Genomic DNA, 55,974 nt, shown 5'->3' with positions numbered 1-55,974 from the left:
CCAGTCCGAGGCGCCCCTCCCCGCGCCACTGGCCGCCGCGACCGACCTCCTCCCTCCGCCCTACGCGGGCGGTGCAGAGCCTGGTCTGCGCGGCGTCCTCGCCCCGCTGCTGCTGACCCCGCGCCGCGGTCGCGACGTGGTCGTCCTCATCGACGGTCTCGGCTTCCAGCAGCTCTCCCAGCACCTCGCGCTGACGCCGACGCTGCGCGCCCTGCGCGATCGCACCCAGAAGATCCGCACCGTCGCCCCGGCCACGACCGCCGCAGCGATGGCCTCCCTCCTCACCGGCCTGCCTCCGCTGCGCCACGGGATGCTCGGCTACACCGTGGCCGACCCGGGCACCGGACTGCTCGCGAACCAGCTCACCGGCGCCCTCAGCGACCCGCTCGCCCCGGCCGGGCGCGCGCCCCAGCGCACGGTCGATGCGCGGCAGTGGATGCGCGCGGCTGTGCTCGCCGAGCGCTCCTCGCGCACCGCGATGCAGGTCGCCCCCGCCGCGCACTCGACGAGCCTGCTCACGCGCGCCGCCTACCGAGGGTGGACCTTCTTCCCGCAGGGCAAGCCCCACGAGCGCGTGGATGCCGTGCTCGCCGCGCTGCGCGCAGGCGGGCAGGACGCACTGGTGCACCTCCACATCGATGACGTGGATCATGCAGGGCATAAGCATGGAGTCGACTCCGAGCAATGGCGCGAGGCGCTCGCCGAAGCGGACGCGCTGCTGGGCGCGCTGCTGCGCCGACTGCCGAAGGGGACCCGCGTGCACGTCGTCGCGGACCACGGCATGGTCGACACAAGCCCTCAGCGCACGGTCGACCTCGCCGACCACCCCGAGTGGACGTCGAAGATCGCGATGGCCGCGGGGGAGCCGAGGGCGGTCGCACTGCGACTGCACCCCGAGCACCGCGGCGCCGAGGAGTCGGCCGCCTTCGCGGCCCAGCTCGCCGACGGGCTGGGAGAGCGGGCCGCCGTGCTCACGCGCGCGGAGGTGCTCGCCTCCGGGATCTACGGCCCGCCCGTCGCCCCTGCGGACGAGGTCGACGCGATCGACGAGGCCGTGAGGGAGCGCCTGCCCGATGTGCTCGTCCTCGCGAGGGGACGGTTCGCGCTGGAGGACAGCCGGCGTCGAGCCCCGGGCCGGAGCCCGGAGGTCGGCGTCCACGGATCGCTGACCTCAGCGGAATGCATGATCCCCCTGGTGAGGATCGAGGTCTGAGCTCAGTCGTGCTTGGAGCCGAAGACGATCTCGTCCCAGCTGGGGATCGAGGAGCGCTTCGGGCGCGGCTTCTGCTTCGCGGACTCCGCGGGAGCCTGCTCGGGGAGATCGTCGAAGCCCGGCAGGGGGGTGAGGTCGATGGTGTCGCTCGCGTGGATCGGATCCGCGAGCGGGGCCTCTTCCGCTGAGCCGGGCTGCGGGACGAGCGAGAGCGGGCCTGAGGCGTCCTGATCCGGCTCTGCGTCCTCGCCGCGGTGGGCGTCCTCGGCGGCCGGGGTCTCGGCTGCGCGCAGATGCTCCTCGCGCGCCTCGGCATCGGCAGCGCGGTCGGCACCGCGGCGGAAGGGCCAGCGCGAGCGCGCGGGGGAGGCCTCCTGCGCCAGCTGCGCATCCTCCTGGAGGGTCGACCACGTGGCGTCTCCCTCTTCGGGGAGGGAGGAGCCGCGCACGCCGCGCCGCGCGTTCAGCGCCGCGAGCTCGTCCTCGTCAATCGCGGAGGAGTGGGCGGGGTCGGAGCTGTCGTCCTGCGCGTGCGGATCCGCTGTCGGGGAGGATTCGTCGAAGGCGGACTGGTCGTAGACGGTGCTGCGCAGGGCGGTCAGCCGCGCGCGGCCCAGCGTGGGCTCGTCGGCCTCGTCATCCAGCGTGAGCCAGCGGGCCTCGTCGTCGTCGGCCTTCACGCTGCGGCGCGTCATGTCGACGATCCAGTGCGCGGCGCGATCGCGCCCCGCAGCGGTGAACGCGAGCTCGAGCGTCCACAGCCCGTCGTGGCCGCGCCACGCATCCCAGCGGGTGACGTCGCCGGCCTGCCGGGCGGCGAGGCGCTCGGCGACCAGCGCATCCAGGGTCGGGCCGTCGGCCTTGCCGACGCGGAACGTGCGGGCGCGCTCGGCGGCGAAGCCGCGCTCGGCGAGGACGGGGCCCTCGTACCGGCGCACGTGCTCGATCTCGATGTCGGCGATCGAGGCGATCTCCTCGGCGGAGCGGCCCGCGCGGAGCATCGCCTGGATCTCCTTGGGGCGCAGGGGAGCGCTCGAGGCGGCCTGGATGAGGTTCAGGGCGGGGCGATCGCGGCGCACAGCGGCGCGCAGGGCCTCGTCGATGTGCAGCGTGTACTTCTCGCCGTCGAGATCGCGCAGGACGATGTGCTCGCCGTCGTCATGGATCCCGTCGAGTTCGAGCTCTCGCATCGTCGTCCTTCCGCAGGGCGTGGTGGCCCGATGGGCGCTGGTGCCAGGCGTTCCGGCAGTCCCCCCGATCATAGGGCCCCCTCCCGTGCGCACCCTGGCGGCGCTCCGCGCCCCCGATCCGCGGACCGGGCTTGTGACATGCATCCCGCTCTGCAATAATCTCCGCGCAACCTGCGTGGATGACCGGCAGAGGCACCCTCTCGGCGCGAGCGCGCAGTTCACGCCTCTGACCGGAACCGGTCAGGACCCCTACACTTCCCGATCGAGGTACGAACCACTGATGGCCACTGACTACGACGCACCGCGCAAGACCGATGACGAGTCCTCCGAGGACTCGATCGAGGAGCTGAAGGGTCGCCGCAACGAGTCCTCCACCGCGTCGGTGGACGAGGACGAGGCCGAGGCGGCCGACGGCTACGAGCTGCCCGGCGCCGACCTCTCCAACGAGGAGCTCTCGGTGCGGGTCCTTCCCCGTCAGGCCGACGAGTTCACCTGCGGCAGCTGCTTCCTGGTGAAGCACCGCAGCCAGATCGACCACGCCGAGGGCAAGCTCTTCATCTGCAAGGAGTGCGCCGCCTGAGCGCCGCTTTCCGCATGCGAGAGGCCCGGTGATCCGCGAGGATCACCGGGCCTCTCGCATGCACGGCCTCGCCTGCGTGCGCCGCAGACCTCAGCCGGTCCCGCTGGTCGCGGGTGCACGCGCACCGGCGGCCAGGGCGTGTCTCAGGAGCGCGGACGGCCCGCCTGCGCAGCCGTGATGGCCAGGGCGAGGTCCTCCGGGGCGCGCGAGGAGGCCACCCAGGCAGGAGTGGGATCGGCCGGATCGAGCACCGGCACGCGCAGGCCGGTGTGGATCCAGCCGCGCGTGCAGTGGAAGGCCAGGGGCTCGAATCCGGTGGACATCACCTTGTCCCACTGCGCGCGGGGCAGCGCCTGCGGGGCGCCGAGCAGGGAGACCGGGATGCGCGCCCGGCCGAGCCGCAGCTGGTCGGCGTCGACCTCGATCACCGGACTCGTCAGCCAGGCGGCGATGCAGGCCGCGATGATGCCGATGATGCCCGTGACCAGGGCGGCGGTCAGCGAGACGGGCACGAGCAGGACCCCGAGCACCGCACCGGCGATCACGACGACGACCCAGGTGCCGGGCCCCGGCGTGAGCCGCTCGGTGTAGAGCGGGCCGGAACCGGCGGGATCCTCTGCAGGCCCCGGGGCGAGATCAGCGGAATCAGCAGCGGGCGTGGACGCGGTCACCTCAGGCATGCGCCCATGATCTCACGCAGCGCCTCCCGTCCCGCTCTGCCAGGACTCGCGGGCCGCAGCGCCTAGGCTGAACGCCATGGACTCCACCCCCAGCGCCCCCAGCGGCGATCCCGACCCCGTCTCCGCGGCCCCCGAGGGCGGCGCGGTGCGGATCCAGCTCCTCGAGGGAGCCGCGCTGCCGTATCGCGCCCACGCACATGACGCCGGCGCCGATCTCATCAGCAGCGAGGACCTGGTGCTCGCTCCGGGGGAGCGCGCCCTCGTCGGAACCGGCATCCGTCTCGCCCTCCCGGAGGGGACGGTCGGCATGGTCTGCCCGCGCTCGGGCCTCGCGATGCGCCACGGGATCACCGTGCTGAACGGCCCCGGTATCGTGGACGCCGGCTACCGCGGCGAGGTGCGCGTGCCGCTCCTGAACACGGATCGGGAGCAGCCGTTCGCCATCAGCCGCGGCGACCGCATCGCCCAGCTGGTGATCGTGCCGTTCCTGGCGCCGGCGCTGACCGTCGTGGACGAGCTCGATGCGACCGATCGCGCCGAGGGCGGATTCGGATCCAGCGGAGGCTTCGGAGCACCCGCCGACGCCTCGGCCCCCTCGCACAAGGAGTGAGACATGGGACTGTTCTCCCGCCGCACCGCTGCCGCCCGCGCCTCCGGGCCCGCTGACGGTGCGCCCGAGCGCGAGGTCGAGCAGGCGGATCCGCGTCCCGCGCACCTCGCCGCGGGCCCCTTCGATCTCGCCGATGCTCCGAGCGGCGATCGGATCGACCTCGGCGGGCTGCAGATCCCGATGCGCCAGGGGATGGAGCTGCGGATGGAGATCGACCAGCGCACGCAGGCCGTCACGGGCGCGAACCTCCTCATCGACGGCTCGTCCCTGCAGCTGCAGGCGTTCGCCGCTCCGCGCTCGCGCGGCCTGTGGGACGAGGTCCGCACCTCCCTGCGCGACTCCGTGGTGGCCCAGGGCGGCACGGCGGAGACCCGGCCCGGTCCCTTCGGCACCGAGCTGCTCGCCCGCCTGCCCCTGACCCGGGCCGACGGCCGCGTCGGCTACCGACCCGCGCGATTCATCGGCGTCGACGGACCGCGCTGGTTCGTGCGCGCGATCCTCACCGGGCCGGCGCTCGGCGACGCAGCGGCGGCGGAGCCCTTCGAGGCGCTCCTGTCGGAGGTCGTGGTGGTGCGCGGCGCGGAGGCGATGGCGCCGCAGGAGCTTATCGCGCTGACCCTTCCCGGGCAGCGCCCCGGGCTGATCCCCCAGCAGGAGGGCCTGCCCGATCCGCTCGCGCGCGGCCCCGAGATCACCGAGATCGGCTGAGGCCGATGGGATCCCACAGCGGCATCGCGGATCGTCGGCGCCTGGGCTCGAGGCTGCGGGGGCACTTCGTCGCGTCCGAGGTGCTCGACGCGCAGGAGGCCTCCCGCGCCGCCCGGGCTGCGGGCTTCGACTGCTGCAGCGAGATCGAGGACCGCCGCCCGGTCCAGCTCACCGGATTCGTCAGCTCGGTGGTGGTCCCTCCGCCCTCCGCCCCGCAGTCGGTCGAGGTCGACGTGTTCGACGGCACCGGCACGGTCACGGCGATCTGGCTCGGGCAGGACCGCATCTCGGGCATCCGACCGGGCACCCGGCTCGTCCTGGACGGCACCGCGGCGCGGCGCGGCCGCCAGCGCGTGATGTACAACCCCCGCTACGAGATCCTCGGCCTGCCCGGCGAGGAGGAGTCATGAGCGGGGCCGAGCATCGCGGCGCACCGGATCCCCTCGAGGCCCCGGCGGAGGACCCGTCCGCGCCTGCGAGCGGGATGGGGCGAGTGCTCGGCAGCAGCGAGTTCTCGGCCTCCGCAGCGGTCGGCGGGCCGCGCGGGGTGATCGAGTCGGCGCTGCCCACCCTCCTGTTCGTCGTGCTCTTCGTGATCACGCGGGATCTGACGGTCGCGGCCGTCGCAGCCGTCGCCGCCGTGCTCGTCGCGCTCCTCGTGCGCCTCGTGCAGCGCCAGAGCCCCTCCTCGGTGCTGGGAGGGCTCCTCGGCGTCGGCATCGGCGCGCTGTGGGCGCTCCGCTCGGGCGAGGGCACGGACTTCTACGTCCCCGGCCTCATCACCAACGCGGTGGCCGCGGCGATCCTGCTCCTGTCGATCGCCGTGCGGCGCCCGCTCGTGGGGATGATGATCTCCGTGCTCGACCCGCGCGTCGCCGACTGGCAGCGCGACCCTGCGGCCCGGCGGGCCTACACCCGCGCGACCTGGCTCTTCGCGGGCCTCTACGCGCTGAAGCTCGCGGTCCAGCTGCCGCTGTACCTCACGGGGGCCGTCGCGGCCCTCGGCGTGGCGAAGCTCGTGATGGGCCTGCCTCTGTTCCTGCTCGTGGCATGGATCGTCTGGCTGCTGCACCGCACCGTCATCGCGCGGCGCGAGAGCGAGGCCGACCGGCCCTGAGCCGGTTCAGTGCGCGTCGGCGCCGAGGCTCGGGAGCTCCTCGGGATCCTCGGCGGTGCCTGCAGGGGAGAGGAGCTCCTCGATCGCGCGCAGGTGCGCGGGCTCCGCGAGGAGCAGGAGCTCGTCATGGGGCTCGAGCACGTCGTGCGGAGTGGGGGCGATGGGCTGACCGTCGCGGATGATGCCGACCAGCACGCACTGCGGGGGCCACTCGAGGGTTCCCGCCGCGCGGCCGATCATCCTGCTCGCGCGGGGGATCGTGATCTCCACCATCCGGGTCGGGGAGCCGGCGAAGGTGAACAGGGTGACCGCGCGCCCCACGCTCACCGCCTCCTCCACCAGCGCGGTCATCATCCGCGGGGTGGAGACGGCCACGTCCACGCCCCACATGGGTCCGAACATCCACTCGTTCGAGGGGTGCGAGACGCGCGCGACCGTGCGCGGCACCAGGAACTCCGTCTTCGCGAGCATGGAGGTGACCAGGTTGACCTTGTCGTCGCCGGTGGCCGCGACGACGACGTCCGCGGTGCTGAGATCGGCGTCGGAGAGCACCCCGATCTCTGCGGCGTCGCCCAGCACCCAGCGCGCCTGCGGGATCGAGGCCTGCTTCTCCTCGGAGGCTGCGCGATCGATCAGCGTGACCGAGCGCCCCTTCGAGATCAGCTCCCGGGCGATCGAACGCCCGACGCTGCCGGCGCCGATGATGACGACTCTCATGCCTGCTCCTCTCCGTCGGCGCGCTCGCGCCGACGCCCCGCCAGTGCGCTCTCCACGTGCGCGAGCTGGGCGGTGTGGCACAGCATGTGCAGCACATCGCCCTGCTGGAGGCGGGCGCCCTCCCCAGGGAGCACGCCCTCGCCGAGCCGGGTCAGGAACGCGACGCGCGCCCCGGTCTCCTGCTCGATCCGCTGGAGGGGCAGGGCGAGCCAGCTCTCGTCGGGTGAGAGGGTCACCATGGTGATGGCGCCGGAGACGTCCTGGTACTCGCGCTCGGCGGCCGCGGGGATGAGGCGGCCCAGCATCTGCGCGGCCGTCCAGCGAACGGTCGCCACCGTCGCGATGCCCAGCCTCTCGTAGACCTCCGCGCGCCGGGGGTCGTAGATGCGGGCGACGACGCTGCGCACCCCGAACTCCTCGCGCACCACGCGCGCCGCGATGATGTTCGAGTTGTCGCCGCTGGAGACGGCTGCGAACCCCGCCGCGGTGCGGATACCGGCCGCCTCGAGCGTGTCCCTGTCGAAGCCGACGCCCACGACCGTGCGGCCCGGGAAGTCCGGACCCAAGCGGCGCAGCGCCGCGGCATCCTGGTCGATCACCGTGACCTCGTGGCCGATCTCCAGCGTGCGGCGGGCGAGCATCGCGCCGACGCGCCCGCAGCCCATGATCACGAAGTGCATGGCGCTACCCTAGTCCGCTGCCCCGGGCCCGCTCGCGCCGGGGGTCTGCAGTCCCGGGAGCGGGCCGGCAGCGCACTAGGATCGGGGCGTGTCTCTCCCGCCCGGCGCCCTGAAGCGCCTGATCCTGGGGCGGGCCTTCGCGACCGACAGGCTGGCCCGCGAACGGCTGCCCAAGCGGCTCGCGCTGCCGACGTTCTCCTCGGACGCGCTGAGCTCGGTGGCCTACGCCCCCGACCAGATCCTCCTCACCCTCGCTCTCGCCGGGCTGGCGGCGAGCGCGGTGAGCTGGTGGGTGGCGCTCGGCGTGGTCGTGCTGATGGGGATCGTGGTCGTCACCGGGCTCAACACGGTGCACGAGTTCCCGGGCGGAGGCGGCGACTACGAGGTCGTCCACCGCAATCTCGGCGGGGCCGCCGGGCGCGTGGTCGGCTCCGCGCTCCTGGTCGACTACGTGCTCACGGTGGCGGTCTCGGTGTCCCAGGCCGCGACCTACGCCTCCGGCCTCCTCCCCGCCCTCCACGGCAGCGAGCGGCTCGTCGCGATCGCCCTGATCCTCGCGGTGGCGGTGGTGAATCTGCGCGGAGTTCGCCAGTCCAGCGCCCTGATGGCGGTGCCGGTCTACCTGTTCATGGGGGCGATCGGACTGCTGCTGGTGATCGGTGCCGTCCAGGCGCTGCTGGGCACGCTCGGGACCGCGCCGAGCGCGGACCTGACGATCGCCCCCGCCCCGGGCTACGAGCAGGGGCTCACCCTGCTCGGCGGGACGCTCCTGGTGCTGCGCGCGTTCTCGAGCGGATCGGTCGCGCTCACCGGCGTGGAGGCGGTGGGCAACGGCGTCCCCTCCTTCACCCCGCCGAAGAGCCGGAACGCGGGAGCGGTCCTCCTCATGCTCGGCGGCATCTCCTCCGTGATGATGCTCGGCATCATCGCCCTCGCGATCGGCACGGGGGTGCGCTTCGTCCTGGATCCGCGCACCCAGCTGCTGCGCGACGGCCAGGCCGTCGAGGGCTACCAGCAGCTGCCGGTGATCGGCCAGATCGCGCAGGCGCTCACCGCGCCGGGGTCCCTGCTGTTCTACGCGGTCACGGCGATCACGGGGATGGTCCTGTTCGTGGCGGCCAACACCGCGTTCAACGGGTTCCCGAACCTCGCGAGCGTGCTCGCCCGCGCCGGCTACCTGCCGCGCCAGATGCGCGTGCGCGGCGACCGCCTGGTGTTCTCCAACGGCATCCTGTTCCTCGCGCTCGCGGCGATCGCCCTGGTGTGGCTCAGCGGTGCGCAGGTCACGCTGCTGATCCAGATGTACATCGTCGGCGTCTTCGTCACCTTCGCGCTCGGCCAGGTGGGCATGGTGCGCCACTTCACGCGGCGCATCCGCCTGGAGACGCGCCGCGCGGCGCGGCGCCGGCTCGGCGCCCGGCGTGCGGTGAACGTGCTCGGGGCCGTCACGGTGATCGCCGTGCTGGTGATCGTGGTGTCCACCAAGCTCACCCACGGGGCATGGGCGGCCCTCCTCGCGATGGCCGTGCTGTGGGTGCTGATGACGCTCATCCACCGCCACTACGCACGGGTCCGGCGCGAGCTGAGCGTCCAGAGCGCTGATCCCGCGGGGGAGGTGACCGGCCGCCCCGACCCCGTGGCCCGGCCCGCCCGCTCCCACGGCGTCGTGCTCCTGACGGCCCTGGACCGCCCGGCGCTGCGGGCGATGGCGGTGGCGAGCGCTGCGAGGCACTCGAGCCTGGAGGCGATCGCCGTCCACGACGAGGACACGGATACCGATGCGGCGATCGCCCGCTGGCGGGCGCTCGAGGTGCAGGTGCCGCTGCGGATCCTCTACTCGCCGTACCGCGATGTGAACGGCCCGGTGATCGCCTACGTGATGACGCTCCTCGCCCGCAACCCCCGCGACGTCGTCATCGTGTACCTCCCGCGCTTCCTGGTGGGACACTGGTGGGAGGCCGCACTGCACAACCATTCTGTGCGCAGGCTGGGCAACCGGCTGGCACATGTGCCGCGCGTGGTCATCGCGAACGTACCCTGGCAGCTCGGCAGCGCCCAGGAGATCGGAACGGACATTCTTCGCGAGAGCATCGCCGGCGCCATGGTGCAGGAGCGCGCCGATCAGGCACGAGACGAGGCGCGGGGCACTGCGCTGTCGGAGAGATGAGGACGATGACCGCGAGCACTCGCACCGATCGCTCCCCGGAGCCCGAGCGCACCGCGCTCGGCAGGCTGCTCACGCTCACCGTGGGCGCGCCCGCGGCGGGCGGGACATTCGTCGCCCGCCATGAGGGGCGCGTGGTCTTCGTGCGGGGCGCGGCGCCCGGCGAGACCGTGGTCGCGCGCCTGGTCGAGGAGCCGGGCGACCCCTCCCGTGCGCGATTCTGGCGCGCCGAGACCATCGAGGTCCTCGACCCGAGTCCCGACCGCGTGCCGAGCGTCTGGCCGGAGGCGGGCACCGACGGGGTCGGCGGCGCCGAATGGGCGCACATCGGCCTGCACGCGCAGCGCCGGCTCGCGACCGAGGTGCTCCAGGACCTGCTGCGCCGCGCTGGAGTGGGCACCTTCGCCCTGGAGGATGTGCAGGTCGAGCCGGCGCCGAACGACCACGACGGCCTGGGATGGCGCACCCGCGTGCGCTTCGCCGTCGATGAGGAGGGCCGGATCGGGATGCGCGGCTGGCGCTCGCACGCGGTGCGGCCGGTGGGCGCCAACCCTCTGGCCGCCTCGGCGATCCGCGCGCTGGATCTCCCCTCTCTCGCCCTGCCCGCGGGCGTCGAGGCCGTCGACGCCGTCGCGCCCTCGGCGGGCCCTGCCTCCCTGGTGCTCATCGGCCGCGATCTCGACCCTGCCGGGATCGCCCTTCCCCCGGCTCTCGCCGGAGCGGATCTCAGCGTCCAGAGCGCCGAGGGGCTCACCCCGATCATCGGCGACGGCCTCGTGCGCGAGCGCGTGGGCGAGCGGCGCTTCCGCGTGGGCGCGAGCGGATTCTGGCAGGTGCACACCCGAGCTGCCGAGGTGCTGAGCGAGGTGGTCCGGACCGAGCTCGATGCTCGCGAGGGCGATGTCGTCTGGGACCTCTACGGGGGAGTGGGCCTGTTCGCGGCTGTGCTGGCCGACCGCGTCGGCCCCGCCGGAGCGGTGCTGAGCGTGGAGGGCGATCGCCGCGCGAGCGCTCTGGCCGCCGAGAACCTCGCAGATCTGCCGCAGGCCACCGCCTGCACCGGCGATGCGACCGCATGGGCCCGGGCGCAGACGCGCCGGCCCGACCGCGTGGTGCTCGATCCGCCCCGGGCGGGAGCGGGATCGGAGCTCATGGAGCTGCTGGCGCTGGCCGTGCGCGAGCGGATCGTGTATGTCTCCTGCGAGCCCTCCACTCTGGCCCGCGACCTCGCGATCGCGGAGGCGCGCGGATGGCAGGTCGAAGAGCTGCGTGCTTTCGATCTGTTCCCGCATACTCATCACATCGAGTCGGTGGCTGTGCTCGGCCGTCGCCCGTGATAGATTTATCTTGACGTCAAGAGATGCAGTCCGCTCCTGACGAACCGAACCGCTCCCCTCGGCGAACTGCGAACAGCCGGGTGGTGATGGAGGGCCCGAGAGGGCCTGCGCCCCGAACCGAAGGAGATGCTCTGTGAGCACTGTCAACTCATTCGACGCCAAGGAGACCCTCGAGGTCGGCGAGGCCCAGTACGAGATCTTCGGCATCGATGCCGTCGAGGGCCACGAGAAGCTCCCGTACAGCCTGAAGATCCTGCTGGAGAACCTGCTGCGCACCGAGGATGGTGCGAACATCACCGCGGACCACGTGCGCGCCCTCGCCTCCTGGGATCCCAGCGCCGAGCCCGACACCGAGATCCAGTTCACCCCTGCCCGCGTGATCATGCAGGACTTCACCGGCGTCCCCTGCGTCGTGGACCTCGCGACGATGCGCGAGGCCGTCGAGGAGCTCGGCGGCAACCCCGAGACCATCAACCCCCTCGCCCCTGCCGAGATGGTCATCGACCACTCGGTGATGATCGATGTGGCCGGCCGCCTCGACGCGCTCGAGAAGAACATGGAGCTCGAGTACGAGCGCAACCAGGAGCGCTACCAGTTCCTGCGCTGGGGCCAGACCGCATTCGACGACTTCAAGGTCGTGCCCCCGGGCACCGGCATCGTCCACCAGGTCAACATCGAGTACCTCGCGCGCACGATCATGACCCGCGAGGTCGACGGCGTGCAGCGCGCCTACCCCGACTCCTGCGTCGGCACCGACTCGCACACCACCATGGTCAACGGCCTGGGCGTGCTGGGCTGGGGCGTCGGCGGCATCGAGGCCGAGGCCGCGATGCTCGGCCAGCCCGTCTCCATGCTGATCCCGCGCGTGGTGGGCTTCAAGCTCACCGGTGAGATCCCCGCCGCTGCGACCGCGACCGACGTCGTCCTCACGATCACCGAGATGCTGCGCAAGCACGGCGTCGTCGGCAAGTTCGTCGAGTTCTACGGCGAGGGCGTGGGCCAGGTCCCGCTCGCCAACCGCGCGACCATCGGCAACATGAGCCCCGAGTTCGGCTCGACCTGCGCGATCTTCCCGATCGACGACGTCACCGTCGACTACCTGCGCCTGACCAGCCGCTCCGAGGAGCAGCTCGCTCTCGTCGAGGCCTACGCGAAGCGCCAGGGCCTGTGGCACGACCCGTCGAAGGAGGCGCAGTACTCCGAGTACCTCGAGCTCGACCTCTCCACTGTCGTCCCCTCGATCGCCGGCCCCAAGCGCCCCCAGGACCGCATCGTCCTGACGGAGGCGAAGGAGTCCTTCCGCCAGGTCCTGCCGACCTACGCGGCCGACGAGGTCCCCGCCGAGGACGAGCACCAGGCCGATGACGCCGCCGAGGGCTCGTTCCCGGCGTCCGATCCGGCAGCTCCCGAGTCCGACAACTCCAGCGGCGGCGAGGCCCCCGTCGAGATGCCGGCGCGCACCCGCGGGATCGTCGGCCGCCCCTCGAAGACGACCCCCGTGGCGGGCGCGGATTTCGAGATCGACCACGGCATCGTCTCGATCGCCTCTATCACCTCGTGCACGAACACCTCGAACCCCTCGGTGATGATGGCCGCGGGCCTGCTCGCGAAGAACGCGGTCGAGAAGGGCCTCGTCTCCAAGCCGTGGGTGAAGACCTCCATGGCTCCCGGCTCTCAGGTCGTCACCGGCTACTACGAGAAGGCGGGCCTGTGGCCCTACCTCAACGATCTGGGCTTCCAGCTCGTGGGCTACGGCTGCACCACCTGCATCGGCAACTCCGGCCCGCTCGCATCGGAGATCTCCGATGCGATCAACGAGGCCGACCTCGCCGTCACCGCAGTCCTCTCGGGCAACCGCAACTTCGAGGGCCGCATCAACCCCGACGTGAAGATGAACTACCTGGCCTCCCCGCCGCTGGTCATCGCCTACGCGCTCGCGGGCACGATGGACTTCGACTTCGAGAACGACGCGCTCGGCCAGGACACCGACGGCAACGACGTGTTCCTGCGCGACATCTGGCCCTCGCCGGCCGATGTCGAGTCCACGATCGCCTCCTCCATCACTCAGGAGATGTTCGCCGAGGACTACGCGGACGTCTTCGCAGGCGATGAGCGCTGGCAGTCCCTGGACACCCCCGAGGGCGCGACCTTCGAGTGGGACCAGGAGTCGACCTACGTGCGCAAGCCCCCGTACTTCGAGGGCATGACCATGGAGCTCACGCCGCTGGCGGACATCACCGGCGCGCGCGTGCTCGCGAAGCTCGGCGATTCCACCACGACCGACCACATCTCGCCGGCCGGCTCCATCAAGGCCGACTCGCCCGCGGGCCAGTACCTGCGCGAGCACGGCGTGGAGCGCAAGGACTTCAACTCCTACGGCTCGCGCCGCGGCAACCACGAGGTCATGATCCGCGGCACCTTCGCGAACATCCGCATCAAGAACCAGCTCCTCGACGGCGTCGAGGGCGGGTACACGAAGAACTTCCTGACCGGCGAGCAGGAGTTCATCTACGACGCGGCCCAGGCGTACGCCGAGCAGGGCATCCCGCTCGTCGTCCTCGCGGGCAAGGAGTACGGCACCGGCTCCTCGCGCGACTGGGCGGCCAAGGGCACGATGCTCCTGGGCGTGAAGGCCGTCATCACCGAGAGCTACGAGCGCATCCACCGCTCGAACCTCATCGGCATGGGCGTGCTCCCGCTGCAGTTCCCGGCGGGGGAGAACGCCGAGTCCCTGGGCCTGACGGGCGAGGAGGTCTTCGACATCGAGGGCATCACCGCGCTGAACGAGGGCACCACCCCGAAGACCGTCAAGGTCACCGCGACCCGCGAAGGCGCCGAGCCCGTGGTCTTCGATGCGGTCGTGCGCATCGACACCCCCGGCGAGGCGGACTACTTCCGCAACGGCGGCATCCTGCAGTACGTGCTGCGCTCGCTGGTGAAGGCGGCCTGACCGCCCCCTGACCGCCCCGAGCGACACGTGATGAGCGCCCCGTCAGGCTTCGGCCTGGCGGGGCGCTCGTCATTCTGCGGCCCTGCGAGGAAACATCGCGGTCGACCGCTTCGAGCGCGGCGTTCCCGCCTTTGGGGCACGAGGTCTTCTGTGTCACTGCTTCGTCTCGTTCGGGTGCGCCGTGTGGACTTGTTCCAGGTAGACGGTTCCCCCATCCACGTAGAACCACACCCGGGCGCTGCCCTTGAGGGTGGGCTTGTGCTGCCACCGCTGGAAGGTCCGGCCGCCTCGGGTGATGACAGCCAAGGATCCTTCGAGGGGGTAGTTCGTCGCGGTGGTCTGCAGAGGAGTGCGGGTCAGGAAGTCCCAGGTCTCGCTCATGGGGTTTCGGATCGTGGCCACGAGGTCGCGCCAGCCCTTCTCGGACTGTCGAGTGGCGTGCCTGAGCACGTACTCCGACTTCTTCGGCGGCCGCGGGACGATGCTCTCCTTGGGCATGCTCAGGGCCGTTCGACGACCGCGTTGACGTCGTCGTCTTCCGTGTCGAGCCATTCGACCGGCTGCGACCCCAGACCCGCGGCGATAGCGGTTGCTGTCTCGCGCCAGCTGGTGAGTCGGGCGATCGCGAGGTGGGGCTGCTGAGTGGAGAAGGACGCCCGCGCAGCGTCGATCAGGTCCCGGGTGCACTGCTCGCGCTCTTCGGCGCTCAGCGCGTACATCCACGGGTACCGGACAGCCATGCGTTCGGGAGAGGGCCCGTCCTCCAGAGTCACCGAGATGAGCGTGGCCGCGATGTCCAGGAGCTGGGCGCGGGCATCGGCTTCGCGCTGGGACATGAGCACCAGGGACTCTCCGTCGCGACGGGTCACCGTGACGGGATGGTCTTCGGCTTCGGCGAAGACCTCTGCGGAATGCTTGCTCAGGTCCGAGGAGCGTCGGGTTGCAGCAGGGGCGTCGGGTGCGATGGTCATGCCAGCACCCTATTCGGAACGTGTTCGGAAGTCTATGTCGGATGTCGTCGACTCAGCGCCTCGCGCGCACCCCGGCTCCGAGCTCCTCGCCCTCACGAGCCGTCAGCACGATGGGCTCGCCGTCGGTCACGTACAGCGTGTGCTCGGCGTGGGCGCCGCGGGAGCCGTCCTCGGAGACGACCGACCAGCCGTCGCGGTCGGTGATGTGCACGGCGTTCGTGGTGTGCATGAGGAACGGCTCGACCGTGATCACCATTCCGGCGTGCACGGTGGGCCCGCCGCCAGGCGTGCCCTGGTTCGGGATGAACGGCGCCTCGTGCATCGAGCGCCCCACGCCGTGCCCGCCGAACTCACGGTTGATCGTGTACCCGGCCGCATGGGCGGCGGCCTGGACGGCGTGCCCGATGTCGCCGGTGGTCGCGCCGTCGCGCACCGCGGCGATCCCCGCCCACATCACGGTGCGGACGTCCTCGATGAGCGCCGCATCCTGGGGGTCCGGAGCTCCGACGATGACGGACAGCGCGGAGTCCGCGACCCAGCCCTCGAGCTCGACGGCGAAGTCGAGGGAGAGCAGGTCGCCGTCCTCGAGAGTGCGGTCGTAGGGCCGCCCGTGCAGTACCGTCTCGTTGACCGAGGTGCACATGACGCGGCCGAAGGGATAGGCGCCGAAGCGCGGATGGTAGTCGAGGTAGCAGCTGGTCGCACCGGCCTCGCGGATCATGCGGTGCGCCTCGGCATCGATGTCCAGCAGGTTGTCGCCCACGCGCACCTGGTCGGCCAGGGTCCGCAGGACGTCCGCGACGAACACGGAGACCGGCAGCATCTGCGCGAGCGTCGGGCCCTCGTATCCTGCGCGGGACGAGCGGGGCGCGCTCATCGGGCAGCCGCCTCAGCGCTGACGAGACGGTCCTGCCCAGCGGTGCCGTCGTCGGAGCCGCCCTCGACCTCGACCTGCTCGCGCCAGCTGAACCCGCAGGTGATCAGCCAGGTGACAGACGCGGTGAACACGGCGGCGAGCGCCATGTGCAGGCCGACGAGGATCTCCGGCAGGCCCGTGAAGTACTGGACGTAGCCGAGCGCGCCCTGCGCCGCGGTCACAGCGACGAGGATCCAGGCGGCCCTGCGGGTGCGGCGGGGGGTGCGCACGAGGTGGAGCGCGATGAGGAGGCCGACGAGCAGCCCGCAGAACATCATCACGGAGTCCGCGTGGAGCCAGGAGACCATCCGGGGGTCGAGGCCCAGGCGCAGGGTCACGTCGAGGTCGCCCGAGTGGGGACCGGAGCTGGTGACGACCGTGCCGAGCACGAGGACGACCGCGGCGACCGCGCCGAGGGCGAAGGCCAGTGCCATCAGCGCCGTGGGGATCACGCGGTGCACGCGCCCGTCGCCCTCGCGCAGCCGTGCGAGCAGGATCGAAGACACGACGACCAGTCCGATGGAGACGAGGAAGTGAGGCGCCACAGCGCCAGGGTGCAGGTGAAGTCGCACGATCACCATGCCGATGATCGCCTGCAGGGCGGTGCCGACGAGCGGCAGCGCGGCGAGCACGAGGAAGCCGCCCCCCTTGCGGCGCAGCCACAGGATGCTGAGAACGAGCACGGCGATCGCGAACACGCCGAGCACGCCGGTGAGGGTGCGGTTGCCGAACTCGATGAAGGGGCGCAGGCCCATCTCCGGGGTGTAGCGGGGCGTGAACTGGCCGGGCTCGCAGTTGGGCCAGGTCGAGCATCCGAGCCCGGAGCCCGTCAGCCGCACGACGCCGCCGGTGAGGATGATGCCCATCTGGCACAGGAGGTTCCCCCAGAACACCACCGCGAGCGCGATCCGCTGCCAGGGCTGCAGGGCGGCGAGCGCCCGCGAGCCGAACAGCGGTGCACCTCCGGCAGGCTCGGCGGCGAGGGTGCGGTCAGCGGCGGAGGGCATGGTCATGGGGTCAATCCTATGAAGCGCAGAGGAGCACCAGCGGGTCCGACCCAGGCATCTCACATCCCGCAGGAGCGCCTGAGCGCCCGGCCCGGTGTTCAGCGTCGGCGACGCCTCAGACGGAGGTCCAGCGGAACCAGCGGGCGACGGCGAGACTTCCCAGCATCGCCCACAAGGCGAGGACGATGGCAGAGCCGGCCGAGAACGCTCCGCCGGCGAGGCAGGCGCGCATCAGCTCGCCGAGAGCGCCCGAGGGCAGGAGGTCCACGATCGCGCGGGCGAACCGCGGGTAGTGCGCGACGGGGATCGTCACGCCACCGAGCGCCACCAGCAGGATGAACAGCACATTGGTCAGCGCCAGCACCGCCTCCGTGCGGAGCGTCCCGGCGATGAGGAGGCCCAGCGACCCGAACGCGACTGTGCCCAGCAGCCACACCGGCACCGCGCCGAGGAGGCCTGCGAGCTCGGGCCGCCAGCCGAGAGCGAGCGCGAGCGCGCCGAGCACGAGGATCTGCACGAGCTGCACCGCCAGGGTCGCGAGGATCTTCCCGGCGAGATAGCCGCCGCGACCCAGCGGGGTCGTGGCGATCCAGCGCAGCACTCCGCCGCGCCGGTCGAAGCCGGTCTGGATCGCCTGCGAGGTGAACGCCGTGGAGATGAGGGCCGTGGCGGCGGTGGCGGCCACAGCGGTGTCGATCGGGGCGATCCCCTCGAGCCGTCCGAGCGGCACGTACCGCAGGGCCAGCAGCACGAGGGCGGGCATGAGGATCGCGACCATGAGCTGCTCCCCGTTGGAGAGCAGGATCCGGGTCTCCAGCGCGGCGTGCGCGAGCACCCGCCGGGCCAGGGGAGCGGGGCCGCTCCCTCGGGGGGCCTGCACGGCGTCGGTCGTGCTCATCGGGAGCTCTCCTCGGTCTCGGGGGCGCCGGGGCGAGATCCGTCCATCAGATCCAGCAGAACCCCTTCCAGGTCGGCGGCGCCCCCTGTGCTCACGCGCAGATCCACCCGGTGGCGCGCGCCGAGGGCTCGCACGTCCTCCTCGAGGGACCGGGCGGCCTCGGCGCTCAGTCCCGAGGCGGTCGCTGTGAGGGTGAGCCCGTTCGAGGCGCGGTGCGAGGCAATCACCTCGGCCACGGTGCCCGAGGCGACGGTGCGGCCGCCCGCGATGACGACGACGTGATCGGCGAGGCCCTCCACGTCGTCCATCAGGTGGGTGGTGAGCACGACGGCGGTGCCGGTGCGCGCGAGCGCGCGGATCAGCTCGCGCACGGTCCGTCGGATCCCCGGGTCCATCCCGGCGGTCGGCTCGTCGAGGAAGACGAGCTCCGGCCGGCCGATGATGGCGAGCGCGAGGGCGAGGCGCTGGCGCTGGCCCCCCGAGAGCCGCCGCACGATCGTGCCTGCGAACTCGTCGATGCCGAGGTGCGCGGCGACCTCGTCCACGTCCAGGGGGTCCGTGTGCAGGGAGGCGCCGTAGCGCAGCAGGCGCATGGCGCTGATGCCCGAGGTGAGCCCGCCGTCCTGGATCATCACGCCGACGCGGGCGCGCTGCGCGGCGCTCGCGCGCCAGGGGTCCTCGCCGAGCACGCGAACGCTGCCGCCGTCGGGCTGGAGGAGCCCTGTGGCGCAGGAGATCATCGTCGTCTTGCCGGCACCGTTGGGGCCGAGCAGGGCGGTCACCTCGCCGCGGCGGGCTGCGAAGCTCGAGCCGTCGAGGGCGCGCAGCAATCCGAAGTGCTTCTGGACGCCTTCGGCGAGGAGGGCGGGCGGGTGCTCGGTGCTCACCCGGCCATGCTAGGCCCGCTGCTCTCCCCGCCTGCGCTCAGCGGCCTGTGACCTGCAGCGGGGTGTGCTCCGGGTCGACGACCTCCGCGGCGAGCGGCGGCTCGGGGGCGGCGCCGCCCGGACCCCAGGTGTCCGTCTCGAAGCGATCCCGGTCATGCGGCTCCATGAATATCGAGGTGTCCGGCCCGAGAGGCACCACCTGGGTGGGATTGATGTCGGTGTGCACCACGTAGTAGTGCTCCTTGATGTGCTGGAAGTCGATGGTGTCCCCGAAGCCGGGAGTCTGGAAGAGGTCCTTGGTGTAGTTCCAGAGGTTCGGCATCGTGCTGAGCGTCTGCCGGTTGCACTTGAAGTGCCCGTGGTAGACGGGGTCGAACCGCACGAGGGTGGGGAAGAGGCGGATGTCGGCCTCGGTGATCGAGGCGCCCATGAGGTAACGGCGGTCCGCGAGGCGCTGCTCGAGCTCGTCCAGGCTCGCCCACAGGTCGCGGTACGCCTTCTCGTACTCCTCCTGGGAGCCGGCGAATCCCGTCTTGTAGACGCCGTTGTTGACGTGGTGGAGCATCCACGTGTTGAGCGCGTCGATCTCCTCCCGCTGCGCGACGGGATAGAGATCCGGGGCGCCCTCGCGATGGTGCTCGGTCCACTCGGTCGCGAAGTCCAGGGTGATGCGCTGGAAGTCGTTGGTGACGACGGCCTTGGTGGGGACGTCGATCATCGCGGGGACCGTGATGCCGCGAGGGTATTCCGGGAAGCGCGCGAAGTAGGCCTCCTGCAGGCGCTCGTAGCCGAGGACCGGATCGCGCCCGTCGGGGTCGAGGTCGAAGGTCCAGGAGCGCTTGTCATGGGTGGGGCCGGCGACGGCGAGGGAGATCGCGTCCTCGAGGCCCAGCAGGCGCCGCGAGATGATCGTGCGGTTCGCCCAAGGGCAGGCGCGGGACACGGCGAGACGATAGCGGCCGGCCTCCACCGGCCAGCCGTCGCGGCCGTCGCGGGTGATCCGGTCGTCGATGTAGTTCATGTCGCGATCGAAGCTCTTGCCCTGCGTGACGTACGAGCCCTTCTGGTCGTTCTCGTCCGTGCGATCCGTCGGTGTCTGATCGGCCATGGTGCTGCCCTCCTGGAGCGTGACGTCGTGTGCCTCCAAAGTAGTTGAAATGCGGAGGACTGGCAAGGGTGAGGCGCCCGGTCGCCCCAGATGAGGTGCCCCTAACGTGCGCGGATGCACGTTCCGAGCCGACTCCGCCCACCCTTTTCGCAACGTCGGTGTTCTAAAATCGAAGGCACGGTCCATCGCACCAGTCGACCCCACCAGTCCACCGCAGCGGAAGGAGAGGCATGAAGCAGTGCGCGCAGTCGTCCCCCTGCATGCCGTCCTCCGCGCCCGCCGGGGCGGACGCCCCGCTCCTCCCCGAGGTGCGGGACACGCGCGATCGCCTCATCGAGGCGATCTCCGCCCACGGCCCGATCACCGCGACCCGTCTGGCCGACATGTTCGGCCTCACCAGCGCCGCCGTGCGCCGGCACCTCTCGGCCCTGGAGGCCGACGGCGCGATCGAGGAGCACTCGGTGCCCGTCGCCCAGCGGCGTCGGGGTCGGCCCTCGAAGGCGTTCGTGCTCTCCGCCTCCGCCCACCGCGATCTGGACAGCGAGTACAGCGAGCTCGCCGCCCTCGCGCTGGACGAGCTGGCCCGCCGCGGCGGGGGAGAGGCGCTGTCGGACCTCGGCTGCGCCCGCGTCGCTCCCTGGGAGGAGGCGCTCGCCGAGCGGGTCCTCGTCGAGGAGTCCGCAGGTCGCGCCGTCACCCGCGCGCGCCGCGTCGAGCTCCTCGCCGATCTGCTGACCGAGCGCGGCTACGCCGCGACCGTGCGGCCGGTCACCGTGGAGGTGCCGCTAACCACGGGGTCAGGCAGGGCGCGTACGGTGGAGACAGCGCAGCTGGTCCAGGGGCACTGCCCCATCCAGGACGTCGCAGCCCGTCACCCGGAGCTGTGCGAGATCGAGACCCAGGCGCTGGCGCGCATGGCGGGAGCCCCCGTCCAGCGCCTCGCGACTCTCGCAGGCGGAGCCCACGCCTGCACGACCCACATTCCGCTCACGGAGGGAAACACACCACGATGACGAGCGCACCCGAGCAGGAGCTCACGCAGGACGAGATCATCTCGTCGATCGGCACCTACGCCTACGGCTGGCATGACGAGGACGCCGCCGGCGCCTCCGCCCAGCGCGGTCTGTCCGAGGCGGTCGTGCGGGACATCTCCGCGCGCAAGAGCGAGCCCGAATGGATGCTGGAGCGCCGTCTGAAGGCGCTCAAGCTCTTCGAGAAGAAGCCGATGCCCACGTGGGGCGCCGACCTCTCCGGGATCGACTTCGACAACATCAAGTACTTCGTGCGCACCACGGAGAAGCAGGCGACCAGCTGGGAAGACCTCCCGGAGGACATCAAGGTCACCTACGACCGCCTCGGCATCCCCGAGGCCGAGAAGCAGCGCCTCGTCGCGGGCGTCGCCGCCCAGTACGAGTCCGAGGTGGTCTACCACCAGATCCGCGAGGACCTCGAGGCGCAGGGCGTCATCTTCCTGGACACCGACACCGCGCTCAAGGAGCACCCGGAGCTGTTCGAGGAGTACTTCGGCACCGTCATCCCCGCGGGCGACAACAAGTTCTCCGCGCTGAACACGGCGGTGTGGTCGGGCGGATCGTTCGTCTACATCCCCAAGGGCGTGCACGTCGACATCCCGCTGCAGGCCTACTTCCGCATCAACACCGAGAACATGGGCCAGTTCGAGCGGACGCTGATCATCGCCGACGAGGGCTCCTACGTGCACTACGTCGAGGGCTGCACCGCGCCGATCTACCAGTCGGACTCGCTGCACAGCGCCGTCGTGGAGATCGTGGTGAAGAAGGATGCGCGCGTGCGCTACACGACCATCCAGAACTGGTCGAACAACGTGTACAACCTCGTCACCAAGCGCACCACCGTCGAGGCCGGCGGCACCATGGAGTGGGTCGACGGGAACATCGGCTCCAAGGTGACGATGAAGTACCCCGCAGTCTGGCTGATGGGCGAGCACGCGCGCGGCGAGACGCTGTCGATCGCATTCGCAGGTGAGGGACAGCATCAGGACACCGGCTCGAAGATGGTCCACATGGCGCCGAACACCTCGAGCTCGATCGTCTCGAAGTCGGTCTCGCGCGGCGGCGGCCGTTCCTCCTACCGCGGCCTCGTGCAGGTCATGCCCGGAGCGGAGCACTCCGCCTCGACCGTGCTGTGCGACGCGCTGCTGGTGGACACGATCTCCCGCACCGACACGTACCCCTATGTCGACGTGCGCGTCGACGACGTCCAGATGGGCCACGAGGCGACCGTCTCCAAGGTCTCCGAGGAGCAGCTCTTCTACCTGATGAGCCGCGGCATGGAGGAGACCGAGGCCATGGCGATGATCGTGCGCGGGTTCATCGAGCCCATCGCCCGCGAGCTGCCCATGGAGTACGCCCTCGAGCTGAACCGCCTGATCGAGCTGCAGATGGAAGGAGCCGTCGGCTGATGACCTCGCCAGACGTGACCGAAGTGAATGATGTGAACGGCCCCGAGAGCGCCGGGGATCCCCGCGCGAACGAGGCGGCGGGCGGCGCCGCGGGCGTCGCCCCCGTGCCTGCTCAGGAGGAGCTCGCCGAGGCGAGCTCCGCCGCAGGCGGGGGTTGGTCGGCCGACGGCGCCGACGGCAGCGGAGCGGTCACTGACCACTCGCGCGCCCAGCTGGAGGACGAGGCGATCGCGCTGCCCAGCGGCGGGGAGAAGGCCGAGAAGGCCACCCGCGCCCACCGCGCTCGCTCCTTCGAGGTCTCCGACTTCGAGCGCCCGAGCACGAAGATGGAGGAGTGGCGCTTCACGCCGCTGCGCGTGATGGCGCCTCTATTCGAGGACGCGGCCACCGACGTGCGCGGGGAGGACGACCACCCCGTCATGTATGAGGTCGAGACCCCCGCGGAGATCGCAGTCGGCACGCTCGCCCCCGGCGAGGCGCCGCGCGGCACGGCTCTCGTGCCGGAGTCGCTGGTCTCGGCTGTCGCCTCCGAGCGCTGCGCCGATGCGCTGCATCTGAAGGCTGCGAAGAACACCGAGATCGCTGAGCCGGCGCGGGTCGCCGTCGCCGGCCAGGGGGCGGACCGCCGCGGCAACGCGCACATCGTGCTGGAGACCGAGGAGTCCTCGGTCGCGACGTTCGTCGTGCACCACACCGGCAGCGCGCAGTTCGCTGAGAACGTCGAGCTGATCGTCGGCGCGAACTCGCAGATGACGGTGATCGCCCTGCAGGACTGGGACGACGACGCGCTGCACATCGCGACCCACCACGCGAAGCTCGGCCGCGATGCGCGGCTGAAGCACATCGTGGTGAGCCTCGGCGGCCGGGCTGTGCGCGTGGACGTCATCGGCGAGCTCGTCGAGCCCGGAGCCGAGATCGAGAACCTCGGCCTGTACTTCGCCGACGCCGACCAGTACCTTGAGCACCGCCTGTTCGTGGACCACGCCGCCCCGCGGTGCACCTCGAACTCGACCTACAAGGGCGCGCTGCAGGGCAAGGGCGCGCGGTCCGTGTGGGTGGGCGATGTGCTCATCCGCAAGGAGGCCGAGGGCACGAACACGTACGAGCTGAACCGCAACCTGGTCCTCACCGAGGGCGCGCGCGCCGACTCCGTCCCGAACCTCGAGATCGAGACGGGCGAGATCGAGGGCGCGGGCCATGCGGCCGCTACCGGACGCTTCGACGACGAGCAGCTGTTCTACCTGCGCGCGCGCGGCATCCCCGAGATCGAGGCCCGCCGCCTGGTCGTGCGCGGCTTCTTCGCCGAGCTCATCCAGCAGATCGACGTCCCCGAGATCCGCGAGCATCTCAGTGACGCGATCGAGGCAGAGCTCGCGAGGAGCATGAACTGATGACGAGCGCTCCCTTCGTCCCCGTCGCCCAGCTGGCGGATCTCGCTCCCGGCACCGTCCTCGCGGTCGAGGCCGACGGAGTGGAGATCGCGCTGGTGCGCGACGAGGACGGGGGAGTGCACGCCATCGAGGACCGCTGCTCCCACAGCGACGTCGCCCTCAGCGACGGCGACGTGGAGGGCTGCACCCTCGAGTGCTGGAAGCACGGCAGCCAGTTCGACCTGCGCACCGGCCGGCCCCTCCAGCTCCCCGCTGTGCACCCGGTGGCCGTCTACCCCGTGCGGGTGGACGAGACCTCGGGCGCCATCGCCGTCTCCCCGCGGCCCCTCAACGATTCCGCTTCCTGACCATCCTCCCGAAGGAGAACCGCACCATGTCGATCCTCGAGATCCGCGACCTGCACGCCACCGTCGAGACGCCCGAGGGCACCAAGGAGATCCTCAAGGGGGTCGACCTCACCATCAAGGCGGGGGAGACCCACGCGATCATGGGTCCCAACGGCTCGGGCAAGTCCACCCTCGCCTATGCCATCGCCGGCCACCCGAAGTACGAGATCACTTCCGGCTCCGTCACGCTCGACGGCCAGGACGTGCTGGAGATGAGCGTGGACGAGCGCGCCCGCGCCGGCATCTTCCTCGCCATGCAGTACCCAGTGGAGGTGCCGGGCGTCAGCGTCTCGAACTTCCTGCGCACCGCGAAGACCGCCGTCTCCGGCGAGGCCCCGGCCCTGCGCACCTGGGTGAAGGACGTCCGCTCGGCAATGGACGAGCTGAAGATGGATCCGGTCTTCGCCGAGCGCAACGTCAACGAGGGCTTCTCCGGCGGCGAGAAGAAGCGCCACGAGATCCTGCAGATGGAGCTGCTGAAGCCCTCCATCGCGATCCTCGATGAGACCGACTCGGGCCTCGACGTCGACGCGCTGCGCGTGGTCTCCGAGGGCGTGAACCGCGCCAAGGAGCGCACGGACCTGGGCATCATGCTCATCACGCACTACACGCGCATCCTCAACTACATCAAGCCCGACTTCGTGCACGTGTTCGTGAACGGCAAGGTCGCCGAGCAGGGCGGCCCTGAGCTCGCCGAGCGCCTCGAGGCCGAGGGCTACGAGCGCTTCCTCGAGGGCGCCAAGTGAGCGAGCAGATCCCGGTGCAGCCGGAGGCGCAGTCCGACGCGGCAGCTGGGTCCGAGCATGTGGGCGAGGCGGAGGTGATCGAGGCGCTCAAGGACGTCATCGATCCCGAGCTCGGCATCAACGTGGTGGACCTGGGCCTGATCTACGGGGTGAAGGTCGAGAACGGCGAGGCGGTCGTGGACATGACGCTGACCTCCGCCGCCTGCCCGCTGACCGACGTGCTCGAGGAGCAGACCTTCGCGGCTCTCGATCCCATCACCGAGGCGCACCGCATCAACTGGGTGTGGATGCCGCCGTGGGGCATGGAGATGATCACCGAGGACGGCCGCGAGCAGCTGCGGGCGATCGGGTTCAATCTCTGAGGAGTTCTCTGCATCACAGGCGCTCGAAGCCCCCGATCTGCGTGACTCAGGTCGGGGGCTTCGTCGTTCCCGGCGCATGTTCGGTCGTGCGTTGAGCCGCGTGCGAGCGGGTCGTGCGCCGGCGGCTCGTACGAAGTGCGCGCTCGGAGTCGATCCGGCGCCCGTGCTCGTATTCTCCTGGGATGCGAACAGCGCCCGGGACACGAAGAGATTCTTCGATGCCCCGGGCGCTGCGACGGCAGTGGTGCCGCCTCGTTGCTATGCGCGGCATTCACTTGGACTGCCCCGCCGGGTTCAGCGGTTGCTCAGAAGCAAACCTCGAGGTCGCCGATGCCGATGTACTGCTGGTTGAAGCTGCTGGTCAGTGGGCCATATGTATTGGCGTTCGCATATGTCAACGTGACATTCCCACTCCCGGTCGGAGTCAGCACGACGTCCACATAGTTACCGGTCGCGGTTGACTGGCTGGTACCCGTGAGACTCGTAGCCGTCTGCGTGTAAGTGGCAGGGACGCCCCCGTGATTGGTGGTCGTCATCGTCGCGTTTGCGAAGGAGACCTGGTCGGTGTACCGCTGGTTGGCTTTAGTGCTCGAGATGATGGACTTATCCTGCATGGTGATGTCGTAAATGTTGAACGACATAGTTTCCGGCGTCACGAGTGCGCCTGTGGAATCCTTGAAGCTGAACGTCAGAGTTTCTGAAGCGCGTGAACCAGAAGATGAGGTCTGCTGGTTCAGAGTGAGGACCGAACTCGTGGTCGACGGGTCGACAACGTACTTCGCATCTTTGTTCGCTCCGGCACCTGCGGTCCCAGCCCGCTGGGCTCCCGCCGAGGTTGCGCTGAAGTCTCCATTGGTTCCGTCGTACGTCAAAGCCTGGTCATAGCTACGACTTCCGCCCGTGCGGTTCTGCGACACAGTCACCGTGACCTTGTCGCCGCTCGCGAGAGTGATCGTGCCGGTGCGGACGCCGCTGGTGCCCTGGGCGCCCGAGAGCGTGGTTTTCGTCCAGAGCATGGTGGCACAACCGGTGAGCGAAAGGGCGAGGGCGGGTGCCACGGATGCGACCGCGAGGGCCGGCACGGACCAGGCTGCACCCCGAGACAGAGCGCGGCGCGAGAGTGCGGCGGGTGTGTTGGTTGGGCGGGGATCGGTCACGGGGACTCCTTGAGGTGGTCGGCTGGCCGGACCTCGAGCGACGTGCAGGGAGCGCCGTCCTCATACGATAGGGGTAGACAGCCGGTCGCGAAGCATTCCGTACCGTCCGTTTTGCCTGGTGTAACCTTGTGTTCACGCACGGGAGTCGTTGACCTGCGGAGGCGTAAATTGCTATGAGATGGATCTCTTTTGTGGTCCGCGAGTAGTACTGAACGGTAACCGTCGCTGACGGCCCTCAGCTGCCCTGATGTGTAGGCCTCGGCTGGGCGCCCTAGCCCGATGGGCCCGTAGACTCGGCACCTCCGTCGGCCGCCGTGCCGCACCGTCGTCACGCCATCCCCCAGGAGCCCACCCCCATGATCATCGCCCACGACCTCGAGATCGGCGTCGGGGCCAGGGTCCTCATGAGCGGCGTGAACTTCACGATCAGCCCGGGGGATCGCGTCGGCCTCGTCGGCCGCAACGGCGCCGGAAAGACCACCCTTACGACCGTCCTCTCCGGGGAGCGCCAGGCGAGCGAGGGCAGCATCGAGATCTCCGGATCGCTCGGCTTCCTCTCGCAGGATGCGCGCGCAGGGGATCCAGAGCAGACCGTCGTCGAGCGGATCCTCGGCGCCCGGGGCCTCGACACCCTGTTCGAGCGCCTGCACAAGGCCGAGCACGAGATGGCGGATGAGTCCCTCACGCCCGATCGGCGCGAGAAGGCGATGAACCGCTACGTGCGGATCAGCAACGAGCTGGACGTCGCCGGCGGCTACGCCGCCGAGGGCGAGGCCAAGCGCATGGCCGACAATCTCAACCTCGAGCAGCGCCTGTTCGATCAGCCCCTGCGCACCCTCTCGGGCGGCCAGCGCCGCCGCGTCGAGCTCGCCCGTATCCTCTTCTCGCAGGCCGACACCCTGATCCTCGATGAGCCCACCAACCACCTCGATGCCGACTCCATCGTGTGGCTGCGCGACTACCTGAAGACCTTCCGCGGCGCGCTCATCATCATCAGCCACGACGTGAACCTCGTCGCGGAGCTCGTGAACAAGGTCTTCTACCTCGACGCGAACCGCGCCGTCATCGACGTCTACAACATGGGCTGGAAGCAGTACCTGCGCCAGCGCGAGGACGACGAGAAGCGCCGCAAGCGCGAGCGCGCGAACGCCGAGAAGAAGGCCTCTGCCCTCACCGTCCAGGCCGAGAAGATGCGCGCGAAGGCCACCAAGGCCGTCGCCGCCCAGAACATGCTCAAGCGCGCCGAGCGGATGCTCGAGGGCGTCGAGGACGAGCGCCAGAAGGATCGCGTGGCGAGCCTGCGCTTCCCCGATCCTGCCCCGTGCGGCAAGACCCCGCTCATGGGCGAGGATCTCTCGAAGTCCTACGGGAGCCTGGAGATCTTCACGGGCGTCGACCTCGCGATCGACCGCGGCGCGCGCGTGATCATCCTCGGCTACAACGGCGCCGGCAAGACGACCCTGCTGCGCATCCTCGCCGGCGTCGATCAGCCCGACACCGGCCGGGTCATCGCCGGGCACGGGCTGAAGATCGGCTACTACGCGCAGGAGCACGAGACCCTCGACGGGTCGCGCAGCGTCCTGCAGAACATGATGAGCGCCGCAGTCGACATGCCCGAGGTCGAGGCCCGCAAGGTGCTCGGATCGTTCCTGTTCACCGGAGATGACGTCCACAAGCCCGCCGGCGTCCTCTCCGGAGGCGAGAAGACCCGTCTCGCGCTCGCGGCGCTCGTCGTCTCCAGCGCGAACGTGCTGCTGCTGGACGAGCCGACGAACAACCTCGATCCCGCCAGCCGCGAGGAGATCCTCGGGGCGCTCGGCTCCTTCACCGGCGCGATCATCATGGTCTCCCACGATCCCGGCGCCGTGCGCGCGCTCAGCCCCGAGCGCGTCCTGCTCATGCCTGACGCCGAAGAGGACCTGTGGAACTCCACCTACGAGGATCTCATCGAGATGGCGTGAGCCGGATGTGACGCACAGTCGGAATCGACTGTGTCGCGGCGAACAGCGATTAGTGTCTGTGAATCGCGCCGCGCTGATAGGCTCGGCGCATGTTCGTTCTCACAGTCGACCAGGTCTCCAGCCGCAGCCGGGACGATCGCGTCCCCGAGCTCCTCGACGCGCTCTCCGGAGTCCCTCTCCGACTTGCGCCCGAGCGCACCGCGGGCGATGAGGTGCAGATGCTCGCCGACACCGCCGATGCCGCGCTCGAGGCGACCCTGCGGATCCTCGAGACGGGGGAGTGGAGCATCGGGATCGGGATCGGGCAGGTCCTTGCACCCCTGCAGGATTCCGTGCGCGCCGGGCGGGGCGATGCGTTCGTCGCCGCCCGGGAGGCCGTGGAGGCCGCCCGCCGCACCAGCTCCGTGCCGCTGTGCGTGCGCGCCCCCGACGACCGCCTCGCCGAGCAGGTGGGCGAGCTCGAAGCCCTGCTGCGGCTCGTCGGTCGACTGATCCGCAGTCGCAAGCCCGGGCAGTGGAGGGTCGTGCGGGAGCTGCGGCGCGACCCCGCCGCGACCCAGGCAGAGATCGCCTCCCGGCTCGGCGTCACCCAGCAGACCGTCTCGCGCGCGTTCACCACGAGCGGCTGGCGAGAGGAGAGCGGGGTGCACCCGCTGGCCCGGCGGCTGCTCGCGATGATCGACCTCACCACGCCCCGCCCCAGCGCACCGGATCTCGAAGGTCCCACCGCGGGAGCATGATGGCCCCATGGCACTGATGATCCTGCTCGGCGCGCTCAGCGTGGCCCTCGCGTCGATCGGCGGCTGGCCCGTGACCGCGCTCGTGCTGCGCGCCTCCAAGTCGCCCACGCACGTGCGCAGCGCCGACGAGCGCGGCATCCCGCTGCTCGAAGCGCCGAGCGGCGAGCCCCGGGCGGGGGCCGAGCTGCTGCGGGGAGGCCTCTGGATCGGACTGCTCGAGCGGGCGGCCGTCGCCGGCTGCGTGCTCGCGGGCAGGCCCGAGCTGCTCGCCCTGGTGATCGCGCTGAAGGGCCTCGGCCGGTACCCCGAGCTGAAGGCGCACGAAGGCGCCGCCGAGCGGTTCCTCGTCGGCACCTTCGCCTCGATCCTCTGGGCGGTCCTCGCGGGACTGCTGGGCTGGGCCGCCATCGCCTTCCTCGCCTGAGACTCCGACGCATGCGACCTTCACTACGTCGGGCCCCGCGCTGCCGCGCTCGCCCGCGCACGGACGCGGACCGGCCGGTAGGATGACCGGGCCTGCGGCGCGCCCTGCGCGCGCCGCCACCGACCGACTGCGGGCCCCCGGCCCGCCCCCACCGCGGGTGCTGCCCGCCCCACCGAGGAGTCCCATGGCGACCACGAACGATCTCAAGAACGGCACGATCCTCGTCCTGGAGGGCCAGCTCTGGCAGGTCATCGAGTTCCAGCACGTCAAGCCCGGCAAGGGCCCCGCGTTCGTGCGCACCAAGCTCAAGAACGTGATGTCCGGCAAGGGCGTGGACAAGACCTTCAACGCCGGCCTCAAGGTCGAGACCGCGACCGTCGACAAGCGCGACATGCAGTACTCGTACATGGACGGCGACATGTTCGTCTTCATGGACACCACCACCTGGGAGCAGACCAACGTGACCGCCGCTGTCGTCGGCGATGCGAAGGACTACCTCCTCGAGGGCCAGGACGTCGTCCTCGCCTTCCACAACGGCCAGGTCCTCTTCGTCGAGCTCCCCGCGAGCGTGGTCCTCGAGATCACTTTCACCGAGCCCGGTCTGCAGGGAGACCGCTCCTCCGGCGGCACCAAGCCCGCGACCCTCGAGACCGGCAAGGAGATCCAGGTCCCGCTCTTCCTCGAGCAGGGCACCAAGGTCAAGGTCGACACCCGCAGCGGCGATTACCTCGGGCGCGCCTGACGTGCTGGACCCGCTGAACCTGCCGCTGCCCGGCCGCGAGGGCGAGGAGGTGGAGCTGCTGAAGTCGTACCCCGCGAACCCGAAGCGCCTCACCTCCCGCTCCCGCGAGCGGGTGCGCGCGATCGACGTCGCCTACGAGGCCGACGCCCGCGTCCAGGATCTCCTCGCGCTCCTCGCGCAGCGCCGCACCCGCACCGCAGCGCAGACCCCCCTCCCGGAGCGCTCCGCGCAGCTGGTCACGATCCTCGCCGCCCACCAGGGCGAGATCGATGAGGAGCTCTCCGCGCTCAGCCGCGACTGGCCCCTGCACCGCATGCCCGCCGTGGACCGCGCGATCCTGCGCCTGGGCTCCGCGGAGATCCTGCACGACACCCCCCTCGAGGGCCTCGGAGCAGTCGTCGGCGAGTATGTGACGATCGCCCGCGAGCTGTCGACCGAGGACTCCCCGAAGTTCGTCAACGCGCTCCTCCAGCGCATCGCCGAGATCCGCGAGCTGCAGGGCTGAGGCGCGCGCAGCTGAGACGACCTGCGCGCGCCGCCGGCGCCGCACTAGGATGCTGAAGATCGCATTCGATCCACCGCCCTTTAACTTCGCGCCCTGTGAGACGCGGAAGGGAGAAGATCATGCCCGCCAGTGAGAAGACGGTCCTCCACGAGGAGGACATCCATCGCTCCCTCGTGCGCATCGCGCACGAGATCCTCGAGACCGGCCACGGCGCGGACGACCTCGTCCTGCTGGGGATCCCCCACCGGGGCACCCCCCTCGCGCAGCGCCTCGGCCGCATCATCCTCGAGGCCGACGGCGCCGGACGCTCGCTCGAGGACCTCGTCGGCTCCCTCGACATCACGATGCACCGCGATGACCTGCGCCGCCGCCCCGCGCGCGTGCCCTACGAGACCGTCATCCCGGGCGGCGGGGTCGACGGGCGGATCGTGGTCCTGGTCGACGACGTCCTGTACTCCGGGCGCACCATCCGCGCCGCCCTCGACGCGATCGGCGCGATCGGGCGGCCCGCTGCGGTGCGCCTCGCCGTGCTCGTGGATCGCGGGCACCGCGAGCTGCCGATCCGGGCCGACCACGTCGGCAAGAATCTCCCCACCTCCCGCTCCGAGCGCGTGAGCGTGCACCTGCGCGAGACCGACGGCGAGGACGCCGTGCGCATCGTCGGCGGGGCGGACGCAGAGCAGGGGGAGTCGCGATGAAGCACCTCATCACGATCGCCGACCTCGACCGCGCCGCCGCCATCGAGCTGCTCGACACCTCCGAGCGCATGGCGGCCACGCAGGAGCGCCAGATGCGCAAGCTCCCCGCGCTGCTCGGCTCCACCATCGTGAACCTCTTCATGGAGGACTCCACCCGCACGAAGCTCAGCTTCGAGGCGGCCGCGAAGCGCCTCTCGGCCGACGTCATCGGCTTCGCCGCCAAGGGATCCAGCATCTCCAAGGGCGAATCGCTCAAGGACACCGCCCTCACCCTGCGGGCGATGGGCGCGGACGCGGTCGTGGTGCGCGCCCCGAGCTCGGGGGCCGCGCACAAGCTCGCCCACGCCGGCTGGATCGACGTGCCGATCATCAACGCGGGCGACGGCACTCACCAGCACCCCACGCAGGCGCTGCTGGACGCCTTCACCCTGCGCCGCCACCTCGGCGCGCGTTCGGCATCCGGCTCCCTCGACGGCGCCGGGCTCGACGGCCTGCACGTGGTCATCGTGGGAGACATCCTCCACTCGCGCGTGGCGCGCTCGAACGTCCAGCTGATGACGATGCTGGGCGCCCGTGTGACGGTCGTGGCCCCGCCCTCGCTGGTCCCGGTGGGAGCGGACGTCTGGCCGTGCGAGGTCAGCTACGACTTCGACGACGCGATCGCGCAGGGACCCGATGCCGTGATGATGCTGCGCGTCCAGCGCGAGCGGATGCTCGGCGGCGGCTACTTCCCGAGCGCCGCGGAGTACACCCGGCTGCTCCAGCTCACCGACGCGCGCGCCGCGCGCCTGCCGGAGCACGCGATCATCATGCACCCCGGCCCGATGAACCGCGGCTTCGAGATCGCAGGCGGCGCGGCCGACGGCCCCCGCAGCGTGATCATCGAGCAGGTCGCCGCCGGCGTCGTGGTGCGCATGGCCGTCCTCTTCCATCTGCTGGCCTCCAACGAGAGGGAGGGATCATGACCCTGAGCCCCGCACCCATCGCCCCCGCTCCCGCCCCGCTGCTCATCCGCGGTGCCCGCCCCTACGGCGAGGACGTCCAGGACGTGCTCGTCGAGGACGGCCTGATCTCCGCCGTCGGCACCGACCTCCCGAACCCGGGCGACGTCGAGGAGATCGAGGGGGACGGCTGCATCCTGCTGCCCGGACTCGTGGACCTCCACACGCACCTGCGCGAGCCCGGTGGGGAGGAGGCCGAGACCGTCGAGACCGGTACCCGCGCCGCCGCCCGCGGCGGCTTCACCGCCGTCCATGCGATGGCGAACACCAACCCCGTAGCCGACACCGCGGGCGTCGTCGAGCAGGTGCTGCGCCGCGGAGAGGATGCCGCCTGGTGCGCCGTCCACCCGATCGGCGCGGTGACCGTCGGCCTCGCGGGGGAGCGCCTCGCGGAGCTCGAGTCGATGGCCTCCTCCAAGGCCCGGGTGCGCGTGTTCAGCGACGACGGCAAGTGCGTCCACGACCCGGTGCTCATGCGGCGGGCGCTGGAGTACGTGAAGACCTTCGACGGCGTCATCGCCCAGCACGCCCAGGACCCCCGCCTCACCGAGGGCGCCCAGATGCACGAGGGGCGGGTCTCTGCGGAGCTCGGCCTCACCGGCTGGCCGAGCGTCGCCGAGGAGTCGATCATCGCGCGCGATGTGCTGCTCGCAGAGCACGTCGGCAGCCGCCTGCACGTCTGCCACCTCTCGACCGCCGGGAGCGTCGAGATCGTGCGCTGGGCGAAGCTGCGCGGCGTGGACGTCACGGCCGAGGTCACCCCGCACCACCTGCTGCTCACCGACGAGGAGGCGCGCGGGTACGACGCGCTCTACAAGGTGAACCCGCCCCTGCGCACGCAGGCCGACGTCGAGGCGGTGCGCGCGGGCCTGGCCGACGGGACGATCGACATCGTCGCCACCGACCACGCCCCGCACCCGCAGGACGCCAAGGACCGCGAGTGGGACACTGCCGCGTTCGGCATGACCGGGCTCGAGACGGCGCTCTCGATCGTGCAGTCCACGATGGTCGACACCGGAGCGATGAGCTGGCGCGATGTCGCCCGCGTGCTGTCGGAGAAGCCCTCGCTGATCGCCCGCGACGACAGCCAGGGCCGCCCGATCCGGGAGGGCGAGGTCGCGAACCTGCTCCTGTGGGACCCCCGGCCGCGCCGGAGGGTCGACACCGCGGAGCACGCCTCGCGATCGCACAACTCGCCCTTCGCCGGCACCGAGCTGCCCGGGGCGAACAGGCTGACCCTGCTCGCCGCGCGCCCCACGGTGCGCGAAGGCCGGATCGTCGAGCGCGAGAGCGCCGCAGGCGCGGCAGGGGAGTGCTGACCCGGTGGAGGAACTCTCGCGCTACGTCCCGCCCGTCGCCTTCCTCGTGCTCCTCCTCATCGGGATCTTCGGCCTCATGCGGTGGAGCTGGCGCCGGCGCGCGGACCGGCAGAGCGGCCAGACCGGCTTCTACGAGTACATCGCGGGCGGCAAGGCGGCCACCGGGCGCCAGATCGGCTTCGCGACGTACGTGGCGACCACGATCGCTCCCAGCACCCTGGACCGCGTCACCGCGTACGGCCTCGGCATGCGGGCGCGAGTCGGCGTCAGCGACGTCCTCGACGCCTCGACCCCGCTGGTCACTATCGACCACCCCGGCCGCCACCTCGACATTCCCTGGAGCGACGTCGAAGCCGTCTTCACCGCCCCCGGAATGATCGGCAAATGGATGGGCGGCGAGGCGCTCATCATCATCCGCTGGAACCTCGGCGGAACTCTCCTCGACACAGGCCTGCGCTTCGAGACGGACGAGGGCCATGACCTCCTCCTCTCGATCGCCGAGTCCCACGGCGTCCTGCGCACCGCCGATGAGCCCGACCCCTCCTCCCGCACCACTTCCTCCGAATCCCAGGAGATCGCATGAGCACCACTCCTCCCAGCACAGCCCGCCCCCGTCGGGGCGCTCCTGAGCCCGCCGTGCTCGTCCTCGAGGACGGCACGATCCTGCGCGGCGAGGCCTACGGCGCCCGCGGCGCACGGCTCGGCGAGGTCGTCTTCACCACCGGCATGACCGGCTACCAGGAGACCCTCACCGATCCCTCCTTCGCCGGGCAGATCGTCGTGCAGACCGCCCCGCACATCGGCAACACCGGCCAGAACGCCCAGGACATGGAATCGCGGAAGGTCTGGGTGCGCGGCTACGCCGTGCGCGAGGCCAGCCGCATCGCCTCGAACTGGCGCTCGGAGGGATCGCTCGAGGACCTCCTCGTGGCGAACGAGGTCGTCGGCATCGCGGGGATCGACACCCGCATGCTCACGCGCATCGTGCGCGAGAGCGGCGCGATGCGCGGCGGCATCTTCTCGGGCGAAGCGCTCGAGGGGGCTGACGAGGCGGCGCTGGTCTCCCGCGTCGCCGAGGCTCCCGCGATGAGCGGGGCGAGCTTCGTGGACGAGGTGACGATCCCGCAGCCCGTGGTCATCGAACCGGACGGCGAGGCGATCGGCACGGTCGCCGCCGTCGACCTCGGCATCAAGGGCGCGACGCCTCGCGCGATGGCCGCCCGCGGCCTGCGCGTGCACCTCCTGCCCGCGACCGCCTCGCTCGAGGAGCTGCTCGCGACCCAGCCCGACGCCGTCTTCTTCTCCAACGGCCCCGGCGATCCCGCGACGGCCGACGATCAGGTCGCGCTGCTGCGAGGAGTGCTGGATGCGGGCATCCCGTTCTTCGGCATCTGCTTCGGCAACCAGCTCCTCGGCCGCGCGCTCGGCTTCGGCACCTACAAGCTGAAGTACGGCCACCGCGGCATCAACCAGCCCGTGCTCGACGTCGCGACCGGCAAGGTCGAGATCACCGCGCAGAACCACGGCTTCGCCGTCGACATCCCCGTCGAGGGCCAGCACGATGCGCCGTTCGGAGACGGCCGCTACGGGAAGGTCGAGGTCTCCCACATCGCCCTGAACGACGGGGTCGTCGAGGGCATCCGCTGCCTGGACCTGCCCGCCTACTCGGTCCAGTACCACCCCGAGGCGGCCTCAGGGCCGCACGATGCCTCCTACCTCTTCGACCGCCTCGTCGACCTGGTGCGCGCGCACCAGGCCTCGACTGCCGGGAAGGACTCCTGATGCCCCGTCGCGACGACATCTCCTCCGTCCTCGTGATCGGCTCCGGGCCGATCGTGATCGGGCAGGCCGCCGAGTTCGACTACTCCGGTACCCAGGCCTGCCGCGTGCTGCGCGAGGAGGGGCTGCGGGTCATCCTCGTGAACTCCAACCCCGCCACGATCATGACCGACCCGGACATCGCGGACGCGACCTACGTCGAGCCCATCGACCCCGACGTCATCCGCACCATCATCGCCAAGGAGCGCCCTGACGCGATCCTGCCGACCCTCGGCGGCCAGACCGCGCTGAACGCGGCGATCGCCCTCGAGGAGCGCGGGATCCTCGCCGAGTTCGGCGTGGAGATGATCGGCGCCTCGATCGACGCGATCCAGAAGGCCGAGGATCGCCAGCTCTTCAAGGGCGTCGTGGAGCGCGTGGGGGGCGAGTCCGCCCGCTCCCACATCTGCCACACGATGGAGGACTGCCTCGCGGCCGCAGAGGACCTCGGCTACCCCATGGTCGTGCGGCCCAGCTTCACGATGGGCGGTCTCGGCTCGGGCCTGGCCTACGACGAGGCGGATCTGCGCCGCATCGCCGGGGACGGACTGCACTACTCCCCGACCACCGAGGTGCTCCTGGAGGAGTCGATCCTCGGCTGGAAGGAGTTCGAGCTCGAGCTGATGCGGGACCGCGCCGACAACTGCGTGGTCATCTGCTCGATCGAGAACGTCGACCCCGTCGGCGTGCACACCGGCGACTCCGTGACCGTCGCCCCTGCCCTCACCCTCACCGACGTCGAGATGCAGAGGCTGCGCGACCTCGGCATCGGGATCATCCGCGAGGTCGGCGTGGACACCGGCGGCTGCAACGTGCAGTTCGCGATCCACCCCGATACGGGCCGCATCGTCGTCATCGAGATGAACCCGCGCGTCTCGCGCTCCTCGGCCCTCGCGTCGAAGGCCACGGGCTTCCCGATCGCGAAGATCGCCGCGCGCCTCGCGATCGGCTACACGCTGGACGAGATCCGCAACGACATCACCGGCACGACGCCCGCGAGCTTCGAGCCGGCGCTGGACTACATCGTCGTGAAGATCCCGCGCTTCGCCTTCGAGAAGTTCCCCGCGGCCGACGCCACCCTCACCACCACCATGAAGAGCGTCGGCGAGGCGATGGCGATGGGCCGCTCGTTCACCGAGGCCCTCGGCAAGGCCCAGCGCTCCCTCGACGTGACCTCGGCGGTCGTCGACTACTCGGGCGAGGCGCCGGATGCCGCAGAGGTCGATCGACTGCTGGAGGCCTCGCGGATCCCCACGGACTCCCGACTGGTCGCGATCTCGCGGATCCTGCGCGCCGCCGCCGAGGGCGTGCTGGATCCCGACCAGACCATCGAGCGCCTGTACGAGGCCACCGCCATCGATCGCTGGTTCCTGGACCAGATGCTGCTGATCGCCGAGGTCGCCGCCGACGTTCGCGCGGCCGAGCACCTCGATGCCGATCTGCTGCGCCGGGCGAAGCGCCACGGGATCTCCGATGAGCAGATCGGCCAGCTGCGCGGATTCTCGGGCGACGTCGCCAAGGGCGTGCGCGAGGCCCTCGGCATCAACCCGGTCTACAAGACGGTGGACACCTGCGCCGCGGAGTTCGCCTCCTCCACGCCCTACCACTACTCGACCTACGACCAGGAGAGCGAGGTGGAGAGCCGCGAGAAGCCGGCGATCATGATCCTCGGCTCCGGTCCGAACCGCATCGGCCAGGGCATCGAGTTCGACTACTCGTGCGTGCACGCGGCGATCGCGCTCGGCCGAGACGCCGATCAGACCGGCGGCGGGTTCGAGACGATCATGGTCAACTGCAATCCCGAGACCGTCTCCACCGACTACGACATCGCCGACCGCCTCTACTTCGAGCCCCTCACCTTCGAGGACGTCGTGGAGATCTACGAGGCCGAGAAGGCCGCGGGCCCGGTCGCCGGCGTCATCGTGCAGCTCGGCGGTCAGACCCCCCTGTCCCTCGCGCGCTCGCTGCAGGAGGCAGGGCTGCCGATCATCGGCACGTCTCCGGCGGCGATCGACGCCGCCGAGGATCGCGGGGCGTTCGGCGCGGTCCTCCAGCGGGCCTCGCTCCCGGCGCCGCCCTACGGCACCGCCTGGGGTCTCGAGGACGCGCGGAAGGTCGCCGCCGAGGTCGGCTACCCCGTGCTCGTGCGCCCCAGCTACGTGCTGGGCGGGCGCGGCATGGAGATCGTCTACGACGAGGAGGGCCTGGCCGATTACGTCAGCCGGAACCTGCCGGAGAGCGGTCGCGCCGAGGCGCCGATCCTCATCGACTCCTTCCTGGACACCGCCACCGAGATCGACGTCGACGCGCTCTTCGACGGCGAGGAGCTGTATCTCGCGGGCGTCATGGAGCACATCGAGGAGGCGGGCATCCACTCGGGCGACTCCGCCTGCACGCTGCCGCCCGTGACCCTCGGCGAGGCGGTCATCGAGCGCATCCGCACCTCCACTCGGGCCATCGCCGAGGGTGTGGGCGTGCGCGGGCTGCTGAACGTCCAGTACGCCCTCTCGGCGGGCGTCCTCTACGTCCTGGAGGCGAACCCGCGCGCCTCGCGCACTGTCCCCTTCGTCGCGAAGGCCACCGGCGTCGCGATCGCGCAGGCGGCCGCGCTGCTCATGGCGGGCAGCTCGATCGCGCAGCTGCGCGAGATGGGGATCCTGCCGGGATCAGGCGACGGCGGCGCCCTCCCGGAGGACACCCCCATCGCCGTGAAGGAGGCCGTGCTGCCCTTCAAGCGCTTCCGCACGGCCGACGGCCACGCGGTCGACTCCCTGCTGGGGCCGGAGATGCGATCGACCGGAGAGGTGATGGGACTCGATACGACCTTCCCGCTCGCCTTCGCGAAGTCGCAGCTGGCGATCTCCGGGCAGGGCCTGCCGGAGTCCGGAGCGGTCTTCGTCTCCGTCGCCGATCGGGACAAGAGGGGGATCGTCCTGCCGGCCGCGCGGCTCGCCGCGCTCGGCTTCGAGGTCCTCGCGACCGCCGGAACCGCCGCGGTGCTGCGCCGCTCGGGAGTGCCCTGCCAGGTCATCGCCAAGGCATCGGAAGGCGGCCCGGACGGCTCGGTCCTCGAGCTGATCGAGTCCGGACGGATCGCGCTCGTGCTCAATACGCCGTCCGGCACGCATGCCCGGGCCGACGGCTACCGCATCCGCGCCGCCGCGACCAGCATGGACATCCCGATCATCACCACGCTGCAGGAGTTCCAGGCAGCCGTGCAGGGGATCGAGGCGCTGCCCGAGGGGCACTTCGAGGTCCGCAGCCTCCAGGAGCACCACGCCTTCCTCGACGGCGCCCGCGCGAGCGAGGTGCGCGCATGAGCGCCGCGGAGGCATTCGGAGCGCGGCTCCAGCGCGCAGTGGGGGAGCGCGGACCGCTCGTGGTCGGCATCGACCCCCACGCCGGCATCCTGCGCGACTGGGGCCTTCCCGATGATGCCGACGGCGTGCGGAGCTTCTCCCGCACGGTCGTCGAGGCCTGCGGCGAGCATGTCTGCGCGTTCAAGCCGCAGGCGGCGTTCTTCGAGCGCCACGGGTCCGCCGGCGTCGCTGCGCTGGAGGAGACGCTGGCTCTCCTGCGCGACCGCGGCGTGCTGAGCATCCTGGACGCGAAGCGAGGGGACATCGGCTCCACGATGGACGCCTACGTCGAATCCGTGCTCGCCCCTGGTGCGCCGCTCGAGGCGGACTCGATCACGCTCAGCCCCTACCTCGGCTTCGGCTCACTCGCCCCGGCGCTCGAGCGCGCCGACGCGGCCGGGAAGGGCGTGTTCGTCCTCGCCCTCACCTCGAACCCCGAGGGCCGCGAGGTCCAGCACGCGCGCGGAGCCGACGGGCGCGCCATCGCGCGCGCCATCGCCGAGCACGCCGCCGCCGCGAACGCGTCGGCTCCGGCGGGGGAGTGGGGCGGCGCGGGACTGGTCATCGGCGCCACGACCGGCGATGCCGTGCAGGAGCTGGGCCTGGACCTCGCGGCAGTGCGGGGCCCGCTGCTCGCCCCCGGCTTCGGCGCCCAGGGCGCCGGTCCGGCGGAGCGCGACGCCGTCTTCGGCGACGCGCGGGGGCAGGTGCTCGTCTCGATCTCGCGACAGGTGGTCGCAGCCGGTCCCGATCCGGTCGCGCTGCGCACCCGTGTCCGCGAGCTCGCGCAGCAGTATGCGCTGTGACCTGCACCGCTGTGTTTCTCGCAGGTAATAGCGCGCGAGCAGCGGGCTCGCCGCCGGTGAGGTGAGAAGAAACCCTCGCAGGCCGCTCGACGGCGGTTTCCGAGCCTCCGGAAGCGGACTCCTCCGTCCAACTTGACGGGTTACAGTGCTCCCACTGGTCGCTGCGGGGCACTGCTCCGCAGGCGCGCGGGTCCCCATCCCGAGCGCCTCGCAGCGCCTCTCGCCCCGGAGCCCCCGACGGCGAGCGAACCCTCCGAGCACAGAACAGAGGTACGACAGTGGCTCTCCCTCCCCTCACCCCGGAACAGCGCGCCGACGCGCTGAAGAAGGCAGCCGAGGCGCGTCGTGAGCGTGCGTCGATCAAGGCCCGCCTGAAGGAGTCCACCGGCCGCCGCGGCGAAGAGATCGCCAAGGTCCTCGCCGAGGCCGAGTCGAACGAGATCGTGGGGCGCCTGCGTGTCTCCGCCCTCCTCGAGGCCCTCCCGGGCGTCGGCAAGGTCAAGGCGCAGCAGATCATGGAGGAGATCGGCATCTCCCCCTCGCGCAAGATCCGCGGCCTCGGCTCCCATCAGGCCCAGAAGCTCGTCTCCCACTTCTCCGAGTGACGGCTCCGCGCTCCGCAGAGCACACCGACGCCGCACCGGTCGGCGTGACGGTCCTCGCCGGCCCCACCGCGGTGGGCAAGGGGACCGTCTCGGCCGCTATCCGGCGAGACCATCCCGAGATCTGGCTGTCCGTCTCGGCCACCACCCGGCCCGCCCGGCCGGGAGAGATCGACGGGGTCCACTACTTCTTCGTCTCGGAGGAGGAGTTCACCTCCCTCGTCGAGAACGGCCAGATGCTCGAGTGGGCGGTCGTCCACGGGCGGCACCGCTACGGCACGCCGCGCGCGCGGGTCGAGGAGATGGTGGCAGCGGGCCGGCCTGTGCTCCTGGAGATCGACCTCGCCGGAGCGCGGCAGGTGCGCGAGACCCTCCCGGGCGCGCGCTTCGTGTTCCTGGCCCCTCCGAGCTGGGACGAGCTGGTGGACCGGCTCGTCGGCCGCGGCACCGAGACCCCCGAGGAGCGCGAGCGCCGACTGGCGACCGCGCGCGTGGAGCTCGCCGCCGAGAGCGAGTTCGATGTCACGATCGTCAACGACACTGTCGCCGAGGCCGCGGACCGCCTCGTCGAGCTGATCCTCGCTCCGCCGCGCTGAGCTGATCCTCGCTCCGCCGCGCTGAGCGGGCGGTGACGCATCCCGCCTGCGGCATGCTCGCCGCCGGGCCCGCTTTCGCGTATCCTGGATCGTTGCATGCGCTGGCCGCGCCGCCCGCTGGGTCGGTCCCGCGGTGCGCATCCCCGATCTGCCAACCGAAGGGACCTTCCGTGTTCGGAACCGTCGCCCACCCCGAGGGCATCACGAACCCGCCCATCGACCGCCTCCTCGAGGACGTCGACTCGAAGTACGCGCTCGTGCTGTACTCGTCCCAGCGCGCACGCCAGATCAACGCGTACTACGCGCAGCTCTCCGAGGGCCTGCTCGAGAACGTGGGCCCGCTGGTCGATGTCGCGAACCAGGAGAAGCCGCTGTCGATCGCGCTGCGCGAGATCGACGAGGGCCTGCTGGTCGCCCGCGAGATCGACGAGGCCGAGCTCGCCGCCGCCGCCGACGAGGAGCCGGTCCTCGCCCCGCTCGTCCTCGGCGACGACGCGCCCGAGCCGCCCAGCACCGACTTCACCTTCTGATCCGCTCCCGCTGATGAGCGCCGACAAGGCCGCCCCGACCTCTGCCCCGCTGCAGGGCAGGAGCGTGGTCGTCGGCGTCAGCGGAGGGATCGCCGCCTACAAGGCCGCGCACGTGGTGCGCGGCCTTGTCGCGTCCGGCGCCGAGGTCCGCGTGATCCCCACGCCCTCCTCGCTCGCGTTCGTGGGCGCTGCGACCTGGGAGGCGCTGAGCCATCACCGGGTCCTCACGAGCGTCTTCGAGGACGTGGAGCAGGTCGCGCACGTGCGGCGCGGCCAGGAGGCGGATCTCGTGGTCGTGGTCCCCGCGACCGCCGATCTGATGGCACGCGCGCGGATGGGCCGGGCTGACGACCTCCTCACCGCGACCCTGCTCATGGCGGGGGATCGCGCGCTGCTCGCCCCGGCGATGCACACCGAGATGTGGGAGAACCCGGCCACGCGCGAGAACGTCGCGGTGCTGCGCGAGCGCGGCATCCGCGTGCTCGAGCCCGCCGTCGGCCGTCTCACGGGACCCGACAGCGGTCCGGGCCGGCTTCCCGAGCCCGAGGCGATCCTCGCCGCCGTGCACGCGCAGCTCGGGGCCCCGCGCACCGCGGCACAGGACCTCGCCGGGGCGCGGATCGTCATCACCGCCGGCGGCACGCGCGAGGAGATCGATCCCGTGCGCTACCTCGCGAACCACTCCTCGGGGAAGCAGGGCTGGGCGCTGGCCCACGCCGCGCTCGCCCGCGGCGCGGAGGTCGCCCTCATCGCCGCGAACGTGCAGGCGCAGACCCCTCCGGGGGCGCGCCGCATCGACGTGGTCTCCGCGGCGGATCTCGCCGCCGCCGTCGCCGAGGCGCGCCGCTCCTGCGACGTGCTGATCATGGCCGCGGCGGTCGCCGACTTCACGCCCGTGGAGCGCTCCGGCGCGAAGATCAAGAAGACCGAGGACTCCGACGCTCCGGTGATCGCCCTGCGGCGCACCGAGGACATCCTGCACGCGAGCGTCGAGGAGCGGGCGGAGGGCGGCGGGCAGAGCCCCGCCGCGATCGTCGGCTTCGCCGCGGAGACGGGCGACTCCAGCGCGTCGAGCCTCGAGCTCGCGCAGCGCAAGGCCCGGCGCAAGGGCGCCGATCTCCTGGTGTTCAACGACGTCACCGCCGGGGTCTTCGGCTCCGAGAGCAACGCCGTCCAGATCCTCGACGCCCAGGGGGAGCTGCGCGCGGAGGCGGCCGGGGAGAAGATCACTGTCGCCCACGCCGTGCTGGATGAGACGCGGGGCGTCCTCGCGCAGAAGGGCTGGGTACCCTGGGACGCATGAGTTCCACGGCGCTGCGCTGCTTCACGTCCGAATCGGTGACCGAAGGCCACCCCGACAAGATCTGCGACCAGATCTCCGATGCCATCCTCGACGACATGATCGCCCAGGACCCCCAGTCCCGGGTGGCGGTGGAGACGATGGTGACCACGGGCCTGGTGCACGTGGCGGGCGAGGTGCGCACCTCCGGGTACACGGACGTCGCCCGCATCGTGCGCGACGTGATCCGCGAGATCGGCTACGACTCCTCGGCGAAGGGTTTCGACGCCGACTCCTGCGGCATCGAGGTCTCGATCGGCTCGCAGTCCTCGGACATCGCCCAGGGCGTCGACTCCTCGCTCGAGACGCGCGAGTCGGGGTCGACCGATCTGCTCGCCGGGCTCGGCGCCGGCGATCAGGGCCTCATGTTCGGCTATGCGTGCACGGACACCGCCGAGCTGATGCCGCTGCCGATCCACGCCGCGCACGCGCTCTCCGAGAACCTCTCGCGGGCACGGCGCGACGGCGTGCTGCCCTACCTCCGCCCCGACGGCAAGACCCAGGTGACCATCGGCTACGACGACGACGACATCGCCCGCTCGGTCGACACGATCGTCGTGTCCACGCAGCACGCCGAGGACGTCGACATCGAGAGCCAGCTCAAGCCCGGCCTGCGCTCCGTGGTCATCGCCCCCGTGCTCGAGGAGCTCGAGTCGTTCGGTCTGGACACCTCCTCCGTCACCTTCCACATCAATCCCTCGGGCCGCTTCGTGATCGGAGGCCCCAAGGGCGATGCGGGGCTGACCGGCCGCAAGATCATCGTCGACACCTACGGCGGCATGGCCCGCCACGGCGGCGGCGCCTTCAGCGGCAAGGATCCCAGCAAGGTCGACCGCTCCGGTGCGTACGCGATGCGCTGGGTGGCGAAGAACGTGGTCGCCGCGGGCCTCGCCGAGCGCTGCGAGGTCCAGGTCGCCTACGCGATCGGCGTCGCCGCGCCCGTCGGCCTCTACGTCGAGACGTTCGGGACCGGGAAGGTCCCCGACGCGCAGATCGCCCGCGCCGTCTCCGCCGTCTTCGACCTGCGCCCGGCCGCGATCATCGAGGAGCTCGACCTGCTGCGCCCGATCTACCAGCGCACCGCCGCGCACGGCCACTTCGGCCGGGAGCTGGAGGAGTTCACCTGGGAGCGCACGGATCGCGCCGAGGCCCTCGGCAGGGCGCTGTGAGCGCCGAGCAGGCGCCCCTGGACCCGCAGCTCGCCGCGCGGCTGACGCGCGATGCCCAGGGGCTCGTCGCGGCGATCGTGCAGGACGCGAGCAGTCGCGACGTGCTGATGCTCGGATGGATGGACGACGAGGCGATCCGCCGCACGCTCACCTCCGGTCGCGTGACCTTCTGGTCCCGCTCGCGCGGCGAGTACTGGCGCAAGGGAGACACCAGCGGCCACGCCCAGTTCGTGCGCGAGGTCGCGCTCGACTGCGACGGCGATGCGCTGCTCATCCGCGTCGATCAGATCGGGGCGGCGTGCCACCGCGGCACCGCGACCTGCTTCGACGGGGGAGAGGTCCCGGCCCTCGTCCTGGAGCCCGCGCACCGGGGCGTCACCGCATGAGCGGCGCCCAGAGCACCGGATCCGCCGATCGGGCGGCCGCCCCCGAGCACTACCCCGCGCTCGTCGGGGGCGTCGAAGGGGATGCGCTGGGGGTCGTCCAGCCGGACCTCGAGGGCTTCCGCGCCCTCGCCGGGGCGCAGCGCATCGTGCCCGTGACCCTGCGGCTCCTCGTCGACGAGGACACCCCGCTGTCGCTCTACCGCAGGCTGACCGATGCCGAGGATCCGCGCGGGACGTTCCTGCTCGAGTCGGCCGGAGAGGGAGAGGCCTCGCGCTGGTCGATCATCGGCGCGCGCGCGAGCGCGATCCTCACCGAGCAGGGCGGCGAGGCGCGCTGGATCGGCGATGCGCCCGCGGGGGTGCCGGTCGACGGCGACCCCATGGAGGCCCTCGCCGCGGTCGCGAGGGAGTTCCGCTCGGCGCGCGATCCCGAGCTGCCGCCGTTCACCGGCGGGCTTGTCGGCTTCCTCGCCTACGACGCGGTGCGCTACTGGGAGAAGCTGCCCGACGTCCCGGCCGACGAGATCGGCATCCCCGATCTGTCGATGCTGCTGGCCCAGGACGTCGCCGTCCACGACGCGCACGACGGGACCGTGCTGCTGGTCGCCAACGCCCTGAATCTCAACGGGACGGGCGAGGGCGTGGATGCCGCCTACGGGGATGCCCGCGCGCGCCTGGACTCCATGCTCGAGCGCCTGCGCCGCCCCCTGGCCACGCGCCCGCTGGTCTACCAGGGGGTGCGGGAGATCGCCCCGAAGGCCCGCACCTCGCAGCTCGAGTACGAGCGCTCCGTGACGGAGGCGGTCCGCGACATCGTGGACGGCGAGATCTTCCAGGTCGTCCCCTCCCAGCGCTTCTCGCTGCCGACGGCGGCGGATCCGCTGGACGTCTACCGGGTGCTGCGCCGCATGAACCCCAGTCCGTACATGTTCCTGCTGCGCACCGTGGACGGCGACGGCGAGCCGATCGACGTGGTCGGCGCGAGCCCCGAGTCGCTGGTCACCGTGCGGGGACGCACCGCGACCACGCATCCGATCGCCGGCTCCCGGCCGCGCGGAGCGAGCCCGGAGGAGGACGCCTCCCTCGCCGAGGGCCTGCTGGCCGATCCCAAGGAGCGCAGCGAGCACCTGATGCTCGTCGACCTCGCGCGCAACGACCTGCAGCGGTTCTGCGAGCCGGGCAGCATCGTGGTGCGCGACTTCATGCACATCGAGCGCTTCAGCCACATCCAGCACATCGTCTCGACCGTCACCGGCCAGCTGCGCGAGCGCAGCACGGCCTACGACGCCCTGCGCGCGACCTTCCCCGCGGGGACCCTCTCGGGCGCCCCGAAGCCGGCGGCCATGCGCATCATCGACCGCCTCGAGCCGGTGCGGCGCGGCGTCTACGGCGGGACGGTCGGGTACATCGACTTCGCCGGCGACATGGACATGGCGATCGCGATCCGCAGCGCCGTCCTCAAGGACGGCACCGCGCACGTCCAGGCCGGCGGGGGAGTGGTCGCCGACTCCGACGCGACCATGGAGCACCGCGAGTCCCAGGCGAAGGCCGCGGCCGCTCTGCGCGCCGTGGCCTCTGCCGACACGGTGCGCGACGCATGACCCGACGCGCTGCGGTGCTCGGGGGGATCGTCTGCGCGATCATCCTGGCGGCGCTGTCCCGGGCGACGTGGGCGCGCGCGCAGGGCGCCGACCTCGCCGGAGCGATGCGCACCGTCGAGGTTCCCGGGAGCCAGGCCGCTCCCGCCGTCGTGGCCCTCGCTCTGGCGGCAGGGGCCGCCGCGCTCGCGACGACGCTCGCCGCGCGCTGGGTGCACCTGCTGACCGGTCCCGTCCTCGTGGTCACCGGGCTCGGCGCGGCCGCGAGCGCGCTGCTCTTCCGCAGCGATCCCTCCAGCGGTGCGCGCGGCGCGCTGCTCGCCGAGACCGGCGTGCTCGGCGGCGACATGCAGGCGAGCGCCACCCTCTGGCCGCTCGCGGTCCTCGCACCGGCCGCGGGACTGGTGCTGATCGGCGCCCTGGTGCTCCTGCGGGGCCGCACCTGGTCGGCGGCCGCCCGGACCCGCTCGCGCTACGCCCGCGCCACCGAGCCCGTGCCCGAGCACGCAGATCCGCAGGAGGATCCCGCCGCCGTGTGGGACGCCCTCTCGCGCGGTGAGGATCCCAGCCGCCGCCGCTGAGAGCCCAGCGGCCTCCTCGCGTGGCAGAATGGCAGAGCCCGTCCACCGCACCGGAGAGAGCACCATGTCGAAGACCTACACCGTTCCCCCGCCCCCTCCGCACAACGAGGGCAACACCGTCGCCGCCTGGACGATGACCGTCGGCGTCATCCTCGGCGCGATCGTGCTGGCCTTCGGTCTCGTCCTCGGGAATTCCGTGCTCGTGATCGCCGGCGCCGCAGTGATCGGCCTGACGCTGGTGGCCTCGTTCGCCCTGCGCGCTGCGGGCTACGGTCAGAAGCGGAAGAACTCCGCGGTCATCGCCCAGTGACGGCACAGGCAGGCCCGCGCGCAGCGGTCCTGCCGCTGGGTCTCCTGGCGGCGGCCGGGGCCCTGGCCCTCGCCGTGCAGGCGGTGTTCGACCCCTTCACCCAGCACATCCCGCTGTGCCCCGTGCGGGCCGCGACCGGGCTTCTGTGCCCCGGCTGCGGAGCGATCCGCGCGGTGCACGCCCTGCTCGAGGGGGACCTCGCGCTCGCCCTGCACAGCAACGCGCTGCTGGTGCTCCTGCTGCCGATCGCGGCGGCGTGGCTCGCGATCTGGACCGTCCGGCGCATGCGCGGATCGAGCCGCACGATGCTCCCGCCGAGCTGGCTGGTCGTCACCCTCGCCGTGATCGCGCTGCTCTTCGGAGCGCTGCGGAACCTCCCGGCGCTCTCCGTGCTCGCGCCTCCCTCGCTGGTCCCCGGCCTGTAGGGCCGCGACCACCCCGACCACCCGCCTGCCCACCCCATGGAGGATCAGTGACCTCGACCGGAACCGTGCTCGACGCGATCATCGCGGGTGTGCAGGAGGATCTCGCCGCCCGGCGTGCGCGCATCCCGCTCGAGCAGATCCAGGAGGAGGCGGCGGCCGCTCATCCCGCCCGGGACGCGCGGGCGAGCATCGCGGGCGACGGCTCCGCCGTCGGCCTGATCGCCGAGGTCAAGCGGCGCAGCCCTTCCAAGGGCGCTCTCGCGCAGATCCCCGATCCCGCCGCTCTCGCCTCGATCTACGAGAGCAGCGGCGCGGGCGCGATCAGCGTGCTGACCGAGGAGCGCCGCTTCGGGGGGTCCCTCGCGGATCTCGACGCCGTGCGCGCCGCCGTCGACTGCCCGGTGCTGCGCAAGGACTTCATGGTCGACCCGTACCAGGTGCACGAGGCGCGCGCCCACGGCGCGGACCTGATCCTGCTCATCGTGGCCGCCCTCGAGGACTCCCAGCTCGCGCAGATGCATGCGCTCGCGACGGAGCTCGGGATGCAGGTCCTCGTAGAGACCCACACGGAGGCCGAGCTCGAGCGGGCTCTGGCCCTGGACGCGCAGCTCATCGGCGTGAACGCACGCGACCTCAAGACCCTGGACGTCGACCTCGACCGCGCCGCCGCCCTGCTGCGGAGCATCCCTGCCGGGCCGCTCGCCGTGGGGGAGAGCGCCGTGTTCTCCGTCGCCCATGTCCGGGCCTACGCCGCCGCGGGGGCCGACGCCGTCCTCGTCGGCGAGGCCCTCGTGACCGGCAGCGATCCGGCCGCCTCGGTGCGCGCCTTCAGCACGGTCCCCCGCACGGGCCGCACCCCGCGCCTGTCCACCCCCTCAGCGAACGGAGAGACCGCACGATGAGCGACAGCTCCACCGCCCTGCGCGATGCCCAGGGCCCCTACTTCGGACGCTTCGGCGGCCAGTTCCTGCCCGAGGCCCTCCTCCCCGCCCTCCACGAGGTCTCCGAGACCTACGAGAAGGCCCTGGTGGATCCCGAGTTCACGAGCGAGCTGTCCCGGCTCGCCCGCGAGTACTCCGGCCGTCCCTCCCTGCTCTCGGAGGCGCCGCGCTTCTCCCGCCTCACGGGCGGCGCGCGGATCCTGCTCAAGCGCGAGGACCTCAACCACACCGGCTCCCACAAGATCAACAACGTCATCGGCCAGGCGCTGCTGACGCTGCGCATGGGCAAGAAGCGCGTGATCGCCGAGACCGGCGCCGGCCAGCACGGCGTGGCCACGGCCACGGCCGCGGCGCTCTTCGGCCTGGACTGCACCATCTACATGGGCGAGGAGGACACCCGCCGCCAGGCGCTGAACGTCGCCCGCATGCGGCTGCTCGGCGCGGAGGTCGTCCCCGTCACCCACGGCTCGCGCACGCTCAAGGACGCGATCAACGAGGCGTTCCGCGACTGGGTGACCAACGTGGAGACGTCGAACTACATCTTCGGCACCGCCGCGGGACCGCACCCCTTCCCGAGCCTCGTGCGCGACTTCCAGAAGGTCATCGGCGAGGAGGCGCGCGAGCAGGTCCTCGCCCTCACCGGGTCCCTTCCCGACGCGGTCATCGCGTGCGTCGGCGGCGGCTCCAACGCGATCGGCATGTTCCACGCCTTCCTCGACGACGCGGACGTGCGCCTCATCGGCTGCGAGGCGGCCGGCGACGGCGTGGACACGCCCTTCCACGCGGCCACGATCTCGAAGGGCAGGCCGGGCGTCCTCCACGGCGCCCGCAGCTTCATGCTCCAGGACGATGACGGCCAGACGATCGAGAGCCACTCGATCTCCGCGGGCCTGGACTATCCGGGCGTCGGCCCCGAGCACTCCTGGCTCGCGGACATCGGCCGCGCCGAGTACCGCGGCATCACGGACGCCGAGGCCATGGACGCGTTCGCCCTGCTGTCGATGACCGAGGGGATCATGCCCGCGATCGAGTCCTCGCACGCCCTCGCCGGCGCGATCGCGCTCGGCAAGGAGCTCGGAGAGGGAGCGGTGATCATCGTGAACCTCTCCGGCCGCGGCGACAAGGACGTCCACACCGCCTCCGAGTGGTTCGGGCTCCTCGACGGCGACCCCGCCGACGAGACCGACGACGGCACCGAGCCGGAGGAGGCCGAGCCCACCGGCACCGACGGGCTCACGCGGCACGGGCGCGCCGATCTCACCGCACTGCGGGACCTCGCCCGCTCGACGATGCCGGCTGCCACCGCCGGCCAGGACATCACGGAGGATCGGGCATGAGCGAGCGACTGCGCAGCGCCGACGTCATCGATGCGGCCCTCGATCAGGGGCGTCCGGCGCTCATCGGCTACCTCCCCGTCGGGTTCCCGAGCGTGGAGGCCTCCATCGCCGCCGCGCGCACCCTGATCGACCACGGGGTCGACGCGATCGAGCTGGGGCTTCCCTACTCCGACCCCGTCATGGACGGCGCCGTCATCCAGGAGGCGGCCACCGCCGCTCTCGCAGCGGGCACCCGCACCTCCGACGTGCTGCGCGCCGTGGAGGCGCTCTCCGGCCGCGGCGCCGCGATCATGGTGATGTCCTACTGGAACCCGATCCTCGCCCGGGGCGTCGAGCCGTTCGCGCGCCGCTTCGCGGACGCCGGCGGGGCCGGTCTCATCACCCCCGATCTCATCCCCGACGAGGCGAGCGACTGGATCGAGGCCAGCGATCGCCACGGCCTGGACCGCGTCTTCCTCGTCGCTCCCAGCTCTCCGCGCGAGCGACTGGCCTACGTCGCCGAGCGCACCCGCGGATTCGTCTACGCCGCGAGCACGATGGGCGTCACCGGCACCCGCACCTCGGTCAGCGACGCCACCGCGGGCCTCGTGGAGCGCACGCGCGCGGCCGGGGCGCAGCGGGTCTGCGTCGGCCTCGGCGTCTCCACCGGTGCGCAGGCCGCGCAGGTGGGCGCCTATGCGGATGGCGTCATCGTCGGCTCCGCCTTCGTCAAGGCGATCATGGCCGGCGAGGGCGATCTCGGCGCTCTCGCGCAGACCGCTCAGGACCTGCGCGCCGGCGTGGACCGCGCGCGCGCCGGCGCAGCGGACGGCTCGCCGCGATGATCTTGGCGGGGATCCCGAGCCCGACGGTCTCCACGCTGAGCATCGGACCGCTGACGATCCACTTCTACGCCCTGTGCATCCTGGCGGGCATCGCGGCGGCGTATCTCTGGGCGTCGCGGCGCTGGCAGTCCCGCGGCGGCAGCGCGGACGACCTGTTCGACATCGTGTTCGCTGCGGTGATCGCGGGGATCATCGGCGCGCGCATCTGGCACGTCCTGACCTCTCCCGCCCCGTACTTCGGCGAGGACGGCGACCTCTGGGCGATCCTGCGCATCTGGGAGGGCGGCCTCGCGATCTACGGCGCGGTCGCCGGCGGCGGCCTCGCCGTGTGGATCATGTCCCGCGTGCGCGGAGCGTCCTTCGCGGTCCTCGCCGACGTCATCGCGCCCACCCTGCTGCTCGCCCAGGCCATCGGGCGCCTGGGCAACTGGTTCAACCAAGAGCTCTACGGCGGCCCCTCCGATCTGCCCTGGGCGGTGGAGATCTCCTGCCGGCAGAACGGCGGGGTGATCCCCGGCTGCACGCCGGGCACGTACGAGCCCACCTTCCTCTACGAGATCCTGTGGAACCTGGCCGGCTGCGCCGTGCTGGTGCTGCTCTCGCGCCGCTTCCGCCTCGGCGGCGGGCGCACGTTCTGGCTGTACGCGGCGATCTACTCGACTGGCCGCGCTCTGATCGACTCGCTGCGCACCGAGCCGGTGATGATGATCGGCGCGCTGCGCATCCACACGGTCATCGCGCTGGTGGTGCTGGTGATCTCGGTGCTCATGCTCGTGCTGCTGACGCGGCGGCGCGCGCACCGCGGCGGGGAGGCGGTCGCAGCGGACGGCAGCTGGGAGCTCGGCTCGCGCGCCCGGCGGCATCGCTCCACTGATCCCGTCTCATGATCTGAGCAGTTTCGTCCCAGACTGCGGGAGCACTGCGTACAGTGTGCGCAGGCAATGGGTGCCCGCGGGCGACCCGTCTGCCCGCGGATCCACGCCCGGCCCCCGCCCCGGCCATGGAAGGACCCGCGCATGCGTCCCCTGAGCTCTCGTTTCTCCGCCCTCCCCGCTGCCGCCGGGCTCTACCGCCCGACGGATGAGCACGACGCCTGCGGCGTGGCCATGATCGCCACCACGCGCCGCCGCGCGGGCCACGACATCGTCGAGCACGCGCTCACCGCGCTCGAGAACCTCGACCACCGCGGAGCCGTCGGCGCCGAGGAGACCACCGGCGACGGCGCCGGGATCCTCACCCAGCTGCCCCACCGCCTGCTGCGCGAGGAGCTCGAGGCGCAGGGGATCGCCCTGCCCGCTCCGGGGGAGTACGCCGCGGGCCTGTGCTTCCTCCCCGCCGACGCGGCCGCGCGCGCCGCGGAGACCGCGCTCATCGAGGACATCGCCGCGCAGGAGGGCCTGGATGTCCTCGCCTGGCGCGAGGTCCCGGTGGTGGACGGGCTCGTCGGCCCCAGCGCTCGCGCGGCACAGCCGCACTTCGCCCAGCTCCTGCTGACGGACCCCGCGGGGGAGCGCAGCGGCCTCGCGCTCGAGCGCGCCGCCATCGCCGTGCGCCGACGCAGCGAGCACGCCGGAACGAGCTACTTCACGGGCCTGTCCACGCGCACCATGGTCTACAAGGGGATGCTCACCACCGCCCAGCTCGGCGCGTTCTTCCCGGACCTCGCGGATCCCCGCTACGAGAGCGAGATGGCGATCGTGCACTCGCGCTTCTCGACGAACACCTTCCCCGCGTGGCCGCTCGCGCATCCCTTCCGCATGCTCGCCCACAACGGCGAGATCAACACGGTCGTCGGCAACCGCAACCGCCTGCGCGCCGCCGAGGGCCGCATGGCCACCGACGCCTTCGGCGAGGACTTCTCGCGGATCCTCCCGGTCAGCAGCCCCGGCGCCTCGGACTCCGCGAGCCTGGACGAGATCCTCGAGCTGCTGGTGCTCAGCGGCCGCTCGCTCCCGCACGCGATGATGATGCTGGTCCCCGAGCCGTGGGAGAACGATCCCCGCATGGACCCGGAGCGGCGGGCCTTCTACGAGTTCCACGCGGCGATCCAGGAGCCCTGGGACGGCCCCGCCGCCCTCGTCGTCTCCGACGGCTCCACGGTCGCCGCGAAGCTCGACCGCAACGGCCTGCGGCCGCTGCGCTACTGGATCGACCAGGACGGACTGGTCGTGCTCGGCTCCGAGGCCGGGATGATCCCGATGCCCGCCGAGCGGATCGCGCACAAGGGCCGGGTCGCCCCGGGCGAGATCTTCGCGGTCGACCTCGAGGCCGGACGGATCCTCACGTCCGGGGAGGTCGCCGCCGAGGTCGTCGGGCAGCACCCCTGGCGCCAGTGGCTCGCGGAGCAGTCCATCGCTCTGGCCGACCTCCCGCAGCGTGAGCCCGTCTGGCATTCGCGCTCCTCGATCACCCGCCGCCAGCAGACCTTCGGGTACACGGAGGAAGAGCTGCGGATCCTCCTCGCGCCGATGGCCGCGAAGGGCGCCGAGCCCATCGGCGCCATGGGGACCGACACTCCCGTCGCCGTGCTGTCGGACCGACCCCGCCTGCTGTTCGACTACTTCACCCAGGCGTTCGCCCAGGTCACGAACCCCCCGCTGGACTCGATCCGCGAAGCTGTGGTCACGAGCCTGCGGGTCGGCATCGGCGAGGCGCGCAACCTCCTGGAGGCGACGCCCGCGCACGCCCGCCAGCTCCAGCTGCCCTACCCGGTGATCGACAGCGACCAGCTCGCGCGCATCCTCGCGATCGCCGCGAACCCCCGCACCGCGGACCTGCACACCGTGCGCCTGCGCGGGCTGTACCCCGTGGAAGGCGGCGCGCCCGCTCTCGAGCAGCGCCTGCGGGAGCTGTGCGAGGAGGCAGTCGCCGCGATCGACGACGGCGCGACCTTCCTGGTGCTCTCCGATCGCGACTCCAACGCCGCCCTCGCACCGATCCCCTCGCTCCTGCTCACGAGCGCCGTCCAGCACCACCTGATCCGCACCGGCCGGCGCACGCGCGCCGCGCTGCTGGTGGAGGCCGGGGATGTGCGCGAGATCCACCACGTGGCCCTGCTGATCGGCTACGGCGCGAGCGCGGTCAACCCGTACCTCGCGCTGGAGAGCGCCGGGGACCTGTCCGCCCGTGACCTCGTGGGAGGGGTCGGCGAGGAGCGCGCCGTCGCGAACCTCGTGCAGGCGCTCAGCAAGGGCGTCCTGAAGATCATGTCCAAGATGGGGATCTCCACGGTCTCCTCCTACCGCGGCAGCCAGCTCTTCGAGGCCATCGGCCTGTCCGAGGAGCTCGTGGACGAATGGTTCCCCGGCACCACCAGCCGGCTCGGCGGGATCGGGCTGGAGGTGATCGCCGCGGAGTGCGCCCAGCGCCATGCGCTCGCCTACCCGCCGGAGGGCGTGGGCAGCCCCCACCGCCGTCTCGAGGTGGGAGGGGAGTACCAATGGCGGCGCGAGGGCCCGCCCCACCTGTTCACCCCCGAGGCCGTCTTCCGCCTGCAGCACTCGACGAGGGAGCGGCAGTACGACGAGTTCCGCCGCTACACCGACGAGGTCGACGACCAGTCCGAGCGCCTGATGACGCTGCGCGGCCTGATGCGCCTGCGCACGGAGGCCGCTCAGCCCGTGCCGCTCGAGGAGGTCGAGCCGGTCTCCTCGATCGTCACGCGCTTCATGACCGGCGCGATGAGCTACGGCTCGATCTCGCGCGAAGCGCACGAGACGCTCGCGATCGCCATGAACCGCCTGGGCGCGATGTCGAACTCGGGGGAGGGCGGCGAGGAGCCGGACCGCCTGCACGATCCCGAGCGCAACAGCGCGATCAAGCAGATCGCCTCCGGCCGCTTCGGCGTCACCAGCGAGTACCTCGCCTTCGCGCGCGACATCCAGATCAAGATGGCGCAGGGCGCGAAGCCCGGCGAGGGCGGCCAGCTCCCGCCGGAGAAGGTCTACCCGTGGATCGCGCGCACCCGGCACTCGACGCCGGGCATCGGCCTGATCTCCCCGCCGCCGCACCACGACATCTACTCCATCGAGGATCTCGCCCAGCTGATCCACGACGCGAAGTCGGCGAACCCCGCCGCGCGCATCCACGTCAAGCTCGTCTCCCGCTTCGGCGTGGGCACGGTGGCGGCGGGGGTCTCCAAGGCCCACGCCGACGTCGTCCTCGTCTCCGGCCACGACGGCGGCACCGGCGCGAGCCCGCTGAACTCCCTCAAGCACGCCGGCACCCCGTGGGAGCTGGGCCTCGCGGAGACCCAGCAGACCCTGCTGCTCAACGGCCTGCGCGATCGCATCACGGTGCAGGTCGACGGGCAGATGAAGACCGGCCGTGACGTGGTCATCGCCGCGCTGCTCGGCGCCGAGGAGTACGGCTTCGCGACCGCGCCCCTGGTGGTCTCCGGCTGCATCATGATGCGCGTGTGCCATCTCGACACGTGCCCGGTCGGCGTGGCCACGCAGAACCCGGAGCTGCGCGAGCGCTTCACCGGGAGAGCGGACTACGTGGTCACGTTCTTCGAGTTCGTCGCCCAGCAGGTGCGAGAGCATCTGGCAGCGCTCGGCCTGCGGAGCCTCGACGAGGCCGTCGGCCGGATCGACCTGCTCGACGTCGAGGAGGCGAACCGCCGCTTCAAGCAGGAGGGGCTGGACCTCGGACCGATCCTCTCCGCTCCCGAGATCTTCGAGGGCGACCACGTGCGGCGCACGCGGGAGCAGGAGCACTCGTTGGAGATCGCGGCGGACCATCCCTGGATCGCGCAGGCGGCCGGTGCCCTCGAGGGCGGCGAGAGCGTGCGGATCCGCGGCGAGATCCGCAACGTCCAGCGCACCGTCGGCACCCTGCTGGGCTACGAGGTCACGCGCCGCCATCGCGGCGCGGGTCTCCCGCAGGACTCGATCGTCCTGGAGCTCACCGGAACGGGCGGGCAGTCCCTCGGCGCGTTCCTGCCCTCCGGCGTGAGCATGGAGGTGACCGGAGACGCGAACGACTACGTCGGCAAGGGCCTGTCCGGAGGCGTGATCGCGATCGGCCACGGCGCCGGCACCCCCGCTTCCCTCGACTCGGCGACGATCGCCGGCAACACCTGCGGCTACGGCGCGACCAGCGGCTCCCTGCTGCTCGCCGGCCGCGCCGGAGAGCGGTTCGGCGTGCGCAACTCCGGGGCCACCATGGTCGTCGAGGGCATCGGCGACCACGGCGCCGAGTACATGACCGGAGGCGCGATCGTCATCCTCGGCCCGACGGGGAGGAACCTCGGCGCCGGCATGAGCGGGGGCACCCTGTTCGTGCTGGACCTCGACCCCGACGTCCTGAACCCGGACGACACGCCCGGCTTCGAGATCACCCCCGTGCGCCCCGAGCACCGAGAGTTCGTGCTCGAGACCATCGCCGAGCACGCGCGCCGCACGGGCTCCGACCGCGCGAGCGCCCTGCTCGCCGATCCCGACGGCCTGCTGTCCCGGCTCACGCAGATCGCTCCGCGGGAGTTCCTGCGGATCACCGAGATCCGCGAGCGCGCCGCCGACAGCGGCATCGACCCCGATTCCCACGAGGTGTGGAACACGATCCTGGAGGGCTCCCATGGCTGATCCCCGCGGTTTCCTGAAGGTCCGCGACCGCGAGCTGCCCGCTCGCCGTCCCGTGCCGCTGCGGCTGATGGACTGGCGCGAGGTCTACGAGATCCGCGAGCACGGCCAGCAGGGCGTGGTCCCGCGCCAGGCGGGGCGCTGCATGGACTGCGGCATCCCGTTC

At 71.5% G+C, this 55,974-nt stretch carries 55 protein-coding genes (2 of these 55 only partly in view); 43 read left to right on the top strand and 12 right to left on the bottom strand.

All coding sequences use genetic code 11. The features are described 5' to 3' along the window. On the top strand, positions 1–1,213 hold the 3' portion of the coding sequence (locus tag Bequi_RS08635) for an alkaline phosphatase family protein (protein ID WP_249737531.1). It extends 32 nt beyond the left edge of the window; the window shows 1,213 of its 1,245 coding nt (coding positions 33–1,245); its start codon lies off the left edge, out of view; it ends in the stop codon at positions 1,211–1,213. Positions 1,214–1,215: 2 nt separating this feature from the next. On the opposite strand, the gene sepH is transcribed toward Bequi_RS08635, so the two are convergent. Beyond that, positions 1,216–2,403, bottom strand: coding sequence for a septation protein SepH (sepH, locus tag Bequi_RS08630; protein WP_249737530.1), 1,188 nt, complete (start codon positions 2,401–2,403; stop codon positions 1,216–1,218). A 280-nt stretch (positions 2,404–2,683) separates the two neighbouring features. On the opposite strand from sepH, the gene Bequi_RS08625 reads away from it, so the two are divergent. Next, the gene (locus Bequi_RS08625; RefSeq protein WP_249737529.1) at positions 2,684–2,983 is read left to right on the top strand and encodes a DUF4193 domain-containing protein; all 300 of its coding nucleotides are present in this window, start codon (positions 2,684–2,686) and stop codon (positions 2,981–2,983) included. 143 nt (positions 2,984–3,126) lie between these two features. Here Bequi_RS08625 and Bequi_RS08620 read toward each other — a convergent pair whose 3' ends face one another. Next, on the bottom strand, positions 3,127–3,663 hold the full coding sequence (locus Bequi_RS08620; protein ID WP_249737528.1) for a DUF3093 domain-containing protein: 537 nt from the start codon (positions 3,661–3,663) through the stop codon (positions 3,127–3,129). Positions 3,664–3,739: 76 nt separating this feature from the next. Here Bequi_RS08620 and dut point away from each other — a divergent pair, with 76 nt between their 5' ends. The 4 genes from dut to Bequi_RS08600 are packed head-to-tail and all read left to right on the top strand — an operon-like array spanning position 3,740 to position 6,098. Next, positions 3,740–4,273, top strand: coding sequence for a dUTP diphosphatase (gene dut / locus Bequi_RS08615; RefSeq protein WP_249737527.1), 534 nt, complete (start codon positions 3,740–3,742; stop codon positions 4,271–4,273). 3 nt (positions 4,274–4,276) lie between these two features. Beyond that, entirely contained in the window at positions 4,277–4,981 is a 705-nt protein-coding gene (locus Bequi_RS08610; protein WP_249737526.1) for a DUF3710 domain-containing protein, read from the top strand. Between the two features lie 5 nt (positions 4,982–4,986). Then, complete coding sequence (locus Bequi_RS08605) at positions 4,987–5,391, top strand: OB-fold nucleic acid binding domain-containing protein (RefSeq protein ID WP_249737525.1); 405 nt, start codon at positions 4,987–4,989, stop codon at positions 5,389–5,391. Next, on the top strand, positions 5,388–6,098 hold the full coding sequence (locus tag Bequi_RS08600) for a DUF3159 domain-containing protein (protein WP_249737524.1): 711 nt from the start codon (positions 5,388–5,390) through the stop codon (positions 6,096–6,098). The genes Bequi_RS08605 and Bequi_RS08600 overlap by 4 nt, the downstream gene beginning before the upstream one ends. A gap of 6 nt (positions 6,099–6,104) precedes the next feature. Here the strand turns inward: Bequi_RS08600 and Bequi_RS08595 are convergent, their stop codons facing one another. Further along, complete coding sequence (locus Bequi_RS08595; protein ID WP_249737523.1) at positions 6,105–6,815, bottom strand: potassium channel family protein; 711 nt, start codon at positions 6,813–6,815, stop codon at positions 6,105–6,107. Further along, positions 6,812–7,495: a potassium channel family protein gene (locus Bequi_RS08590; protein WP_249737522.1), complete on the bottom strand. Its 684-nt coding sequence runs from the start codon at positions 7,493–7,495 to the stop codon at positions 6,812–6,814. Before Bequi_RS08590 ends, Bequi_RS08595 begins: the two co-directional genes overlap by 4 nt. 88 nt (positions 7,496–7,583) lie before the next feature. On the opposite strand from Bequi_RS08590, the gene Bequi_RS08585 reads away from it, so the two are divergent. From Bequi_RS08585 to Bequi_RS08575, 3 genes are all read left to right on the top strand, one after another. After that, complete coding sequence (locus tag Bequi_RS08585; RefSeq protein WP_249737521.1) at positions 7,584–9,662, top strand: APC family permease; 2,079 nt, start codon at positions 7,584–7,586, stop codon at positions 9,660–9,662. A 5-nt stretch (positions 9,663–9,667) separates the two neighbouring features. Continuing rightward, positions 9,668–10,996 carry a class I SAM-dependent RNA methyltransferase gene (locus tag Bequi_RS08580; protein WP_249737520.1) on the top strand — a complete coding sequence of 443 codons (1,329 nt, stop codon included), beginning with the start codon at positions 9,668–9,670 and terminating at the stop codon, positions 10,994–10,996. A gap of 133 nt (positions 10,997–11,129) precedes the next feature. Continuing rightward, positions 11,130–13,946, top strand: a complete 2,817-nt coding sequence (locus tag Bequi_RS08575; RefSeq protein WP_249737519.1) for an aconitate hydratase — start codon at positions 11,130–11,132, stop codon at positions 13,944–13,946. Between the two features lie 153 nt (positions 13,947–14,099). Here the strand turns inward: Bequi_RS08575 and Bequi_RS08570 are convergent, their stop codons facing one another. The 7 genes from Bequi_RS08570 to Bequi_RS08540 form a co-directional block, all read right to left on the bottom strand. Continuing rightward, positions 14,100–14,444 (bottom strand): hypothetical protein, encoded by a 345-nt coding sequence (locus Bequi_RS08570; RefSeq protein ID WP_249737518.1) that lies wholly within the window; start codon positions 14,442–14,444, stop codon positions 14,100–14,102. 2 nt (positions 14,445–14,446) lie between these two features. Then, a complete protein-coding gene (locus Bequi_RS08565) occupies positions 14,447–14,917 on the bottom strand; it encodes a prevent-host-death protein (RefSeq protein WP_249737517.1) in 471 nt (156 codons plus the stop codon). A 52-nt stretch (positions 14,918–14,969) separates the two neighbouring features. Further along, positions 14,970–15,794, bottom strand: coding sequence for a type I methionyl aminopeptidase (map, locus tag Bequi_RS08560; RefSeq protein WP_430623106.1), 825 nt, complete (start codon positions 15,792–15,794; stop codon positions 14,970–14,972). Then, the gene (locus Bequi_RS08555) at positions 15,791–16,846 is read right to left on the bottom strand and encodes a COX15/CtaA family protein (RefSeq protein ID WP_249737516.1); all 1,056 of its coding nucleotides are present in this window, start codon (positions 16,844–16,846) and stop codon (positions 15,791–15,793) included. The genes map and Bequi_RS08555 overlap by 4 nt, the downstream gene beginning before the upstream one ends. Before the next feature lie 109 nt (positions 16,847–16,955). Further along, positions 16,956–17,738 carry an ABC transporter permease gene (locus Bequi_RS08550; RefSeq protein ID WP_249737515.1) on the bottom strand — a complete coding sequence of 261 codons (783 nt, stop codon included), beginning with the start codon at positions 17,736–17,738 and terminating at the stop codon, positions 16,956–16,958. Beyond that, positions 17,735–18,625, bottom strand: a complete 891-nt coding sequence (locus Bequi_RS08545; protein WP_249737514.1) for an ABC transporter ATP-binding protein — start codon at positions 18,623–18,625, stop codon at positions 17,735–17,737. The genes Bequi_RS08550 and Bequi_RS08545 overlap by 4 nt, the downstream gene beginning before the upstream one ends. Before the next feature lie 37 nt (positions 18,626–18,662). After that, the gene (locus Bequi_RS08540) at positions 18,663–19,733 is read right to left on the bottom strand and encodes a glutathione S-transferase family protein (RefSeq protein WP_249737513.1); all 1,071 of its coding nucleotides are present in this window, start codon (positions 19,731–19,733) and stop codon (positions 18,663–18,665) included. Positions 19,734–19,963: 230 nt separating this feature from the next. Here Bequi_RS08540 and Bequi_RS08535 point away from each other — a divergent pair, with 230 nt between their 5' ends. From Bequi_RS08535 to Bequi_RS08510, 6 genes are read left to right on the top strand one after another with little or no spacing between them, the layout of a single operon-like run. Then, positions 19,964–20,746 (top strand): helix-turn-helix transcriptional regulator, encoded by a 783-nt coding sequence (locus Bequi_RS08535; RefSeq protein WP_249737512.1) that lies wholly within the window; start codon positions 19,964–19,966, stop codon positions 20,744–20,746. Beyond that, the gene (gene sufB, locus Bequi_RS08530) at positions 20,743–22,173 is read left to right on the top strand and encodes a Fe-S cluster assembly protein SufB (protein WP_249737511.1); all 1,431 of its coding nucleotides are present in this window, start codon (positions 20,743–20,745) and stop codon (positions 22,171–22,173) included. Before Bequi_RS08535 ends, sufB begins: the two co-directional genes overlap by 4 nt. Next, on the top strand, positions 22,173–23,564 hold the full coding sequence (sufD, locus tag Bequi_RS08525; protein ID WP_249737510.1) for a Fe-S cluster assembly protein SufD: 1,392 nt from the start codon (positions 22,173–22,175) through the stop codon (positions 23,562–23,564). The genes sufB and sufD overlap by 1 nt, the downstream gene beginning before the upstream one ends. After that, positions 23,564–23,911 (top strand): non-heme iron oxygenase ferredoxin subunit, encoded by a 348-nt coding sequence (locus tag Bequi_RS08520; protein ID WP_249737509.1) that lies wholly within the window; start codon positions 23,564–23,566, stop codon positions 23,909–23,911. Before sufD ends, Bequi_RS08520 begins: the two co-directional genes overlap by 1 nt. Positions 23,912–23,937: 26 nt before the next feature. Then, the gene (gene sufC / locus Bequi_RS08515; protein WP_249737508.1) at positions 23,938–24,696 is read left to right on the top strand and encodes a Fe-S cluster assembly ATPase SufC; all 759 of its coding nucleotides are present in this window, start codon (positions 23,938–23,940) and stop codon (positions 24,694–24,696) included. Between the two features lie 59 nt (positions 24,697–24,755). Beyond that, on the top strand, positions 24,756–25,058 hold the full coding sequence (locus Bequi_RS08510) for a metal-sulfur cluster assembly factor (RefSeq protein WP_347271985.1): 303 nt from the start codon (positions 24,756–24,758) through the stop codon (positions 25,056–25,058). Between the two features lie 305 nt (positions 25,059–25,363). Here the strand turns inward: Bequi_RS08510 and Bequi_RS08505 are convergent, their stop codons facing one another. Further along, the gene (locus Bequi_RS08505; protein ID WP_249737507.1) at positions 25,364–26,215 is read right to left on the bottom strand and encodes a hypothetical protein; all 852 of its coding nucleotides are present in this window, start codon (positions 26,213–26,215) and stop codon (positions 25,364–25,366) included. Positions 26,216–26,571: 356 nt separating this feature from the next. On the opposite strand from Bequi_RS08505, the gene Bequi_RS08500 reads away from it, so the two are divergent. The 28 genes from Bequi_RS08500 to Bequi_RS08365 all read left to right on the top strand — a co-directional run. Then, a complete protein-coding gene (locus Bequi_RS08500; protein WP_249737506.1) occupies positions 26,572–28,176 on the top strand; it encodes an ABC-F family ATP-binding cassette domain-containing protein in 1,605 nt (534 codons plus the stop codon). An 89-nt stretch (positions 28,177–28,265) separates the two neighbouring features. Then, positions 28,266–28,916 (top strand): MarR family transcriptional regulator, encoded by a 651-nt coding sequence (locus Bequi_RS08495; protein ID WP_249737505.1) that lies wholly within the window; start codon positions 28,266–28,268, stop codon positions 28,914–28,916. Between the two features lie 7 nt (positions 28,917–28,923). Continuing rightward, entirely contained in the window at positions 28,924–29,340 is a 417-nt protein-coding gene (locus tag Bequi_RS08490) for a hypothetical protein (protein ID WP_249737504.1), read from the top strand. Positions 29,341–29,524: 184 nt separating this feature from the next. Next, positions 29,525–30,082 (top strand): elongation factor P, encoded by a 558-nt coding sequence (gene efp / locus Bequi_RS08485; protein WP_249737503.1) that lies wholly within the window; start codon positions 29,525–29,527, stop codon positions 30,080–30,082. A gap of 1 nt (position 30,083) precedes the next feature. Further along, positions 30,084–30,587, top strand: coding sequence for a transcription antitermination factor NusB (gene nusB / locus Bequi_RS08480; protein WP_249737502.1), 504 nt, complete (start codon positions 30,084–30,086; stop codon positions 30,585–30,587). 119 nt (positions 30,588–30,706) lie between these two features. Beyond that, positions 30,707–31,285 carry a bifunctional pyr operon transcriptional regulator/uracil phosphoribosyltransferase PyrR gene (gene pyrR / locus Bequi_RS08475; protein WP_249737501.1) on the top strand — a complete coding sequence of 193 codons (579 nt, stop codon included), beginning with the start codon at positions 30,707–30,709 and terminating at the stop codon, positions 31,283–31,285. After that, complete coding sequence (locus Bequi_RS08470) at positions 31,282–32,250, top strand: aspartate carbamoyltransferase catalytic subunit (RefSeq protein WP_249737500.1); 969 nt, start codon at positions 31,282–31,284, stop codon at positions 32,248–32,250. The genes pyrR and Bequi_RS08470 overlap by 4 nt, the downstream gene beginning before the upstream one ends. Continuing rightward, on the top strand, positions 32,247–33,605 hold the full coding sequence (locus tag Bequi_RS08465) for a dihydroorotase (RefSeq protein ID WP_249737499.1): 1,359 nt from the start codon (positions 32,247–32,249) through the stop codon (positions 33,603–33,605). The genes Bequi_RS08470 and Bequi_RS08465 overlap by 4 nt, the downstream gene beginning before the upstream one ends. Positions 33,606–33,609: 4 nt before the next feature. Then, positions 33,610–34,188 carry a PH-like domain-containing protein gene (locus tag Bequi_RS08460; RefSeq protein ID WP_249737498.1) on the top strand — a complete coding sequence of 193 codons (579 nt, stop codon included), beginning with the start codon at positions 33,610–33,612 and terminating at the stop codon, positions 34,186–34,188. Next, the gene (carA, locus tag Bequi_RS08455; protein ID WP_249737497.1) at positions 34,185–35,387 is read left to right on the top strand and encodes a glutamine-hydrolyzing carbamoyl-phosphate synthase small subunit; all 1,203 of its coding nucleotides are present in this window, start codon (positions 34,185–34,187) and stop codon (positions 35,385–35,387) included. Before Bequi_RS08460 ends, carA begins: the two co-directional genes overlap by 4 nt. Further along, positions 35,387–38,743, top strand: a complete 3,357-nt coding sequence (gene carB / locus Bequi_RS08450) for a carbamoyl-phosphate synthase large subunit (RefSeq protein ID WP_249737496.1) — start codon at positions 35,387–35,389, stop codon at positions 38,741–38,743. Before carA ends, carB begins: the two co-directional genes overlap by 1 nt. Beyond that, the gene (pyrF, locus tag Bequi_RS08445; protein WP_249737495.1) at positions 38,740–39,588 is read left to right on the top strand and encodes an orotidine-5'-phosphate decarboxylase; all 849 of its coding nucleotides are present in this window, start codon (positions 38,740–38,742) and stop codon (positions 39,586–39,588) included. Before carB ends, pyrF begins: the two co-directional genes overlap by 4 nt. A 278-nt stretch (positions 39,589–39,866) precedes the next feature. After that, positions 39,867–40,193 (top strand): integration host factor, actinobacterial type, encoded by a 327-nt coding sequence (mihF, locus tag Bequi_RS08440; RefSeq protein WP_249737494.1) that lies wholly within the window; start codon positions 39,867–39,869, stop codon positions 40,191–40,193. Next, positions 40,190–40,786, top strand: coding sequence for a guanylate kinase (gene gmk, locus Bequi_RS08435; protein WP_249737493.1), 597 nt, complete (start codon positions 40,190–40,192; stop codon positions 40,784–40,786). Before mihF ends, gmk begins: the two co-directional genes overlap by 4 nt. A 170-nt stretch (positions 40,787–40,956) precedes the next feature. After that, the gene (gene rpoZ, locus Bequi_RS08430; protein ID WP_249737492.1) at positions 40,957–41,316 is read left to right on the top strand and encodes a DNA-directed RNA polymerase subunit omega; all 360 of its coding nucleotides are present in this window, start codon (positions 40,957–40,959) and stop codon (positions 41,314–41,316) included. A gap of 13 nt (positions 41,317–41,329) precedes the next feature. Further along, positions 41,330–42,619: a bifunctional phosphopantothenoylcysteine decarboxylase/phosphopantothenate--cysteine ligase CoaBC gene (gene coaBC / locus Bequi_RS08425; RefSeq protein ID WP_249737491.1), complete on the top strand. Its 1,290-nt coding sequence runs from the start codon at positions 41,330–41,332 to the stop codon at positions 42,617–42,619. Continuing rightward, positions 42,616–43,824, top strand: coding sequence for a methionine adenosyltransferase (metK, locus tag Bequi_RS08420; RefSeq protein WP_249737490.1), 1,209 nt, complete (start codon positions 42,616–42,618; stop codon positions 43,822–43,824). Before coaBC ends, metK begins: the two co-directional genes overlap by 4 nt. Beyond that, positions 43,821–44,210 (top strand): phosphoribosyl-AMP cyclohydrolase, encoded by a 390-nt coding sequence (gene hisI, locus Bequi_RS08415; protein WP_249737489.1) that lies wholly within the window; start codon positions 43,821–43,823, stop codon positions 44,208–44,210. The genes metK and hisI overlap by 4 nt, the downstream gene beginning before the upstream one ends. Further along, positions 44,207–45,811, top strand: coding sequence for an anthranilate synthase component I (locus tag Bequi_RS08410; protein WP_249737488.1), 1,605 nt, complete (start codon positions 44,207–44,209; stop codon positions 45,809–45,811). The genes hisI and Bequi_RS08410 overlap by 4 nt, the downstream gene beginning before the upstream one ends. Next, on the top strand, positions 45,808–46,389 hold the full coding sequence (locus tag Bequi_RS08405) for a Trp biosynthesis-associated membrane protein (protein WP_249737487.1): 582 nt from the start codon (positions 45,808–45,810) through the stop codon (positions 46,387–46,389). Before Bequi_RS08410 ends, Bequi_RS08405 begins: the two co-directional genes overlap by 4 nt. A gap of 28 nt (positions 46,390–46,417) precedes the next feature. Further along, the gene (locus Bequi_RS08400) at positions 46,418–46,699 is read left to right on the top strand and encodes an HGxxPAAW family protein (RefSeq protein WP_249737486.1); all 282 of its coding nucleotides are present in this window, start codon (positions 46,418–46,420) and stop codon (positions 46,697–46,699) included. Further along, on the top strand, positions 46,696–47,124 hold the full coding sequence (locus Bequi_RS08395) for a DUF2752 domain-containing protein (RefSeq protein WP_249737485.1): 429 nt from the start codon (positions 46,696–46,698) through the stop codon (positions 47,122–47,124). Before Bequi_RS08400 ends, Bequi_RS08395 begins: the two co-directional genes overlap by 4 nt. A 47-nt stretch (positions 47,125–47,171) precedes the next feature. After that, complete coding sequence (trpC, locus tag Bequi_RS08390; protein ID WP_249737484.1) at positions 47,172–48,026, top strand: indole-3-glycerol phosphate synthase TrpC; 855 nt, start codon at positions 47,172–47,174, stop codon at positions 48,024–48,026. Continuing rightward, a complete protein-coding gene (gene trpB / locus Bequi_RS08385) occupies positions 48,023–49,402 on the top strand; it encodes a tryptophan synthase subunit beta (RefSeq protein WP_249737483.1) in 1,380 nt (459 codons plus the stop codon). The genes trpC and trpB overlap by 4 nt, the downstream gene beginning before the upstream one ends. Then, positions 49,399–50,226, top strand: coding sequence for a tryptophan synthase subunit alpha (gene trpA, locus Bequi_RS08380; protein ID WP_249737482.1), 828 nt, complete (start codon positions 49,399–49,401; stop codon positions 50,224–50,226). The genes trpB and trpA overlap by 4 nt, the downstream gene beginning before the upstream one ends. Further along, positions 50,223–51,113: a prolipoprotein diacylglyceryl transferase gene (lgt, locus tag Bequi_RS08375; RefSeq protein ID WP_249737481.1), complete on the top strand. Its 891-nt coding sequence runs from the start codon at positions 50,223–50,225 to the stop codon at positions 51,111–51,113. Before trpA ends, lgt begins: the two co-directional genes overlap by 4 nt. 129 nt (positions 51,114–51,242) lie before the next feature. Further along, positions 51,243–55,811, top strand: a complete 4,569-nt coding sequence (gltB, locus tag Bequi_RS08370) for a glutamate synthase large subunit (RefSeq protein WP_249737480.1) — start codon at positions 51,243–51,245, stop codon at positions 55,809–55,811. Then, positions 55,804–55,974, top strand: partial view of a glutamate synthase subunit beta gene (locus Bequi_RS08365; RefSeq protein WP_249737479.1) — the 5' end (the start) only. 1,308 nt of this gene lie beyond the right edge of the window; the window shows 171 of its 1,479 coding nt (coding positions 1–171); it begins with the start codon at positions 55,804–55,806; its stop codon lies beyond the right edge, outside the window. The genes gltB and Bequi_RS08365 overlap by 8 nt, the downstream gene beginning before the upstream one ends.

It is taken from the genome of Brachybacterium equifaecis, from assembly GCF_023509525.1.
Lineage (GTDB): Bacteria > Actinomycetota > Actinomycetes > Actinomycetales > Dermabacteraceae > Brachybacterium > Brachybacterium equifaecis.
This window is presented reverse-complemented; position numbering and strand designations above follow the sequence as displayed.

Excerpts from the sequence above, each read along its gene's own strand:
- sepH (WP_249737530.1), bottom strand. The coding sequence starts at position 2,403 with ATGCGAGAGCTCGAACTCGACGGGATCCATGACGACGGCGAGCACATC.
- Bequi_RS08625 (WP_249737529.1), top strand. The coding sequence starts at position 2,684 with ATGGCCACTGACTACGACGCACCGCGCAAGACCGATGACGAGTCCTCC.
- Bequi_RS08620 (WP_249737528.1), bottom strand. The coding sequence starts at position 3,663 with ATGCCTGAGGTGACCGCGTCCACGCCCGCTGCTGATTCCGCTGATCTC.
- dut (WP_249737527.1), top strand. The coding sequence starts at position 3,740 with ATGGACTCCACCCCCAGCGCCCCCAGCGGCGATCCCGACCCCGTCTCC.
- Bequi_RS08610 (WP_249737526.1), top strand. The coding sequence starts at position 4,277 with ATGGGACTGTTCTCCCGCCGCACCGCTGCCGCCCGCGCCTCCGGGCCC.
- Bequi_RS08605 (WP_249737525.1), top strand. The coding sequence starts at position 4,987 with ATGGGATCCCACAGCGGCATCGCGGATCGTCGGCGCCTGGGCTCGAGG.
- Bequi_RS08600 (WP_249737524.1), top strand. The coding sequence starts at position 5,388 with ATGAGCGGGGCCGAGCATCGCGGCGCACCGGATCCCCTCGAGGCCCCG.
- Bequi_RS08595 (WP_249737523.1), bottom strand. The coding sequence starts at position 6,815 with ATGAGAGTCGTCATCATCGGCGCCGGCAGCGTCGGGCGTTCGATCGCC.
- Bequi_RS08590 (WP_249737522.1), bottom strand. The coding sequence starts at position 7,495 with ATGCACTTCGTGATCATGGGCTGCGGGCGCGTCGGCGCGATGCTCGCC.
- Bequi_RS08580 (WP_249737520.1), top strand. The coding sequence starts at position 9,668 with ATGACCGCGAGCACTCGCACCGATCGCTCCCCGGAGCCCGAGCGCACC.
- Bequi_RS08570 (WP_249737518.1), bottom strand. The coding sequence starts at position 14,444 with ATGCCCAAGGAGAGCATCGTCCCGCGGCCGCCGAAGAAGTCGGAGTAC.
- Bequi_RS08565 (WP_249737517.1), bottom strand. The coding sequence starts at position 14,917 with ATGACCATCGCACCCGACGCCCCTGCTGCAACCCGACGCTCCTCGGAC.
- map (WP_430623106.1), bottom strand. The coding sequence starts at position 15,794 with ATGAGCGCGCCCCGCTCGTCCCGCGCAGGATACGAGGGCCCGACGCTC.
- Bequi_RS08555 (WP_249737516.1), bottom strand. The coding sequence starts at position 16,846 with ATGACCATGCCCTCCGCCGCTGACCGCACCCTCGCCGCCGAGCCTGCC.
- Bequi_RS08550 (WP_249737515.1), bottom strand. The coding sequence starts at position 17,738 with ATGAGCACGACCGACGCCGTGCAGGCCCCCCGAGGGAGCGGCCCCGCT.
- Bequi_RS08540 (WP_249737513.1), bottom strand. The coding sequence starts at position 19,733 with ATGGCCGATCAGACACCGACGGATCGCACGGACGAGAACGACCAGAAG.
- Bequi_RS08535 (WP_249737512.1), top strand. The coding sequence starts at position 19,964 with ATGAAGCAGTGCGCGCAGTCGTCCCCCTGCATGCCGTCCTCCGCGCCC.
- sufB (WP_249737511.1), top strand. The coding sequence starts at position 20,743 with ATGACGAGCGCACCCGAGCAGGAGCTCACGCAGGACGAGATCATCTCG.
- sufD (WP_249737510.1), top strand. The coding sequence starts at position 22,173 with ATGACCTCGCCAGACGTGACCGAAGTGAATGATGTGAACGGCCCCGAG.
- Bequi_RS08520 (WP_249737509.1), top strand. The coding sequence starts at position 23,564 with ATGACGAGCGCTCCCTTCGTCCCCGTCGCCCAGCTGGCGGATCTCGCT.
- sufC (WP_249737508.1), top strand. The coding sequence starts at position 23,938 with ATGTCGATCCTCGAGATCCGCGACCTGCACGCCACCGTCGAGACGCCC.
- Bequi_RS08500 (WP_249737506.1), top strand. The coding sequence starts at position 26,572 with ATGATCATCGCCCACGACCTCGAGATCGGCGTCGGGGCCAGGGTCCTC.
- Bequi_RS08495 (WP_249737505.1), top strand. The coding sequence starts at position 28,266 with ATGTTCGTTCTCACAGTCGACCAGGTCTCCAGCCGCAGCCGGGACGAT.
- Bequi_RS08490 (WP_249737504.1), top strand. The coding sequence starts at position 28,924 with ATGGCACTGATGATCCTGCTCGGCGCGCTCAGCGTGGCCCTCGCGTCG.
- efp (WP_249737503.1), top strand. The coding sequence starts at position 29,525 with ATGGCGACCACGAACGATCTCAAGAACGGCACGATCCTCGTCCTGGAG.
- pyrR (WP_249737501.1), top strand. The coding sequence starts at position 30,707 with ATGCCCGCCAGTGAGAAGACGGTCCTCCACGAGGAGGACATCCATCGC.
- Bequi_RS08470 (WP_249737500.1), top strand. The coding sequence starts at position 31,282 with ATGAAGCACCTCATCACGATCGCCGACCTCGACCGCGCCGCCGCCATC.
- Bequi_RS08465 (WP_249737499.1), top strand. The coding sequence starts at position 32,247 with ATGACCCTGAGCCCCGCACCCATCGCCCCCGCTCCCGCCCCGCTGCTC.
- carA (WP_249737497.1), top strand. The coding sequence starts at position 34,185 with ATGAGCACCACTCCTCCCAGCACAGCCCGCCCCCGTCGGGGCGCTCCT.
- carB (WP_249737496.1), top strand. The coding sequence starts at position 35,387 with ATGCCCCGTCGCGACGACATCTCCTCCGTCCTCGTGATCGGCTCCGGG.
- pyrF (WP_249737495.1), top strand. The coding sequence starts at position 38,740 with ATGAGCGCCGCGGAGGCATTCGGAGCGCGGCTCCAGCGCGCAGTGGGG.
- coaBC (WP_249737491.1), top strand. The coding sequence starts at position 41,330 with ATGAGCGCCGACAAGGCCGCCCCGACCTCTGCCCCGCTGCAGGGCAGG.
- metK (WP_249737490.1), top strand. The coding sequence starts at position 42,616 with ATGAGTTCCACGGCGCTGCGCTGCTTCACGTCCGAATCGGTGACCGAA.
- Bequi_RS08410 (WP_249737488.1), top strand. The coding sequence starts at position 44,207 with ATGAGCGGCGCCCAGAGCACCGGATCCGCCGATCGGGCGGCCGCCCCC.
- Bequi_RS08405 (WP_249737487.1), top strand. The coding sequence starts at position 45,808 with ATGACCCGACGCGCTGCGGTGCTCGGGGGGATCGTCTGCGCGATCATC.
- Bequi_RS08400 (WP_249737486.1), top strand. The coding sequence starts at position 46,418 with ATGGCAGAGCCCGTCCACCGCACCGGAGAGAGCACCATGTCGAAGACC.
- trpB (WP_249737483.1), top strand. The coding sequence starts at position 48,023 with ATGAGCGACAGCTCCACCGCCCTGCGCGATGCCCAGGGCCCCTACTTC.
- trpA (WP_249737482.1), top strand. The coding sequence starts at position 49,399 with ATGAGCGAGCGACTGCGCAGCGCCGACGTCATCGATGCGGCCCTCGAT.
- lgt (WP_249737481.1), top strand. The coding sequence starts at position 50,223 with ATGATCTTGGCGGGGATCCCGAGCCCGACGGTCTCCACGCTGAGCATC.
- gltB (WP_249737480.1), top strand. The coding sequence starts at position 51,243 with ATGCGTCCCCTGAGCTCTCGTTTCTCCGCCCTCCCCGCTGCCGCCGGG.